The organism is Kluyvera sp. EC_51, assembly GCF_019584505.1.
Lineage (GTDB): Bacteria > Pseudomonadota > Gammaproteobacteria > Enterobacterales > Enterobacteriaceae > Kluyvera > Kluyvera sichuanensis.
Genome location: NZ_VDAG01000006.1, coordinates 57109 through 114779, shown reverse-complemented (window position 1 = coordinate 114779; position 57671 = coordinate 57109). Strand labels below are relative to the sequence as shown.

The window sequence follows — 57671 nt, the reverse complement described above, 5'->3', positions numbered from 1 at the left end:
CGAAGTACTTGGCAACGTCGTTGGCAATACTGAAGGTGGTCAGCGAACCACGGGTCATCAGCATCTGCTTACCGATATGCACCACTTCAATCAGCTTGGTGGGGTTCGAGTCCAGATCCACCATGTTGCCAGCCTCTTTCGCTGCCTGGGTCCCGGAGTTCATTGCTACCGCCACGTCGGCCTGCGCCAGCGCCGGGGCATCGTTGGTGCCGTCGCCGGTCATCGCCACCATGCGGCCTTCAGACTGATACTGACGAATCAGCGCCAGTTTGGCCTCCGGCGTGGCTTCGGCCAGGAAGTCATCCACGCCCGCTTCGGCGGCGATGGCGGCGGCGGTGAGGCGGTTGTCGCCGGTGATCATCACCGTCTTGATACCCATTTTGCGCAGCTGGGCGAAGCGCTCTTTAATCCCGCCTTTGACGATATCTTTCAGGGATATCACGCCAAGCACCCGTGCCCCTTCGGCCACCACCAGTGGGGTGGCACCCAGGCGGGCAACGCTCTCCACTTTCTGCTCCACGTCCTGTGGGAAGCTGCCACCGTTGCTTTCGATATGGCGGCGGATAGCATCGACGGAGCCTTTACGAATCAGGCGGTTGTCAATGTTGATCCCGCTCATGCGGCTTTGGGCGGTAAAGGGGACGAAGGTGGCATGCAGCGTTTGCAGATCCCGCTCGCGCAGATTGAAGCGCTGTTTAGCCAGCACCACGATACTGCGGCCTTCCGGCGTTTCGTCCGCCAGCGATGACAGCTGCGCGGCATCGGCCAGCGTTTTTTCGTCCACGCCATCGGCTGGCAGGAACTGGGAAGCCTGACGGTTACCGAGCGTGATGGTGCCGGTTTTATCCAGCAGCAGCACGTCAACGTCGCCCGCTGCTTCGACCGCACGACCGCTGGTGGCGATCACGTTGGCGCCGAGCATACGGCTCATCCCGGCCACGCCGATGGCGGAAAGCAGGCCGCCGATGGTGGTCGGAATCAGGCACACCAGCAGGGCGACCAGCACAGTGACGCTAATCGGCGTACCGCTCCAGGCGGAGAACGGCCAGATGGTGGCGGTCGCCAGCAGGAACACGATAGTCAGCGCGACCAGCAAGATGGTCAGGGCAATTTCGTTAGGCGTTTTACGACGCTGCGCGCCTTCGACCATGGCGATCATCCGGTCAAGGAAGGTTTCGCCAGGGTTCACGCTGCAGCGCACGACCAGCCAGTCGGAGAGGATGCGCGTCCCACCGGTCACCGAAGCAAAGTCGCCGCCGGACTCACGGATAACCGGAGCCGATTCACCGGTAATGGCGCTTTCATCCACCGATGCGCCGCCCTCAATGACTTCACCGTCGCAGGGAATGATATCCCCGGCTTCGACCAGCACCACGTCGCCTTTGCGCAGTTCATCTGCCGGAACGTGATCCATCGCGGCACCGTAGCGGGCTTCGCGCAGTTTGCGGGCAAACGCCGTTTTCTTCACCCCTTTCAGGCTGTTCGCCTGCGCCTTGCTGCGGCCTTCCGCCATCGCTTCGGCAAAGTTGGCGAACAGCACGGTAAACCATAGCCACAGCGCGATAGCGCCGCTAAACCACGCATTGCCAGGCAGGGTGCCCAGCGCCATGGCGGCGGCCAGTCCGCTGGTGAGCACGCTGCCTACCCAGACGATAAACATCACCGGGTTGCGCCACTGAATGGTCGGGCTCAGTTTTTTCACGGCATCGATCAACGCCTGACGAACCAGAGAAGGTTCAAACAGGGCCAGTTGTTTGCGACTCATAACCAATAGCTCCGCATCACTCAAAACAGGGAAAGATGTTCCGCAACAGGGCCAATCGCCAGCGCGGGAATAAAGGTCAGGGCGCCGACCAGCAGCACGGTCCCCATCAGCAGGCCGATAAACAGCGCATCGTGGGTCGCCAGGGTGCCTGAGGTGGCGGGCTGAATTTTTTTGCTCACCAATGAACCGGCAATCGCCAGCACTGGCACAATCACCCCGAAGCGGCCGAGGAACATGCACGCGGCCAGCAGACAGTTCCAGAACGGCGTGTTGGCGCTAAGACCGGCAAAGGCGCTACCGTTGTTGTTTGCCGCCGACGACACGGCGTACAGCACTTCGCTAAAGCCGTGCGAACCGGGGTTCGCCATCGCGCTGCGGCCTGCATCGGTCATCATCGCCAGCGCTGTGCCAAGCAGCACCAGCGTTGGGGTAACCAGAATCGCCAGCGCGGTCATCTTCATTTCCGGCACGTCGATTTTTTTACCGAGGTATTCCGGGGTGCGGCCAATCATCAGCCCGGCGATAAATACCGCCAGCAGGACGAACAGCAGCATGCCGTAGAGGCCAGAACCCACGCCGCCGAAGACCACTTCACCAATCTGCATCAGCCACAGCGGGATCATGCCGCCCAGTGCGGTAAAGGAGTCGTGCATTGCGTTGACCGCACCGCAGGAGGCGGCAGTGGTCACCACGGCGTACAGGCTGCTGGCCAGAATGCCAAAGCGGCTCTCTTTGCCTTCCATATTGATGCTGCTGTCGGCACCGAAGGCTAACAGGTGCGGGTTACCGCGAGTTTCAGCCCACATCACCACCGCGACGCAGATGATGAAAATAAGCGTCATGGCCCACAGGATGGCGCGGCCCTGACGGTTATCACCCACCGCGTCACCAAAGGCAAAACACAGTGCGGCAGGGATGAGGAAAATCGCCAGCATCTGCACAAAGTTGGTCAGCGCCGTCGGGTTCTCAAACGGATGTGAGGAGTTGGCGTTAAAGAAGCCGCCGCCGTTGGTGCCGAGCATTTTAATGGCTTCCTGAGACGCTACCGGCCCCATTGGCAGTAGCTGATGGGCGCCTTCAATGGTGGTAAACGGCTGGTAGGACAGGAAGTTTTGTAACGCCCCTTGCTGGATGAAGAACAGGGCCAGCAGCAGGGAAATCGGCAGCAGCAGCCACAGCGTGATGCGGGTGATATCGACCCAGGCGTTGCCCAGCGTATTCACGCTATGTCGGGCAAAAGCACGCACCAGTGCAAACAGCACGGCAATCCCGGTGGCGGCTGAGAGGAAGTTCTGCACCGTCAGGCCGGCCATCTGGCTAAAGTAGCTCAGGGTGGTTTCACCACTATAGGATTGCCAGTTGGTGTTACTGACAAAGCTAACGGCGGTATTGAGCGCCAGATGCCATGACAGCCCCGGAAGGTTTTGTGGATTCAGCGGCAGCACGCCCTGTAGCATCAGCATGGCAAACAGCACCAACAGCCCGACCAGGTTCAGCAGCAGGATAGCAATGGTATATCGCCCCCAGCTCATCTCCTGACCGGAAATGCCCATGATGCGCCAGAGCCCGCTTTCACAGCGGGCAAGCCCCGGCAGCGGCGTGTTGTTAATCATCCCAGCCAGCACTTTGCCAAGCGGGCGGGCAAGAACAAACAGCACCAGCAGGAAGCTGGCAACGAGTAAAAATCCTTGAGCAGCCATTACAGCGCCTCCGCCTTGAAAAGGGCATAAACCAGATACGCCAGTAACAGGAACACCAGCACCGTGCCGGCTATTACGCCTGTAGTCACAATCCACCTCCGGATGGTTCAGTTGATGCGCTAAGCGTAGGTTTTTGGGTGCAAAGATTTCGCAAAAATAGAATGGCGGGGTGTAAAAAAAGTATAAAAATGACCGTAATCCACAATTTAACTAATGGTTAGTATTAATTTAACAATCATGTAACTCAGTTACGGCATGAATGTAAATAAACACTAAATGCACAAAAATTAGTGGTCGGATGAGTAGTAAAATTACACAAATAACGGTACTCTTTTAGTCAGATTACTGAGCTTTATTTTCCGGCGTGCGTTGCCGGCCAACTTAGGGGAGAGAATATGGACCTGTATAGAAAATATCCTGCACACATCGTATTGTTACGTCGTACTTTCGCCGTGGTGGCGGGGATCGTCGCATTACCGGTGATGCTGTTCTGGAAAGACCGTGCCCGCTTCTACAGCTACCTGCACCGCGTATGGTCGAAGACCAGCGATAAGCCGGTATGGATGGCACAGGCTGAAGAGGCCGCCTGCGACTTCTATTGATAGTGTCGTGCCATTCCCGGCGGCGCTGCGCTTGGCCGGGCTACAAAGCCGTCCTTACCAGGGCGGCTTTTTTGTTTTCAGGTAGCCCGGACGAGGCGCGAATGCGCCGACTCCGGGAGGGCACAACGACCCGCATTTGTCCTCCTGACATTTGGTGTAAGATGAAAGTATTCGTTGAATACATTCAGGATATTTATGTCTACCCATCTGGTCTGGTTTCGCGCCGATCTCCGACTGCACGACAATTTTGCCCTTGCCGCCGCCTGCCGCGATCCCAATGCGCAGGTGCTGGCATTGTTTATCGCCACTCCCGAACAGTGGGCTACGCACAGTATGGCACCCCGCCAGGCCGCTTATATTGCCGCGCAGCTGAACGCGCTGCGCCGCTCGCTGGCAGAGAAAAATATCCCGCTGATATTCCATGAGGTGGCCGACTTTGCCGCCAGCGTCGAGGTCGTCAAAACGGTGTGCCAGCAGCACCAGGTCACGCAGCTTTTTTATAACTACCAGTACGAATTCAACGAACGCCAGCGCGACGCCGCCGTAGAGCGGGCGCTGACCGACACGGTGTGTCAGGGCTTTGATGATAGCGTGATCCTGCCGCCCGGTGCGGTGATGACCGGCAATCACGAAATGTATAAAGTTTTCACACCGTATAAAAACGCCTGGCTGCGGCGCTTAAAAGAGCACATGCCCGAATGCGTGCGGGCCCCCGAGGCGCGGTCTGCTCCGGCGGTGGCCGATGCTGCAACACTCCATTTTCACTATCCCCAACAGTCGTTTGACCCGGCGCTGTTCCCGCCTGACGAAAAGACGGCGATTGGCCAGCTGCGTCGTTTTTGTCAGGAAGGCGCGGGTGAATACGAGGCTCAGCGTGATTTCCCATCCATTGAAGGCACCAGCCGCCTGTCGGCCTGTCTCGCCGTCGGTGTGCTTTCGCCACGTCAGTGCCTGTACCGACTTCTGGCAGAACAGCCAGAGGCGCTGAACGGCGGTGCGGGCAGCGTCTGGCTGAACGAACTTATCTGGCGCGAGTTTTATCGTCACCTGATGACCAACTTCCCTCGGCTCTGCAAACATCGCCCGTTTATCGACTGGACCGATCGCGTACGCTGGCGCGAGCCGTCAGACGCGCTTATCGCCTGGCAGGAGGGGCGTACCGGCTACCCGATTGTGGATGCGGCAATGCGGCAGCTTAATGCAACCGGCTGGATGCATAATCGGCTGCGGATGATTGTCGCCAGCTTCCTGGTCAAAGATTTGTTGATCGACTGGCGGCAGGGTGAACGCTACTTTATGTCGCAGCTGGTGGACGGTTGTCTGGCGGCTAACAACGGTGGCTGGCAGTGGGCGGCTTCAACCGGAACGGATGCGGCGCCCTATTTTCGTATCTTCAACCCCACGACACAGGGCGAACGTTTTGATAAGCGTGGGGCGTTTATCCGTGAGTGGTTACCGGAGTTAGCCGAGGTGCCGGATAAGGCAATTCACCAGCCGTGGGCGTGGGCGGAAAAGCAGGGCGTTGAGATTCACTATCCGCGACCGATTGTCGATCACGCTGAGGCGAGGGTAGCGACGCTTGCTGCCTATGAAGCGGCGAAGCATCTTCAGTAGCCCGGCCGAACGACGTGACGCCGGGGAATCCCCGGAGTCGGCGTTTACACGCCTCGTCCGGGCTACAGGATGGGGTTACGCTTCGGCTGCCAGGCGGCGGGAGCGAACTTTCATCGAATGGTACAGCCAGATAACCAGCACCACGGCGACACAGGCCAGCGCGCCCCAGGTGATTTCGCTGAACACATCAATGTAGGCGTTGATGGAGTAATCCACCGCGCCCGCAGAGTCGAACGAACCTTGAGAGGTCTGGTCGGCAATAATTCCCGCCACGTAGTTTGCCACCGCGCCGGAGAGCAGCATATAGATGCCGGTCAGCACGCCGGTCACACCCGGGATCTGGATGCGGGTGATCTGCGACATCGCCACCGGGTCGATAAACAGCTCGGCAAAGCCCATCACCGACAGCCCCAGCAGCATCAGCGGCATGGAGGAGTGACCGTAGCTTGCGGACAGACGTGCGCTCAGGGTCAGAATGCAGAAACCTGCGCTCATCAGGCCAAGGCCCAGCGCGTATTTGCCCCACAGGCGCAGATCGCGGTTGTTGGTCACTTTCTCTTTAATCAGCCAGGCCAGCACGATCCCGCACAGCATCACGGCAAAGGCGTTTACCGACTGGAACATCGCGGTCGGCACTTCATAGCCCAGCACGTTACGGTTAACGAAACGGTCGATATAGAGGCTGATGGAGCTGCCACCCTGCTGGGCAAACGCCCAGAACAGCAGGCTGAAGAAGGTCAGCACAACAATCAGACGCAGGTCTTTACGCTGCTCGGCAGTTTCTGCACGACGATAAATTTTTGCCAGCACCACCAGGCCGATGATAGACGCGACAATCAGCGCATAGACCGACCACTCTTTCCAGAACAGTACGGTGATAAACAGCGGTGCAACGACCAGCAGAACCAGCAGCCAGCCCCAGTTCGGCAGCAGGAATTTTTTCGCGCACAGCACTTCTTTGTTCACACCGGCGGTGTGGGCAAAGTGGCGGCGGCCGCTGATAAAGATAACCAGACCGGCGAGCATGCCTACCGCGGCGAGGGTGAAGCCCATTGCCCAGCTATACTGTTCCTGGGCGAAACCACAGGCGATAGGAGCGACGATGGAGCCGACGTTACCTGCCGCGTAAAGCAGCGAGAAGCCGCCATCGCGACGTGGGTCGGTAGGTTCATAGAGCTCGCCCAGCAGGCAGCTGATGTTCGATTTAAACAGCCCGTAGCCGCAGACGATAATCGCCAGCGACAGGTACAGGAACATCGGCGCCACTTCGCTGGCCCCGAGCACCATATGGCCGATAACCATCAGCAGCGCGCCCAGCATGACGGCCATGCGGTTGCCGAGGACTTTATCCGCCAGGTAGCCACCGAGGATTGGCGTCACATAAACTAATGAACAGTAAGCGCTAAACAGCTCGTAAGCGTGGGTGTCGTTGTATTTCAGTTGATTGGTGAGATACAGGATCAGCAGCGCGCGCATGCCATAGAAACTAAAGTATTCCCAAATTTGCAGCGCGACGACGTAGTAAATTGCCTTTGGCTGCGATTGTGATTTATTCATTGCACATTTGACCTCGAAACCCGGCAACATCACGCTACGCAAGGCTTTGTTTCATTTATGTAATAATACGAAGAGAATCGTATTATCTTTGTAATATGCGGTATGGTTGCATAAATATACATGATTTCGGTCACACAAAAACAGACAAATCGTGTTACTTAAGCATTTATTGCGCGTAGTTAAGCGGTATCAGGTGAAGGTTAACGAATTGTGTATCGACGTAATGCGTCAGTGACGCTATTTTATCCTGTAGTAAGGCATCAATATTGAAGAGAGCGATGATGAAAAATACCGAACTAGAACAACTGATTAATGAAAAACTCAACAGCGCCGCCTTCAGCGATTACGCCCCTAACGGCCTGCAGGTCGAAGGGCGTGAAATGGTACAGAAGATTGTGACTGGCGTGACCGCCAGCCAGGCGCTGATTGACGAAGCCGTGCGCCAGCAGGCGGATGCGGTGATTGTGCACCACGGTTACTTCTGGAAAGGGGAGTCGCCGGTCATCCGCGGCATGAAGCGCAATCGTCTGAAAGCGCTGCTGGAGAACGACATCAACCTGTATGGCTGGCACCTGCCGCTGGATGCGCACCCGGAGCTGGGTAACAACGTACAGCTGGCGCAGCTGCTCGGTATCAACGTGATGGGTGAGATCGAACCACTGGTGCCGTGGGGCGAACTCTCGATGCCGGTATCGGGGCTGGAACTGGCCTCATGGATTGAAGCTCGACTGGGGCGTAAACCGCTGTGGAGCGGGGATACCGGGCCGGATAAAGTCTCGCGCGTGGCCTGGTGTACCGGCGGCGGTCAGGGCTTTATCGACAGCGCGGCACGCTTTGGCGTCGATGCGTTTATTACCGGTGAGGTTTCAGAGCAGACCATTCATTCCGCCCGCGAGCAGGGGCTACACTTTTATGCAGCGGGCCACCACGCCACGGAACGCGGTGGTATTCGCGCGCTGAGCGAGTGGCTCACCGAAACGACCGATCTGGATGTGACCTTTGTGGACATCCCCAATCCGGCCTGATGATGAGGGAATAAAGTGCAGCGAGCGCGTTGTTATCTGTTAGGTGAAACGGCTGTCGTACTGGAGCTGGAGCCGCCGGTGACGCTGGCGGCGCAAAAGCGGGTATGGCGTTTGGCCCAGCGAGTGGCGACATTACCGGACGTGGTAGACGTCATTCCTGGTATGAATAATATCACGGTGACATTAACCGATCCGCAGACTCTGGCGCTGGATGCTATTGAACGACTCCAGCGCTGGTGGGAAGAGAGTGAAGCTCTGGAGCCGGATTCCCGTGCGATCGATATTCCCGTTATTTATGGCGGTGAACAGGGGCCGGATCTGACCGAGGTCGCCCGCCTTAGCGGCTTTACCCCGAAGCAGGTGGTGGAGCTGCATGCGTCGGTGGACTACGTGGTGTGGTTCCTCGGCTTCCAGCCGGGCTTTCCCTACCTTGGCGGGCTGCCAGCTTCGCTGGCCATGCCGCGCCGTGCGGAGCCGCGTTTGAAAGTGCCTGCCGGCTCGGTGGGCATTGGCGGCCAGCAAACCGGTATTTATCCGTTGTCCACGCCGGGCGGCTGGCAGCTGATTGGCCGCACGTCGCTGCCGCTGTTCTCGCCCAATCGTGAAGAGCCGATATTACTGCGCCCCGGAGACACGGTGCGCTTCGTGCCGCAAAAGGAGGGCATATGCTGAAGGTGATTCGTGCAGGCATGTATACCTCGGTGCAGGACGCGGGGCGCGATGGGCTACGGCAGTTCGGCGTGAGCCGCTGCGGGGCGCTGGATAAACCGGCGCTGATGACCGCCAACCTGCTGGTGGGCAACGATGCCAACGCCGCTGCGCTGGAGATAACCCTCGGTATGGCGACGTTTACCTTTGCCCGCGACGGCTGGTTTGCGCTGACGGGCGCGGGCTGCGAAGCGACGCTGGACGGTGAGGCGGTATGGAGCGGCTGGCGACACTGGGCTAAAACCGGCCAGACGCTCACGCTCAAGCGCCCGCAGCACGGTATTCGCAGCTATCTGGCGCTGGCGGGGGGGATTGATGTTCCTGCCGTGATGGGGTCGCGCAGTACCGATCTTAACGTTGGCATAGGCGGCTTTGAAGGCCGTCGTCTGCAGGATGGCGACGTGCTGCCGCTGGGGAAGCCCGTGCGTACGTTCCGCGAGCCGCGTGGCGTTAAACCGCTTATCGCCAGCAACCGTATTCGCGCTTTGCCGGGGCCGGAGTATCACGAATTTGATACGACCTCGCAGGAGACCTTCTGGCGCTCGCCGTGGCACTTAAGCCCGCAGAGCAACCGGATGGGTTACCGCCTGAAAGGGCAACCGCTGGTGCGTGATAACGCCCGTGAGCTGGTGTCTCATGGCCTGGTGCCCGGCGTGGTGCAGGTGCCGCATAACGGTCAGCCTATCGTGCTGATGAACGATGCCCAGACCACCGGTGGTTATCCGCGCATTGCCTGCATTATCGAAGCGGATATGTTCCAGCTGGCGCAAATTCCCCTCGGGCAGCCCATTCACTTCATTCGCTGTACGCTTGAAGAGGCGCTCAAGGCGCGTCACGACCAGCAGCGCTATCTGGAACAGCTCACCTGGCGGCTTAATGATGATGATTGATCTCAACGCCGACCTTGGCGAAGGCGCGGCCAGCGATGCTGAACTGCTGACGCTGGTCTCCTCGGCCAACATCGCCTGCGGCTTTCATGCAGGCGATGCCGGGATGATGCTGACCTGCGCGCGCGCGGCGCTGCAAAATGGCGTGGCCGTGGGGGCGCATCCGAGCTTCCCCGACCGGGATAATTTTGGCCGCACCGCGATGCAGCTGCCGCCGGAAACGGTCTACGCCCAGACGCTGTACCAAATTGGCGCCCTGTCGGCGATAGTCCAGGCTGAAGGCGGTGTACTGCATCACGTGAAGCCGCACGGCATGCTCTATAACCAGGCCGCCAAAGACCCGGCATTAGCGGATGCTATTGCTAAGGCGGTGTTTGCGGTGAATCCGACGCTGATTCTGGTCGGCCTGGCAGGAAGTGAGCTGATTCACGCCGGATCGCGCCACGGACTCGCCACGCGTCAGGAAGTGTTTGCCGACCGGGGCTATCAGTCTGACGGTGCTCTGGTGCCGCGCAGCCAGCCGGGAGCGCTGATTAGCGATGAAGAGCAGGCGCTGGCACAAACGCTGGAGATGATGCAGCGTGGGCGTGTGAGAACCGTAGACGGCCAGTGGGCCAATGTAACGGCGGAAACGGTCTGCCTGCACGGTGACGGCGCGCATGCGCTGGCGTTTGCTCGCCGTCTGCGGCGCGAATTTATCGCGCAGGGCATTCAGGTAAGGGCATGATGTTGTTGAGTGAGTGCCGACAAAACCGCCGGTAATTCGGAATTCATCAAGGCTGAAACGGACGGAAATTGCAGTACACTTTCGGCGGGTGCTTGAGGCTATTTGTCTCAGGCATTAGCCGAAAGGCAGATAGAGAAAAGCCCCAGTTAACTTTCAACGTCTTGCAGGACGTTAAACATTAATCTGAGGCCATCTACTATGAAGCAGCATCATAAAGATAGTCTCTTACCGACCTTCGGGTCAAGGAGAAGTAGGCTATGAAGCAGCCAAAGGCGATGGTTATCGCCCTGATTGTTATCTGCATCACCGCCATTCTGGTGGTGCTGGTCACAAGGGAAGATCTCTGCGAGGTACGGCTCCGAACCGGCCATGCGGAGCTCGCTGTCTTCACAGCTTACGAATCTGTTAAGTAAGAGCGCCGGCGGGGAGTCATCCCCGCCACTTTGCGGTGTTGTTGCTATCCTCATGCACCCATTCTTTTTAATCGACACGCCGTGTGCGAGCCAAACGTATTATTGATAATATTGTTGCCTTGACGATCGAAAGGGAGCAATCACTATGCCTGAAGGTCCAGAGATCCGCCGGGCGGCGGACAGCCTGGAAAAGGCGATTCAGGGCAAACCGTTGACCGAGGTCTGGTTTGCGTACCCCGAATTATCCTCTTATGCACCCACCCTGATCGGCCAGCATGTCACCCACGTTGAAACGCGCGGTAAAGCGCTGCTGACCCATTTTTCCGGTGGTCTGACCCTCTATAGCCACAATCAGCTCTACGGCGTGTGGCGAGTGGTTAACGCCGGGGAGATGCCCGAAACCACGCGGGTACTGCGGGTTAAATTACAAACGGCGGATAAAGCGATTCTGCTCTACAGCGCGTCCGATATTGAGATGCTGACGCCAGGGCAGGTGAAAACGCACCCGTTTTTACTGCGCGTTGGGCCAGACGTGCTTGATATGACCTTAACGCCCGAGGTGGTAAAAACGCGGCTGCTGTCGGCAACATTCCGCAACCGCCAGTTCTCCGGCTTGCTGTTGGATCAGGCGTTTCTTGCGGGGCTGGGTAACTATCTGCGGGTTGAGATCCTCTGGCAGGTTGGCTTAACCGGCAACCATAAAGCGTCGCAGCTCAATGAACAGCAGCTCGAGGCGCTGTCGCATGCGCTGCTCGATATTCCTCGACTCTCCTACAACACGCGCGGGCAGGTGGATGATAATAAACACCACGGCGCGCTATTTCGCTTCAAGGTGTTTCATCGCGATGGCGAAACGTGCGAGCGCTGCGGTGGGGTGATTGAAAAGACGATGCTCTCCTCAAGGCCGTTTTATTGGTGCCCGGGGTGTCAGCATTAGGTTGTGAAAACGACCAGGATGCATGGCTGTAGCCCGGGTGAGCGCAGCGACCCCGGGAAAATCACCACACCGCAGCCATAAAAAAAGCGCCCGCAGGCGCTTTTTGACTCTCAAACTCTCGATTACTTCTTGAGATCTGATTTGAAATCACGCTGCTCGTAGCCGGTGTACAGCTGACGAGGACGCGCAATCTTCATGCCGTCGGTGTGCATTTCGTTCCAGTGAGCAATCCAGCCAATGGTACGCGCCATCGCGAAGATAACGGTAAACATGGACGATGGAATACCCATCGCTTTCAGGATGATGCCAGAGTAGAAATCGACGTTCGGATACAGTTTCTTCTCGATGAAGTACGGGTCGTTCAGCGCAATGTGCTCAAGCTCCATCGCCACTTCCAGCAGGTCATCTTTGGTACCCAGCTCTTTCAGCACTTCGTGACAGGTTTCACGCATCACGGTGGCACGCGGGTCGTAGTTCTTGTACACGCGGTGGCCGAAGCCCATCAGACGGAAAGAGTCGTTCTTATCTTTCGCACGACGCACGAACTCAGGGATGTGCTCAACGGAGCTGATCTCTTCCAGCATCTTCAGTGCTGCTTCGTTGGCGCCACCGTGTGCTGGCCCCCACAGAGAAGCGATACCGGCAGCGATACAGGCGAACGGGTTAGCACCAGAAGAGCCAGCGGTACGGACGGTAGAGGTGGACGCGTTCTGCTCGTGGTCAGCGTGCAGGATCAGAATACGATCCATTGCGCGTTCCAGAACCGGGTTCACTTCGTAATCTTCGCAAGGAGTCGCAAACATCATACGCAGGAAGTTCCCGGCGTAGGAGAGGTCGTTACGTGGATAGACGAACGGTTGACCGATGGAATATTTGTAGCACATCGCGGCCATGGTCGGCATTTTCGACAGCAGGCGGAATGCAGCAATCTCGCGGTGACGCGGGTTATTTACATCCAGGGAGTCGTGATAGAACGCTGCCAGCGCGCCGGTAATCCCGCACATCACCGCCATTGGGTGAGAGTCGCGACGGAACGCATGGAATAAGCGGGTGATCTGCTCGTGGATCATGGTGTGGCGAGTTACGGTGGTGGTGAACTCGTCATATTCAGCCTGGGACGGTTTTTCACCGTACAGCAGGATGTAGCACACTTCGAGATAGTTAGATTCTGTGGCTAGCTGATCGATAGGGAAGCCACGGTGCAGCAAGATCCCTTCGTCGCCATCAATAAAAGTAATCTTAGACTCGCAAGATGCGGTAGAGGTAAAACCAGGGTCAAAGGTAAAAATGCCTTTCGAACCCAGACTACGGATATCAAGAACATCCTGACCGAGCGTGCCTTTTAGCACATCCAGTTCAATAGCAGTATCACCCGATAGAGTGATTTTTGCCTTCGTATCAGCCATTTACGGTCTCCTTAGCGCCTTTTTGCTTAAGACTGCTGGATGCCGGATTTGCAATTCAAAACATAGTTCGACGTTGCCAGTTTGTTATTTGGCTCACGGCTCTGCGGTAAAGATAACGCGAGGGTACAGAGCAAGGGCGCTTGACGGTGCACGTCTAATCTACAGTGAAACAACAGCAAATCAGGGTCTTAGCAATCCGATGATTCAAACCTGTACAACACTAATAACTGTCCTGATAAGTTCGGTCAATACCGTCACACTGTTACATAACTTATTATCAGGTGAAAGAGTGACCCCATAACTTTTGAGCATTATATGCTTTTACAGGTGATGGTTGTAACAATAATGTTTAATATTTGTCAAATCACGTGATTAATTTTTAAAAAATTGTTTTAATCGTGAGCATGATCACTGTTCTGCATAAAACCGGACAAACTATATGTAGGTTAATTGTAATGATTTTGTGAACAGCCTATACTGCCGCCAGGTCTCCGGAATACCCTGCAATCCCGAGCCACCCAGCGTTTTAACGTGTCGATTTAGCATCTGTGAGCAGATTTAACCATGACGCGAAGTTATAGAAAGGACGCTGCTTGACCCGCCTGCGGACCGGAGGAAGGAAATAATAAGAACAGCATGTGGGCGTTATTCATGATAAGAAATGTGAAAAAACAAAGACCTGTCAATCTGGATTTGACAACAATCCGGTTCCCTATAACAGCGATAGCGTCCATTCTCCATCGCGTATCCGGTGTGATCACGTTTGTGGCGGTCGGTATTCTGCTATGGTTGCTGGGCACCAGTCTCTCCTCCCCGGAAGGCTTCCAGACCGCTTCCTCCATCATGAGCAGCTTCTTCGTTAAATTCATTATGTGGGGCATCCTCACTGCGCTGGCGTACCATGCGGTTGTGGGTATTCGTCACGTGTTAATGGATTTCGGTTATATCGAAGAAACTCTCGAAGCCGGTCAGCGCTCTGCGAAAATCTCTTTTGTTATTACTGTCGTGCTTTCAATTCTTGCAGGAGTCCTCGTATGGTAAGCAACGCCTCAGCATTAGGACGCAACGGCGTACATGACTTCATCCTCGTCCGCGCCACCGCTATTGTCCTGACTCTGTACATCATCTACATGGTGGGCTTTTTTGCGACGCACGGTGAAGTGACCTGGGAAATCTGGAGCGGTTTCTTTGCCTCTGCGTTCACCAAAGTGTTCACCCTGCTGGCTCTGGTCTCAATCTTGATTCATGCCTGGATCGGCATGTGGCAGGTGTTAACCGACTACGTTAAACCACTGGCTCTGCGCCTGACGCTGCAACTGGTTATTGTTGTGGCCCTGTTGGTTTACGTTATCTATGGATTTGTTGCGGTGTGGGGTGTGTGATGAAACTGCCAGTCAGAGAATTTGATGCTGTTGTGATTGGTGCCGGTGGCGCAGGTATGCGCGCGGCGCTGCAAATTTCCCAAAGCGGCCAGACTTGTGCGCTGCTGTCTAAAGTGTTCCCGACCCGTTCCCATACCGTATCTGCGCAGGGTGGTATCACCGTTGCGCTCGGTAATACCCATGAAGATAACTGGGAATGGCACATGTACGACACCGTAAAAGGGTCGGACTACATCGGTGACCAGGACGCTATTGAATACATGTGTAAGACCGGCCCGGAAGCGATTCTGGAGCTGGATCATATGGGCCTGCCGTTCTCCCGTCTGGAGAATGGGACCATCTATCAACGTCCGTTCGGCGGCCAGTCGAAAAACTTCGGCGGCGAGCAGGCGGCACGTACCGCAGCGGCAGCTGACCGTACTGGTCACGCCCTGCTGCACACGCTTTATCAACAGAATTTGAAAAACCACACCACTATTTTCTCCGAGTGGTATGCGCTGGACCTGGTGAAAAATGCCGATGGCGCAGTGGTGGGTTGTACCGCGCTGTGTATCGAAACCGGTGAAGTGGTTTACTTCAAAGCCCGTGCAACCGTGCTGGCAACCGGCGGGGCAGGGCGTATCTATCAGTCCACCACTAACGCCCACATCAATACCGGTGACGGTGTTGGTATGGCTATCCGTGCCGGTGTTCCGGTGCAGGATATGGAAATGTGGCAGTTCCACCCAACCGGTATCGCCGGCGCGGGCGTTCTGGTGACAGAAGGCTGCCGTGGTGAAGGTGGTTACCTGCTGAATAAACACGGTGAGCGCTTCATGGAGCGTTATGCGCCGAACGCGAAAGACCTCGCGGGTCGTGACGTGGTGGCGCGTTCCATCATGATCGAAATCCGTGAAGGTCGCGGCTGTGACGGCCCATGGGGTCCACATGCCAAGCTGAAGCTGGATCACCTGGGTAAAGAAGTGCTGGAATCCCGTCTGCCGGGTATCCTGGAACTGTCTCGTACCTTCGCACACGTTGACCCGGTTAAAGAACCTATCCCGGTTATCCCAACTTGCCACTACATGATGGGCGGTATTCCGACCAAAGTGAGCGGCCAGGCACTGACCGTGAATGAGCAGGGCGAAGACGTGGTGATTCCTGGTCTGTTCGCGGTAGGTGAAATTGCCTGCGTATCCGTTCACGGTGCGAACCGTCTGGGTGGCAACTCGCTGCTTGACCTGGTGGTCTTCGGTCGTGCGGTTGGCCTGCATCTGCAGGAATCCATCGCTGAACAGGGCGAACTGCGCGACGCGACCGAAGAAGAGATTGACGCTTCTCTGGAACGTCTGAATCGCTGGAACGGTAACCGTGACGGTGAAGACCCGGTCGAAATTCGCAAAGCGCTGCAGGAATGTATGCAGCATAACTTCTCGGTATTCCGTGAAGGCGATGCGATGGCCAAAGGTCTTGAGCAGCTGAAAGCGATTCGCGAGCGTCTGAAAAATGCCCGTCTGGATGACACCTCAAGCGAATTCAACACCCAGCGCGTAGAGTGCCTGGAGCTGGATAACCTGATGGAAACGGCTTACGCCACCGCGGTGTCTGCAAACTTCCGTACCGAAAGCCGTGGCGCGCATAGCCGCTTCGACTTCCCGGATCGTGATGATGAAAACTGGCTGTGCCATTCCCTGTATCTGCCAGAGTCGGAATCCATGACGCGTCGTAGCGTCAATATGGAACCGAAACTGCGTCCGGCATTCCCGCCGAAGATTCGTACTTATTAATGCGGAGACAGGATTATGAAACTCGAGTTTTCAGTTTATCGTTATAACCCGGACGTTGACGATGCTCCGCGCATGCAGGATTACACCCTGGAAGCGGAAGAAGGTCGCGACATGATGCTGCTGGATGCATTGATGCAGCTGAAAGAAAAAGATCCAAGCCTGTCGTTCCGCCGCTCCTGCCGTGAAGGGGTATGTGGTTCTGACGGCCTGAACATGAACGGGAAAAACGGTCTGGCGTGCATCACGCCGATCTCCGCGCTGAATCAGCCGGGCAAGAAAATTGTTATCCGTCCACTGCCTGGTCTGCCGGTTATCCGCGATTTGGTGGTAGACATGGGGCAATTCTACGCACAGTATGAGAAGATTAAGCCTTACTTGTTGAATAATGGGCAAAATCCTCCGGCTCGTGAGCATCTGCAGATGCCAGAGCAGCGTGAGAAACTCGATGGTCTGTACGAGTGTATTCTCTGTGCATGCTGTTCGACCTCTTGCCCGTCGTTCTGGTGGAACCCGGACAAGTTTATCGGCCCGGCAGGCCTGCTGGCTGCGTATCGCTTCTTGATTGATAGCCGCGATACCGAAACCGACAGCCGCCTGGAAGGGTTAAGTGACGCTTTCAGCGTATTCCGCTGCCATAGCATCATGAACTGCGTCAGTGTATGTCCTAAGGGGCTGAACCCGACGCGCGCCATCGGCCATATTAAGTCGATGCTGCTGCAACGTAGTGCGTAATACCCTGTTCCCCTCTCCCATAAGGAGAGGGGATAACATGCAGGAAACCTTTAAAAACTGCCAAATCTGCTTTCTCTCATGAGAAAGGGTGAGCGCAAAGCGCTTAAGACAGTTTCTAAAGGTTCCTTCGCGGGCCAGTGCAAATACAAGAGCTCGCAAGTGAACCCTGGGACGTGTGCTATATCGGCGTACGTCGTAGTTATCCACGGCGAAATAAGCATAAGATGCTTAAGGGATCACGATGCAGAACGGCGCAATGAAAGCCTGGCTGGACTCTTCTTACCTCTCTGGCGCGAACCAGAGTTGGATAGAACAGCTCTATGAAGACTTCTTAACCGATCCTGACTCTGTCGACGCTCACTGGCGTTCAATGTTCCAGCAGTTACCTGGTACCGGAGTCAAACCGGATCAATTTCATTCCAAAACACGTGATTATTTCCGTCGTCTGGCGAAGGATGCCTCACGTTACTCTTCTTCGATTTCCGACCCTGACACGAATGCGAAGCAGGTTAAAGTCCTGCAGCTTATCAACGCTTATCGCTTCCGTGGTCACCAGAACGCGATCCTCGATCCGCTGGGACTGTGGCAGCAGGATAAAGTGGCTGATTTAGATCCCGCTTTCCACGATCTGACTGAGGCCGACTTCCAGGAGAGCTTTAACGTAGGTTCTTTCGCCATCGGCAAAGACACGATGAAGCTCGGCGATCTGATTGATGCTCTCAAACAGACCTACTGCGGCCACATCGGCGCGGAATACATGCACATCACGAACACCGAAGAGAAACGTTGGATCCAACAGCGTTTTGAAGCGGGGCATGCCACCTTTACTGCAGAAGAGAAAAAACGCTTCCTGAGTGAACTGACTGCGGCAGAAGGTCTGGAACGCTACCTGGGCGCGAAATTCCCAGGCGCAAAACGCTTCTCGCTGGAAGGCGGCGATGCGTTGGTACCGATGCTCAAAGAGATGATCCGCCATGCGGGCAAGAGCGGTACCCGTGAAGTGGTGCTGGGTATGGCGCACCGCGGTCGTCTGAACGTGCTGATCAACGTTCTGGGTAAACAGTCCCAGGAGCTGTTCGACGAGTTCTCCGGCAAGCATAAAGAACACCTCGGCACCGGTGACGTGAAGTACCACATGGGCTTCTCCTCCGACATCGAAACCGAAGGTGGCCTGGTACACCTGGCGCTGGCGTTTAACCCGTCGCACCTCGAAATCGTAAGCCCAGTGGTTATCGGTTCCGTCCGTGCGCGCCTTGACCGTCTGGACGAGCCAAGCAGCAATAAAGTTCTGCCGATTACCATCCACGGCGACGCCGCGGTAACCGGTCAGGGCGTGGTTCAGGAAACCCTGAACATGTCCAAAGCGCGTGGTTACGAAGTGGGCGGTACCGTTCGCATCGTGATTAACAACCAGGTGGGCTTCACCACGTCTAACCCGCTGGATGCGCGTTCAACGCCATACTGTACCGATATCGGTAAGATGGTGATGGCGCCAATCTTCCACGTGAACGCGGATGACCCGGAAGCTGTGGCTTTCGTTACCCGTCTGGCGCTGGATTTCCGTAACACCTTTAAACGTGATGTGTTCATCGACCTGGTGTGCTACCGCCGTCACGGCCATAACGAAGCCGACGAGCCAAGCGCAACCCAGCCGCTGATGTACCAGAAAATCAAAAAGCATCCGACCCCGCGTAAAATCTATGCTGACAAGCTGGAAGCGGACAACGTCGCGACGCTGGAAGATGCCACCGAGATGGTTAACCTGTATCGCGATGCGCTGGACGCGGGCGAATGCGTGGTGAAAGAGTGGCGTCCAATGAACCTGCACTCCTTTACCTGGTCGCCATACCTCAACCATGAGTGGGACGAAAGCTACCCGAACAAGGTTGAGATGAAGCGCCTGCAGGAGCTGGCTAACCGTATCAGTACCGTACCTGATGCCATTGAAATGCAATCTCGCGTAGCGAAAATCTACGGCGACCGTCAGGCAATGGCGGCGGGCGAGAAGCTGTTCGATTGGGGCGGCGCGGAAAACCTGGCGTACGCCACGCTGGTCGATGAAGGCATTCCAGTCCGTCTGTCCGGTGAAGATGCCGGTCGCGGCACCTTCTTCCACCGTCACGCGGTTATCCATAACCAGTCTAACGGTTCCACCTACACCCCGCTGCAGCACGTGCATAACGGGCAGGGCGTATTTAAGGTGTGGGACTCCGTACTGTCTGAAGAAGCGGTCCTGGCATTCGAATATGGTTACGCGACGGCTGAGCCACGCACCCTGACCATCTGGGAAGCCCAGTTCGGCGACTTCGCCAACGGTGCGCAGGTGGTTATCGACCAGTTCATCTCCTCCGGCGAGCAGAAATGGGGCCGTATGTGCGGTCTGGTTATGCTGCTGCCACACGGTTATGAAGGTCAGGGTCCGGAGCACTCCTCTGCGCGTCTGGAACGTTATCTGCAGCTTTGCGCACAGCAAAACATGCAGGTTTGCGTACCGTCCACCCCGGCACAGGTTTATCACATGCTGCGTCGTCAGGCGCTGCGCGGGATGCGCCGTCCGCTGGTGGTCATGTCGCCGAAGTCTCTGCTGCGTCACCCGCTGGCGGTCTCTACGCTGGACGAACTGGCAAACGGCACCTTTATGCCGGCCATCGGGGAGATTGACGAGCTGGATCCTAGAGTCGTGAAACGCGTCGTGCTGTGTTCTGGTAAGGTTTACTACGACCTGCTGGAACAGCGTCGCAAGAACGACCAGAAAGATGTCGCTATCGTGCGTATCGAACAGCTGTATCCGTTCCCGCACCAGGCGGTACAAGAAGTGCTGAAAGCTTATGCTCACGTGCATGATTTTGTCTGGTGCCAGGAAGAGCCGCTTAACCAGGGCGCATGGTACTGCAGCCAACATCATTTCCGTGATGTGATTCCATTTGGTGCTGGTCTGCGTTACGCAGGTCGCCCAGCCTCCGCCTCGCCGGCGGTAGGGTATATGTCCGTTCACCAGAAGCAGCAACAAGATCTGGTCAATGACGCGCTGAACGTCGATTAATTAAGGATACAAAATGAGTAGCGTAGATATTCTGGTCCCTGACCTGCCTGAATCCGTAGCAGATGCGACCGTAGCAACCTGGCACAAAAAACCGGGCGATGCGGTAGTTCGTGATGAGGTGCTGGTAGAAATCGAAACTGACAAAGTGGTACTGGAAGTACCGGCGTCGGCGGATGGCATTCTGGATGCCGTTCTGGAAGATGAAGGTACTACCGTCACCTCCCGTCAAATCCTGGGTCGCCTGCGTGAAGGCAACAGCGGTGGTAAAGAAACCAGCGCGAAATCTGAAAGCAAAGAGTCGACTCCGGCTCAGCGCCAACAGGCTTCACTGGAAGAACAGAACAACGATGCGCTGAGCCCGGCGATCCGTCGCCTGCTGGCTGAGCACAGCCTCGATGCCAGCGCGATTAAAGGCACCGGTGTTGGCGGTCGTCTGACCCGTGAAGACGTTGAAAAACATCTGGCGAAAGCACCAGCGAAAGCCGCTGCTGCACCGGCTGCGGTTGCCGCAGCGCCGGTTGCACCGCTGGCAGGTCGCTCCGAGAAACGTGTTCCGATGACCCGTCTGCGTAAACGCGTAGCCGAGCGTCTGCTGGAAGCGAAAAACTCTACCGCGATGCTGACGACCTTCAACGAAGTCAACATGAAACCAATCATGGACCTGCGTAAGCAGTACGGTGACGCGTTTGAAAAACGTCACGGTATCCGTCTGGGCTTCATGTCCTTCTACGTGAAAGCCGTAGTTGAAGCGCTGAAACGCTACCCAGAAGTGAACGCGTCTATCGATGGCGAAGACGTGGTTTACCACAACTACTTCGATGTGAGCATGGCGGTGTCTACGCCGCGTGGCCTGGTGACCCCAGTACTGCGTGACGTTGATGCACTCGGCATGGCTGACATTGAGAAGAACATTAAAGAGCTGGCGCTGAAAGGCCGCGACGGCAAACTGACTGTCGAAGATCTGACCGGTGGTAACTTCACTATTACCAACGGCGGCGTCTTCGGTTCCCTGATGTCTACCCCGATTATCAACCCGCCTCAGAGCGCGATTCTGGGTATGCACGCCATTAAAGACCGTCCTATGGCGGTTGATGGCAAAGTGGAAATTCTGCCGATGATGTACCTGGCACTGTCCTATGACCACCGTCTGATCGATGGGCGCGAGTCTGTAGGCTTCCTGGTGGCAATTAAAGAGCTGTTAGAAGATCCAACCCGTCTTCTGCTGGACGTGTAGGTTTGGGATAACCCCGGCGTCGCTTTCGCTCGGCCGGGCTACGAAATTGTAGCCCGGCCGAACGGAGTGACGCCGGGAGGCCCACCAGAGTTCCAGACAACAACTCAACAACATTTTATAGGATGGATAGAACACATGAACTTACATGAATATCAGGCAAAACAACTCTTTGCCCGCTATGGCTTACCGGCTCCGGTGGGTTATGCCTGTACTACTCCGCGTGAAGCAGAAGAAGCCGCTTCAAAAATCGGCGCTGGCCCGTGGGTAGTGAAATGTCAGGTTCACGCTGGTGGCCGCGGTAAAGCGGGCGGTGTGAAGGTCGTAAACTCTAAAGAAGACATTCGCGCTTTTGCAGAACATTGGCTGGGCAAACGCCTGGTAACCTACCAGACGGATGCACACGGCCAGCCGGTTAACCAGATTCTGGTTGAAGCCGCGACCGACATCGGTAAAGAACTGTACCTGGGCGCGGTTGTTGACCGTAGCTCCCGTCGCGTGGTCTTTATGGCCTCTACCGAAGGCGGCGTAGAAATTGAAAAAGTGGCGGAAGAAACCCCGCACCTGATCCACAAAGTTGCGCTGGATCCGCTGGCAGGCCCAATGCCTTACCAGGGTCGTGAACTGGCGTTCAAACTGGGTCTGGAAGGTAAACAGGTTCAGCAGTTCACCAAGATCTTCATGGGTCTGGCAACGATTTTCCTGGAGCGCGACCTGGCGCTTATCGAAATCAACCCGCTGGTCGTGACCAAGCAGGGCGACCTGATCTGCCTCGACGGCAAACTGGGCGCTGACGGCAACGCACTGTTCCGTCAGGCTGACCTGCGCGAAATGCGTGACCAGTCTCAGGAAGATCCACGTGAAGCGCAGGCTGCACAGTGGGAACTGAACTACGTTGCACTTGATGGCAACATCGGTTGCATGGTTAACGGTGCGGGCCTGGCAATGGGCACCATGGACATCGTTAAACTGCACGGCGGCGAACCAGCGAACTTCCTGGACGTTGGCGGCGGCGCAACCAAAGAGCGCGTGACTGAAGCGTTTAAAATCATCCTCTCTGATGACAATGTTAAAGCCGTTCTGGTTAACATCTTCGGCGGTATCGTACGTTGCGACCTGATCGCTGACGGTATCATCGGCGCGGTAGCAGAAGTGGGCGTTAACGTCCCGGTTGTTGTTCGTCTGGAAGGCAACAACGCCGAACTCGGCGCGAAGAAACTGGCTGACAGCGGCCTGAATATTATTGCAGCGAAAAGTCTGACGGACGCAGCACAGCAGGTTGTTGCCGCAGTGGAGGGGAAATAATGTCCATTTTAATCGATAAAAACACCAAGGTTATCTGCCAGGGCTTCACCGGTAGCCAGGGTTCTTTCCACTCCGAACAAGCGATTGCTTACGGTACGCAGATGGTTGGCGGCGTAACCCCAGGCAAAGGCGGCACCACTCATCTGGGCCTGCCAGTGTTCAATACCGTGCGTGAAGCGGTAGAAGCAACGGGCGCAACCGCCACCGTTATCTACGTTCCAGCACCGTTCTGCAAAGACTCTATCCTGGAAGCTATCGATGCAGGCATCAAACTGATCATCACCATCACCGAAGGTATCCCTACGCTGGATATGCTGACCGTGAAGGTGAAACTGGATGAAGCCGGCGTGCGCATGATTGGCCCGAACTGCCCAGGTGTTATCACCCCGGGCGAATGCAAAATCGGCATCATGCCGGGTCACATTCACAAGCCAGGTAAAGTGGGTATCGTCTCCCGTTCCGGCACCCTGACTTACGAAGCGGTTAAGCAGACCACTGACTACGGTTTCGGCCAGTCTACCTGTGTGGGCATCGGCGGCGACCCGATCCCAGGCTCTAACTTCATCGATATCCTGAAGCTGTTCCAGGAAGACCCGCAGACCGAAGCGATCGTGATGATCGGTGAAATCGGTGGTAGCGCGGAAGAAGAAGCGGCGGCCTACATCAAAGAACACGTCACCAAGCCGGTTGTTGGCTACATCGCAGGCGTTACCGCGCCAAAAGGCAAGCGTATGGGCCACGCAGGCGCCATCATTGCCGGTGGTAAAGGTACCGCTGATGAGAAATTTGCTGCCCTGGAAGCCGCTGGCGTGAAGACCGTTCGCAGCCTGGCTGACATCGGTGAAGCGCTGAAGTCCGTCATTAAGTAAATCCTCTCTGCTCCCTCACTGAATTCCCGCGCATACAGGGAAGAGGGAGCCTTATATGTCTTGTTTCGACATGGTTGGCCGCCCTTGGGTGGCCTTTTTTTTGTCGTTCCCCCTCCCTGATTGTTGCAACGTTGTACACGTGGGTTAATTTTAACTGCGTCAGTTACTGTCGCCTGTTTTTTGTGCAAACAATAGCCAAACAAAATCATTTGTCAGCAGGGTGGAAATGGCGGTGACATCTGCAAATGTTAATTTATTAATATTTAAAGTAAATGAAATGTTATTTGCATCATAATGCAATGTGCGATGTGGAAAAAAATGAGGGACGGTCTACTTTAAACTATACGGGGGAATTGTGCTTATTCGCACCTGGCAAGGTTAAATCTAATTACCTTCACGTCTAATTTCACTTCATTTGATAACCATCAAAGTCAAATTAAAAACACATCGTTAACATTTTGTTCATCATAATATTCAATTAAAAACATAATTAACAATCTCGCGTTAAGTTGATTTAAATCAATATGTAATCACTGGCTATCAGTGGCTAAAACGGCTAAATTGTCGTGGATCAAACTGGCTGGATAATGCTTGATTCGCTATAAATTGATCACCATCGAAAAACGTAAAACTTCTCCAATAAAAACCTGTTTATTGTAAGGGTTTTACAGCGTAATATATTTTAGGGATCAATTGAGTTTTTTATTAACACGTTTGTAACTTTCGCTTATGGCTGTTTCCGGTGCTCACCAAGGGGCGGTTGTAGGGAAGGGGACAAATCAATTTGTATTGGGGCATGTGTTTGAATCCCGGTCTACGGGTTCATTCTCGGAGTCTTCATGCGATGAGCAAGGAGTCATGATGTTAGATATAGTCGAACTGTCGCGCTTACAGTTTGCCTTGACCGCGATGTACCACTTCCTGTTTGTTCCGCTAACGCTCGGTATGGCGTTCCTGCTGGCAATCATGGAAACGGTTTACGTCCTTTCCGGCAAACAGATTTATAAAGATATGACCAAGTTCTGGGGCAAGTTGTTTGGTATCAACTTTGCGCTGGGTGTGGCGACCGGTCTGACCATGGAGTTCCAGTTCGGGACTAACTGGTCGTACTATTCCCACTACGTGGGCGATATCTTCGGTGCGCCGCTGGCCATCGAAGGTCTGATGGCCTTCTTCCTCGAATCTACCTTTGTAGGTCTGTTCTTCTTCGGTTGGGATCGTCTGGGTAAAGTCCAGCACATGGCGGTGACCTGGCTGGTAGCCCTGGGCTCCAACCTGTCTGCACTGTGGATCCTCGTGGCGAACGGCTGGATGCAGAACCCGATTGCATCTGATTTCAACTTCGAAACCATGCGTATGGAAATGGTCAGCTTCTCCGAGCTGGTCCTGAACCCAGTCGCTCAGGTGAAATTCGTCCATACCGTGGCATCTGGCTACGTCTGCGGCGCGATGTTCGTTCTCGGTATCAGCTCCTACTACATGCTGCGCGGCCGTGACTTCGCCTTCGCTAAGCGTTCCTTCGCGATTGCAGCCAGCTTCGGCATGGCGGCTATCCTCTCCGTTATCGTTCTGGGTGATGAATCTGGTTACGAAATGGGTGACGTACAGAAAACCAAACTGGCTGCGATTGAAGCCGAGTGGGAAACGCAGCCAGCACCGGCCGCCTTTACCCTGTTTGGTATTCCTGACCAGGATGCGCAGGAAAACCACTTCGCCATTCAAATTCCTTACGCGCTGGGCATCATCGCGACCCGTTCTGTTGATAAGCAGGTTACCGGTCTGAAAGATCTGATGGTGCAGCACGAAGAGCGTATCCGTAACGGTATGAAGGCGTATGCACTGCTTGAGCAACTGCGTAGCGGCTCTACCGACCAGGCCATTCGCGATGAGTTTAACCACGTGAAGAAAGACCTGGGCTACGGTTTGCTGCTGAAGCGCTATACGCCGAACGTGTCTGATGCGACTGAAGCACAGATCCAGATGGCAACCAAAGATTCTATCCCACGCGTTGCGCCGCTGTACTTTGCGTTCCGTATCATGGTGGGCTGCGGCATCCTGATGCTGCTGATTATTGCGACCTCCTTCTGGACGGTCATTCGTAACAAGATTGGCGAGAAAAAATGGCTGCTGCGCACCGCGCTGTACGCGATTCCGCTGCCGTGGATTGCTATCGAATCCGGCTGGTTTGTGGCGGAATACGGCCGTCAGCCGTGGGCGATTGGTGAGGTGCTGCCGACGGCAGTGGCGAACTCCAGCCTGACCGCGGGCGACCTGATCTTCTCGATGGTGTTGATTTGCGGCCTGTACACCCTGTTCCTCGTGGCGGAGCTGTACCTGATGTTCAAATTCGCTCGCCGTGGACCTAGCAGCCTGAAAACCGGTCGTTACCACTATGAGCAGCCTACCGCTCAGCCGGCACGCTAAGACAGGAGTCGTCAAATGATCGATTATGAAGTATTGCGTTTTATCTGGTGGCTACTGATTGGCATTCTGCTGATTGGTTTTGCCGTCGCCGATGGCTTCGACATGGGGGTGGGCATGCTCACCCGCTTCCTCGGTCGTAACGACACCGAGCGTCGAATCATGATTAACTCCATCGCTCCGCACTGGGACGGTAACCAGGTGTGGCTCATCACCGCCGGTGGCGCGCTGTTCGCTGCGTGGCCGATGGTGTATGCCGCTGCCTTCTCCGGCTTCTACGTAGCGATGATTCTGGTGCTGGCGTCCTTGTTCTTCCGTCCGGTCGGTTTTGACTACCGCTCTAAGATTGAAGACACCCGCTGGCGCAACATGTGGGACTGGGGCATCTTTATCGGTAGTTTCGTGCCGCCGCTGGTGATTGGCGTCGCGTTCGGTAACCTGCTGCAGGGCGTACCGTTCCACGTCGATGAATACATGCGTCTGTACTACACCGGTAACTTCTTCCAGCTGCTGAATCCGTTTGGTCTGCTGGCAGGTATTGTTAGCGTCGCGATGATCCTGACGCAGGGCGCAACCTACCTGCAGATGCGTACCGTGGGCGAACTGCACCTGCGTACCCGCAACGTCTCTATGGTGACGGCGCTGGTAACCCTGGTGTGCTTCGCATTGGCAGGCGTCTGGGTTTACTACGGCATCGATGGCTATGTGGTGAAATCGGTTCTGGATCACTCCGGCCCGTCTAACCCACTGACCAAAGAAGTGGCGCGTGAAGCCGGTGCGTGGATGGTGAACTTCAACAACATGCCAGCGCTGTGGGCGATTCCTGCTCTGGGCGTGGTGCTGCCGCTGCTGACTATCCTGACCACCAAGGCGGATAAAGGCGCGTGGGCGTTCCTGTTCTCCTCACTGACGCTGGCGTGCATTATCCTGACCGCTGGTATTGCTATGTTCCCGTTCATTATGCCTTCCAGCACAATGATGAACGCGAGCCTGACCATGTGGGATGCGACGTCTAGCCAGATGACGCTGAACCTGATGACCTATGTCGCCGCTGTCTTCGTGCCGATTATTCTGGCCTACACCACCTGGTGTTACTGGAAAATGTTCGGTCGCATCACCAAAGAAGACATCGAACGCAACACCCACTCTCTGTACTAAGTAAGGAGCTGAATATGTGGTATTTCGCATGGATTTTGGGAACGCTTCTTGCCTGTGCATTCGGCGTGATCACCGCGCTGGCGTTAGAGCACGTCGAAGCAACCAAAGCGGGTGAAGAAAAGCACTGATGAAAAATGTTATCGCAATGTTATACGCGATAATGGATAAGCGCCCCTTGCGGGCGCTTTCCCTTGTTATGGCCCTGCTGCTGGCAGGCTGCATCTTCTGGGATCCGACGCGTTTCGCGGCGAAGACCAGCGAACTGGAAATCTGGCACGGTTTCTTGTTGATGTGGTCAGTGTGTGCAGGGGTGATCCACGGCGTAGGCTTCCGTCTGCGTACGGTTCACTGGCAGGGGATTTTTTGTCCGCTCATCGCCGATCTGGTACTGCTGGCTGGTTTGATTTTCTTCTTCTATCGTTGAAAATTATCGCCTGATGATAATGGGCTTGCATAAGCCCATAAAAATTTACTCTCCGTTTACTTCCCCCCATTCCAAACCATCTTTCCCGCGCGTATAGTAGCGAAGTTCAAAAACCCAAAAATTTTTTGCATTACTGGGATGTAAAGTGAATACAACGCTGTTTCGATGGCCGGTTCGGGTCTATTACGAAGATACCGACGCCGGTGGTGTGGTTTACCACGCTAGCTATGTCGCTTTCTATGAAAGAGCACGCACAGAGATGCTGCGGCACCACCACTTCAGTCAGCAGGTTCTGCTGGCGGAGAGGGTGGCCTTTGTTGTGCGTAAAATGACGCTGGAGTATTTTGCGGCTGCCCGACTCGACGATATGCTCGAAGTCCAGACAGAAATTACATCAATGCGTGGTACCTCCATGGTGTTCACGCAGCGAATTGTCAACGCTGAGAATAAGGTACTGAACGAAGCAGAAGTCCTGATTGTCTGTGTTGATCCACTCATCATGAAGCCTCGTGCGCTTCCCAAGTCTATTGTCGCGGAGTTTAAGCAGTGACTGACATGAACATCCTTGATTTGTTCCTGAAGGCTAGCCTTCTGGTTAAACTTATCATGTTGATTTTGATTGGTTTTTCAATCGCCTCCTGGGCCATCATCATCCAGAGAACGCGCATCCTCAACGCGGCAAGCCGCGAAGCTGAAGCGTTTGAAGATAAATTCTGGTCCGGTATCGAGCTGTCTCGCCTGTATCAGGAGAGCCAGGGGCGTCGCGAAAACCTCGCGGGATCGGAGCAGATCTTCTACAGCGGCTTTAAAGAGTTTGCGCGCTTACACCGTGCGAACAGCCATGCGCCGGAAGCGATTGTGGAAGGGGCCTCGCGTGCGATGCGTATCTCCATGAACCGCGAACTGGAAACGCTGGAAACGCACATTCCGTTCCTCGGCACCGTGGGTTCCATCAGTCCTTATATCGGCCTGTTTGGTACCGTATGGGGGATCATGCACGCCTTTATCGCGCTGGGCGCGGTGAAACAGGCTACGCTGCAGATGGTTGCACCAGGGATCGCGGAAGCGCTGATCGCCACCGCTATTGGTCTGTTTGCGGCAATTCCAGCGGTTATGGCGTACAACCGCCTGAACCAACGCGTGAACAAACTGGAACTGAACTACGACAACTTTATGGAAGAGTTCACCGCCATTCTGCACCGTCAGGCTTTTACCGTCAGCGAGAGCAACAAGGGGTAAGCCATGGCCAGAGCACGTGGACGCGGGCGTCGCGAACTGAAGTCCGAAATTAACATCGTTCCGCTGCTGGATGTGTTGTTGGTACTGCTGCTGATCTTTATGGCGACAGCGCCGATCATTACGCAGAGCGTGGAAGTGGATCTTCCTGATGCAACCGAATCGCAGGCGGTAAGCAGTAACGATGAACCGCCGGTTATCGTTGAAGTGTCCGGTGTTGGACAATACAGCGTGAACGTCGGTCAGGAGAAGATGCCGCAACTGCCGCCTGAACAGGTTGTTGCAGAAGCGCAGCGCCGCTTACAGGCGAATCCGAAAACGGTCTTCTTAATTGGGGGCGCGAAAGACGTGCCTTACGATGAAATAATTAAAGCGCTTAACCTGTTACACAGCGCCGGGGTGAAATCGGTCGGGTTAATGACTCAGCCAATTTAACCTGCGATATGCCGCGCAAACGCGCAGGGTGACAGGCCGCTTCCGGCCTGTTGCGCGCGTTATTAAGTAACGGGTGAACAGTTTTTGGGAACCGAGAGTGTCAAAGGCAACCGAACAAAACGACAAGCTTAAACGAGCGATAATTATTTCAGCAGTGCTGCACGTCATTCTGTTTGCGGCGCTGATCTGGAGCTCGTTCGATGAGCATATAGAGGCTTCTGCGGGCGGCGGTGGCGGTTCGTCCATCGACGCCGTCATGGTCGATCCCGGCGCGGTCGTTGAGAACTATAATCGTCAACAGCAGCAGCAATCCAGCTCGAAACGTGCGCAAGAGCAACGTGAAAAGCAGGCTCAGCAGCAGGCTGAAGAGTTACGTGAAAAACAGGCTGCCGAACAGGAACGTTTAAAAGCGCTGGAAAAAGAGCGTTTGCAGGCTCAGGAAGCGGCCAAAGAAGCACAGCAGCAGCAGAAGCAGGCTGAAGAAGCGGCGGCAAAAGCAGCGGCCGATGCAAAAGCGAAGGCGGATGCCCAGGCGAAAGCTGCAGCTGATGCGGCGGTGAAAGCGGCCGCTGATGCCAAAGCAAAAGCCGATGCTCAGGCTAAAGTCGCGGCAGAAGCTGCGAAAAAAGCCGCTGCTGATGCGCAGAAAAAAGCAGAAGCGGAAGCAGCGAAAGCGGCTGCCGATGCTAAAAAGGTAGCCGAAGCTGCCGCCGCGAAAGCGGCTGCGGATGCCGAGAAGAAAGCGGCAGCCGAAGCAGCGAAGAAAGCGGCAGCTGAAAAAGCCGCGGAAGAGAAAGCTGCTGCTGCTGCCGAGAAGGCTGCTGCTGCCGCTGAAAAAGCCGCTGCCGATAAGGCCGCTGCTGCTGCCAAAGCGGCTGCAGATAAGAAAGCCGCCGCTGCTGAAAAAGCGGCTGCGGACAAGAAAGCTGCCGCTGACAAAGCCGCCGCCGCGAAGAAGGCTGCCGCTGAGAAAGCCGCTGCTTCTTCCGGCGTTGACGACCTGCTGGGTGATCTCAGCTCTGGTAAGAATGCGCCGAAAGGCAATACCAGCGGTAGCGCAGGTGGTAACTCTCCTGCTAAAGGTAATAAGCCAGGGCAGGGCGGTGCGTCGCAGGCTGAAATTGCGTCCTATATTGCTCAGGTTCAGGCGGCGATCAAAGGTCATCTGTATGACTGGGATACCTATCAAGGGAAGACCTGTACGTTGCGTGTGAACCTGGCTGAAGATGGCACCGTGCTCAGCGTGAAGACGGAAGGCGGCGATCCGGCGTTCTGCCAGCAGATGCTGGCAGCGACAAACCGGATGACCAAGTTCCCGAAACCGCCGTCACAAGCGATCTGGCAGACCTTTAAAAATGCGCCGCTGGACTTCAAGCCATAGTAATTATTTTTCGCGGAAGTACGCGAAAAATAATGGCGAGATCGTCGCAGGGTTTTGGTAGTTTTGTGTATTTTAGTTTGTTAACATTCTGCTAAATTATCGTGGGCTTTCCGCCTGGATAAGGGAGAAATGATGAAGCAGGCATTACGAGTAGCGTTTGGTTTTCTGATGCTGTGGGCAGCCGTGCTGCACGCAGAAGTACGTATCGAGATCACCCAGGGGGTGGACTCGGCACGCCCAATTGGTGTCGTTCCTTTCCAGTGGGCGGGGCCAGGTGCTGCGCCTGAAGATATTGGCGGCATTGTGGGTGCCGACCTGCGTAACAGCGGGAAATTTAACCCATTAGATCGTTCTCGTCTGCCTCAGCAGCCGGGCAGCGCTCAGGAAGTTCAGCCAGCCGCATGGTCTGCGCTGGGCATTGATGCCGTTGTTGTCGGGCAGGTGAGCCCTAACGCTGATGGCAGCTATAATGTCTCTTATCAACTGGTGGATACCGGCGGTGCCCCTGGCTCCGTGCTGGCACAGAACACCTACAAAGTTAACAAGCAGTGGCTGCGTTATGCCGGTCACACTGCCAGTGACGAAGTGTTCGAGAAGCTGACGGGGATCAAAGGCGCGTTCCGTACCCGTATTGCTTACGTTGTTCAGACCAACGGCGGCCAGTTCCCGTACGAGCTGCGCGTTTCTGACTACGACGGTTACAACCAGTTCGTGGTTCACCGTTCTCCGCAGCCGCTGATGTCTCCAGCATGGTCTCCAGACGGCTCTAAAGTGGCTTATGTGACCTTCGAAAGCGGTCGCTCAGCGCTGGTAGTGCAGACCCTGGCTAACGGCGCAGTGCGTCAGATTGCCTCGTTCCCGCAGCACAACGGCGCGCCAGCGTTCTCGCCTGATGGTTCTAAACTGGCATTCGCACTGTCGAAAACCGGTAGCCTGAACCTGTACGTGATGGACCTGGGCTCTGGTCAGATTCGTCAAGTGACCAACGGTCGCAGCAACAACACTGAACCAACCTGGTTCCCGGACAGCCAGAACCTGGCATTTACGTCTGACCAGGCCGGTCGTCCACAGGTGTATAAAGTTAACGTCAACGGCGGTGCTCCGCAGCGTATTACCTGGGAAGGTTCACAGAACCAGGATGCTGATGTCAGCAGCGACGGCAAGTTTATGGTAATGGTCAGCTCGGCTAACGGCCAGCAGCACATTGCTAAGCAGGATCTGGTAGCGGGTGGCGTACAAGTACTGTCGTCAACGTTCCTGGACGAAACGCCAAGTCTGGCACCTAACGGCACTATGGTTATCTACAGCTCTTCTCAGGGGATGGGATCCGTGCTGAATCTGGTTTCTACAGATGGGCGTTTCAAAGCGCGTCTTCCGGCAACTGATGGACAGGTCAAATTCCCTGCCTGGTCGCCGTATCTGTAATAATAATTAATTGATTACTAAAGGAATCATAGAAATGCAACTGAACAAAGTGCTGAAAGGGCTGATGATCGCTCTGCCTGTTATGGCAATCGCGGCATGTTCTTCTAACAAGAACGCTAGCAATGACCAGAGCGGCGAAGGCATGCTGGGTGCCGGCACTGGTATGGATGCGAACGGTAGCGGCAACATGTCTTCTGAAGAGCAAGCTCGCCTTCAGATGCAGCAGCTGCAGCAGAACAACATCGTTTACTTCGATCTGGACAAGTACGATATCCGTTCTGACTTCGCTGCGATGCTGGATGCTCACGCTAACTTCCTGCGTAGCAACCCATCTTACAAAGTCACCGTAGAAGGTCACGCGGACGAACGTGGTACTCCTGAGTACAACATCTCCCTGGGTGAACGTCGTGCAAACGCTGTTAAAATGTACCTGCAGGGTAAAGGCGTTTCTGCTGACCAGATCTCCATCGTTTCTTACGGTAAAGAAAAACCTGCAGTACTGGGTCACGACGAAGCGGCTTACTCCAAAAACCGTCGTGCCGTACTGGTTTACTAAGAGAATTGCATGAGCAGTAACTTCAGACATCACATGTTGAGTCTGTCGTTACTGGTTGGCATAGCGGCCCCCTGGGCCGCTTTTGCTCAGGCGCCAATCAGTAGTGTCGGCTCAGGCTCGGTCGAAGACCGTGTCACCCAACTCGAGCGTATTTCTAACGCTCACAGTCAGCTTTTAACCCAACTCCAGCAGCAACTCTCCGATAATCAGACTGATATTGACGCTCTCCGCGGACAGATCCAGGAAAGTCAGTACCAGCTGAATCAGGTCGTCGATCGTCAAAAGCAGATTATGCTGCAGATTGACAGCCTGAACGGCGGTGGTGGAGCAGCTCCAGCGACGGGCGACCAGAGCGGTGCAGCGCCTGCAGCGGCGGCTCCAGCAGCATCTGCGGGCGGTAATGCCCCTGCAGCAGCTTCTGGTGTGCCGGTACAGACGGGTGATGCCAATACCGATTACAACGCGGCTATCGCGCTGGTGAAGGATAACGCTCGCCAGGATGATGCCATTGCTGCGTTTCAGAACTTCATCAAAAAATACCCTGATTCAACCTACCAGCCGAATGCAAATTATTGGCTGGGGCAGCTGAATTACAACAAGGGTAAAAAAGATGATGCGGCGTACTATTTTGCGTCGGTGGTGAAAAACTATCCGAAGTCGCCAAAGGCGGCTGACGCGATGTTTAAGGTTGGGGTCATCATGCAGGACAAGGGTGATACCGCTAAAGCAAAAGCGGTATACCAGCAGGTTGTCAGCAAATACCCAGGTACCGACGGTGCAAAACAGGCGCAAAAACGTCTTAGTGGGCTGTAATGCGCGAAGTAAGACCAGAAATTGTTTTATTTCTGGTCTTGCCGCATGAAACATAAGCAGTTAAGTGATCTTTGTCGAAATATTTGTTGCGCTGAATTCTGAATTCAGTAATATATGCCGCCGTCCCCAAGGGATATCAAACATCCTGAAAGTGGCGAAAAAAGTGGGTCGTTAGCTCAGTTGGTAGAGCAGTTGACTTTTAATCAATTGGTCGCAGGTTCGAATCCTGCACGACCCACCACTTAAAGCAGTATCCAGCGTAGTATCGGGTGATTAGCTCAGCTGGGAGAGCACCTCCCTTACAAGGAGGGGGTCGGCGGTTCGATCCCGTCATCACCCACCACCGGGGCGTTAGCTCAGTTGGTAGAGCAGTTGACTTTTAATCAATTGGTCGCAGGTTCGAATCCTGCACGCCCCACCATCATTTATGGTGGGCACGGTGAAAGCAGTAGGTAGTATCCAGCGCAGTATCGGGTGATTAGCTCAGCTGGGAGAGCACCTCCCTTACAAGGAGGGGGTCGGCGGTTCGATCCCGTCATCACCCACCACTCGGGGCGTTAGCTCAGTTGGTAGAGCAGTTGACTTTTAATCAATTGGTCGCAGGTTCGAATCCTGCACGCCCCACCAATTTTAACATCGTACTCTGATGTTGAACGTGAAGGATAACGTTGCTTTAGCAACGGCCCGTAGGGCAAGACGAAGTCGAGTCATCCTGCACGTCCCACCATCTTAATGGTGGTCTCGAGTAAAAAAATCTTTCAGGCGCACCCTAATGGGGCGTTAGCTCAGTTGGTAGAGCAGTTGACTTTTAATCAATTGGTCGCAGGTTCGAATCCTGCACGCCCCACCATCCTGAAATGATTTAAGCAGTAACCCTTACCCAAGGGGTCGTTAGCTCAGTTGGTAGAGCAGTTGACTTTTAATCAATTGGTCGCAGGTTCGAATCCTGCACGACCCACCAATGTAAAAAGGCGCCCTAAAGGCGCCTTTTTGCTATCTGCGATTTGATACCTGCCTTCATTTAAATTTTAGAGCCTTCCTGGCGTCGCTGACGCTCGGCCGGGCTACGGTTGCGTTTGTCTATAGCCCGGACGAGGTGCAACGCGCCGACTCCGGGGAAGGGGGCAAAATTCACCACGACTTTTCTCATGGAATCGGCTATCTTGTTTAGCATATAAAACATATTGCCGTGGTAACGGCGAATCTTCGCCGAATAACCGTTTATTTCGTTAAGCCAGTAAAACGAGAAGCCTGATGAGCGTGATGTTTGACCCAGAAGCCGCAATTTATCCGTTCCCGCCGAAGCCTGTTCCGCTAAGTCTTGATGAGACGCAATTTTATCGCGAGAAAATCAAGCGGTTGCTAAAGGAACGTGATGCCGTCATGGTGGCACACTACTACACCGATCCCGAAATCCAACAGTTGGCGGAAGAGACCGGCGGCTGTATTTCTGATTCATTGGAGATGGCGCGCTTCGGGGCAAAACATTCTGCCTCAACGCTTCTGGTGGCAGGCGTTCGTTTTATGGGCGAAACCGCGAAAATCCTCAGCCCGGAAAAAACGGTTCTGATGCCGACGCTGAACGCCGAGTGCTCGCTCGATCTTGGTTGTCCTATTGATGAGTTCAATGCGTTCTGTGATGCCCACCCTGACCGCACCGTCGTGGTCTATGCCAATACTTCGGCGGCGGTAAAAGCACGCGCCGACTGGGTAGTGACCTCAAGCATTGCCGTTGAGCTTATCGAACATCTCGATAGTCTGGGGGAGAAAATCATCTGGGCGCCGGACCGCCACCTTGGCCGCTACGTGCAAAAGCAGACCGGTGCAGACGTGCTGTGCTGGCAGGGGGCATGTATCGTCCACGACGAGTTTAAAACCCAGGCATTGAACCGGATGAAATCGCTGTATCCGCAGGCGGCAGTGCTGGTACACCCGGAGTCCCCGCAGGCGATTGTTGATATGGCCGATGCCGTCGGTTCAACCAGTCAGTTGATTAATGCCGCCAAAACGCTGCCGCACCAGCAGCTTATTGTGGCAACCGATCGCGGTATCTTCTACAAAATGCAGCAGGCCGTGCCGGATAAAGAGCTGTTCGAAGCGCCAACCGCCGGTGAAGGGGCAACCTGCCGCACCTGTGCACACTGCCCGTGGATGGCGATGAACGGCCTGAAGGCCATTGCTGAAGGTCTGGAGAACGGCGGGCATGCCCATGAGATCCACGTCGATGAACAACTGCGTCAGGGCGCGCTGGTTCCGTTGAACCGGATGCTGGATTTTGCGGCTACACTACGAGGGTAAACCTCTAACGCGCTGGAGTTAAAATGGATTTCTTTAGTACGCAAAACATTTTGGTTCATATACCGCTGGGCGCGGGAGGCTACGACCTCTCGTGGATAGAAGCGGTAGGAACGGTTGCTGGGTTGCTCTGTATCTGGCTGGCCAGCCTTGAAAAGATCGTGAACTACCTGTTTGGGCTGATTAACGTCACGCTGTTTGCGATCATCTTTTTCCAGATTCAGCTCTACGCTAGCCTGCTGTTACAGCTGTTCTTTTTTGCGGCCAACCTTTACGGCTGGTACGCATGGTCGCGGCAGACCAGCCAGAATGAAGCTGAGCTACAAATCCGCTGGCTGCCATTGCCGAAGGCCATGAGCTGGCTAGCCGCGTGCGTAGTGGCGATTGCGCTGATGACGCTCTACATCGACCCCGTTTTCGCCGTGCTCACGCGGGTGGCGGTTAACGTGATGCAAGGAATGGGCATGAACGTGGTGATGCCGACGCTGCAGCCGGATGCGTTCCCGTTCTGGGACTCCAGTATGATGGTATTGTCGATTGCCGCGATGGTGCTGATGACCCGCAAATACGTCGAGAACTGGCTGCTGTGGGTGATCATTAACGTTATCAGCGTGGCGATTTTTGCCCTGCAAGGGGTCTACGCCATGGCGCTGGAATATCTGATTCTGACCTTCATCGCGCTCAACGGCAGCCGGATGTGGATGAATAGCGCACGTGAACGGGGTTCTCGCGCGCTGTCCCATTAATGGTGGTGATGATGCCCGTGTTCGGAATGCGCCTCGTTAAGGTGGCATTCCGGGCCGCTACAGGGCTGGTATTCCATCTGCACCGTCGCGTGATCGATTTGATAATGCTCTTCGAGAAAGTGATGAATGCGATCCAGCAACGCATCGTGATCGTGCGGCGGCACCACCTGAACGTGTAGCGTCATCAGCGGTTTCTCACCGACCAGCCAGACGTGCACATGGTGCACATCGCGTACTTCGGGCAGTGAACGGCGCATATTGCGCTTTAACGCCGCTACGTCGATTGACTGCGGCGCGCCTTCCAGCAGTTCGTTCATACTCTCTTTCAGCAGCGACCAGGCGCTACGCAGCACCAGGCAGGAGACCAGCACCGAGAGAATCGGGTCGATGGGCGTCCAGCCGGTGGTCATGATAACCACTGCTGCCACAATCGCACCCACTGAACCCAGTAAATCGCCCATCACATGCAGCGCCGCTGCGCGTACGTTGAGGTTTTTCTCTTCGCTGCCGCGATGCAAAATCCAGAAGGCCAGAATATTCGCCAGCAGGCCGGCGACCGCAATGACCATCATGGTGACGCCTGCCACCGGCTGCGGATGATAGAAGCGCTGCACAGCCTCCCAGACAATCAGGATGATGATAAACAGCAGGGCGATGGCGTTGACGAAGGCGGCGAGGGTGGTCAGACGCAGCCAGCCGAAGGTATGACGCCCGCTTGGTGGTCGACTGGCAAAGCGCACGGCCAGCAGTGCGAACAATAGCGCGGCCGAGTCGGTCAGCATATGCCCGGCATCGGCGAGCAGCGCTAGCGATCCGGAGACAACCCCGCCAATCGCCTCGACGACCATAAAACCAGCGGTTACCCCAAAAGCCAGCAATAAACGACGGGCGTTGCCATCATTCTGCGTAGTGTGCGAGTGTGAATCATGCCTATGCGCCATGACGCTCATCCTTCCCTATTTGAGTGTGACTATCTGACATCATTGCAGATCTTTGTATTTTCCGCACAGAAATACGCAACGAAAGCCCACGGGCAAAAATAGCGCGTAATGCGGCAAGTGATATTGAAATATATTATTTTTAATCTAATTTGCAGATTATTAAGTTGTTTATTGCGGTTATAACGCGGTTTTTTTGCTATTAAATTCTAAATTGTAGGGTTTTTTTAGTTATTATTCGGCTAAAGTGTAAAAGCCAGTTTACACTTTTTGACTGACGATATAGATTGAAGGGATTGCACTCAATCATATAAGTATGGCAACACTGGAACAGTCATGAATTATCAGAACGACGATTTACGCATTAAAGAGATCAATGAGTTATTACCTCCTGTAGCACTCCTTGAAAAATTCCCAGCCACTGAAAATGCCGCCAATACGGTGTCTCATGCCCGTAAAGCGATCCATCAGATCCTGAAGGGCGATGACGATCGTCTGCTGGTAGTGATTGGTCCTTGCTCGATCCACGATCCGGCTGCTGCCAAAGAGTATGCGCAGCGCCTGCTGAAAATTCGTGAAGAGTTGCAGGGCGAGCTGGAAATCGTTATGCGCGTCTATTTTGAAAAGCCGCGCACCACCGTTGGCTGGAAAGGGCTGATTAACGATCCGCATATGGATAACAGCTTCCAGATTAACGACGGCCTACGTATTGCACGTAAGCTGCTGCTGGATATTAACGACACTGGCCTGCCAGCGGCGGGCGAGTTCCTGGATATGATCACCCCGCAGTACCTGGCAGATCTCATGAGCTGGGGCGCGATTGGTGCGCGTACCACCGAATCCCAGGTCCACCGTGAACTGGCGTCTGGCCTCTCTTGCCCGGTTGGTTTCAAAAACGGTACCGATGGCACGATTAAAGTGGCGATTGATGCCATCAATGCTGCCGGTGCGCCGCACTGTTTCCTGTCCGTGACCAAATGGGGCCACTCTGCAATTGTGAACACCAGCGGTAACGGCGATTGCCATATCATCCTGCGCGGCGGTAAAGAGCCGAACTACAGCGCCTCACACGTGGCGGCGGTGAAAGAAGGTCTGGCGAAAGCGGGCCTGCCGGCGCAAATCATGATTGATTTCAGCCACGCTAACTCCAGCAAGCAGTTTAAAAAGCAGATGGAAGTGGGCACTGACGTTTGCAACCAGATTGCCAACGGCGAGAAAGCCATTATGGGCGTGATGATTGAAAGCCACCTGGTGGAAGGTAATCAGAACCCGGATAGCGGCGAGCCGCTGGTATATGGCAAAAGCATCACCGACGCCTGCATCAACTGGGAAGACACCGATACTGTGCTGCGCCAGTTAGCGAACGCGGTTAAGGCACGCCGTGGCTAGTTTGTTAACCCGGCCAAGCGAAGCGCCGCCGGGAATGCAGCAGAAATAAAAAAAGCGTGGAATATTCCACGCTTTTTTCTTTTACTACCGTTCAGCGTGAATTATTTCGCTTTACCCTGGTTTGCTACCGCTGCCGCTTTTGCAGCGATTTCGTCAGCGTTACCCAGATAGTAATGTTTGATTGGCTTGAAGTTCTCGTCGAACTCATACACCAGCGGTACGCCAGTTGGGATGTTCAGTTCGAGGATCTCATCTTCGCCCATGTTGTCCAGGTATTTCACCAGCGCACGCAGGGAGTTACCGTGAGCCGCGATGATCACGCGCTCACCGCTTTTCAGGCGTGGCAGAATGGTTTCATTCCAGTATGGAACAACGCGTTCGATGGTCAGCGCCAGGCTTTCGGTGGTTGGCAGCTCTTTATCGGTCAGCTTCGCGTAGCGCGGGTCGTGGCCCGGGTAGCGCTCGTCATCTTTGGTCAGCTCTGGTGGGGTTACCGCGAAGCCGCGACGCCACTGTTTAACCTGCTCGTCACCATATTTTTCAGCGGTTTCTGCTTTGTTCAGACCCTGCAGCGCACCGTAGTGACGCTCGTTCAGCTTCCAGGATTTCTCAACTGGCAGCCAGGCCTGATCCAGTTCATCCAGCACGTTCCACAGAGTGTGGATGGCACGTTTCAGCACGGAGGTATAAGCAAAATCAAAGCTGAAGCCTTCAGCCTTCAGCAGTTTACCTGCCGCTTTTGCTTCGCTAACGCCTTTCTCAGACAGATCAACGTCGTACCAACCGGTGAAGCGGTTTTCGTTGTTCCACTGACTTTCACCGTGACGAACCAGTACCAGCTTAGTTACAGCCATACTCTCACTCCTCAAGCTTTATTGAATGATAACAATTCTCATTATATTGCCGCGATAGGTTCGACGGCAACGCTTATGCATAACCATAGCGAAAATAGTGTCCGAGTGTAAGGTGCATGTGAACCAGGCGTTATGATTTTGTCTTTGCGTGACGTAATTTTCAGCGATATGGCTAAAACTTCGGCGGGACAGAGAAAGGGAGTCGCCCGGCTGAGCGAAGCGACGCCGGGGAAACCCCGGAGTCGGTGCTATTGCACCTCGTCCGGGCTACGGGTAAGCCACGTGATTATAATGCGGTAAACTGATATTCCGTCAGGCTGACGTACTCTTCGCCTGGGCGCAGCACGCAGTCCGGCTGCGGCCACTCTGGATGGTTCGGGCTATCCGGCAGGAACTCGCTTTCCAGTGCCAGGCCTTGCCAGGCGGCGTAAGGCTGCGGGCTGCGGGACAGCGTACCGTCCAGGTAATTACCGGAGTAGAACTGAATGGCCGGTGCGGAGGTATAGACCGTCATCTGCAGCTTTTCATCCTGAGACCAGACATGGCCTACTGGCTGAGTCGCATCGCCTTTTGCCTGCAGCAAGAATGCGTGGTCGTAGCCTTTCACCTTCTTCTGGTCATCGTCGCTCAGAAAATCCTGCGCCACGGTTTTTGGCTCACGGAAATCAAAGCTGGTGTTGGCAACGTCTTTCAGCCCATCGTATGGGATCCCGCTTTCATCGACCGGCAGATAAGCATCTGCCAGCAGTTGAAGCTTGTGGTTGCGCACATCGGTCTGATCGCCGTCGAGGTTGAAATAGACGTGGTTTGTCAGGTTCACCGGACAGGCTTTATCGACGGTTGCGCGATACTCAATGGAGATGCGGTTATCTTCGGTCAGGCGATAGATAGCCGTCGCCTGAAGTTCGCCCGGATACCCCTGATCGCCATCAGGCGAGGTGAGGGTGAAAACGGCCTCCGTTGGGTTCTGCGAGGCAATCGCCCAGCGGCGTTTGTCGAAGCCTTCTGGCCCGCCGTGCAGCTGGTTTTTGCCCTGGCTTGGCGCGAGTTCAACCGTCTGCCCATCGAGCGTATAGCGGCTGTTGGCGATGCGGTTGGCGTAACGGCCAATCGATGCGCCGAGGAACGCCGCCTGCTCGGTGTACTGCTCCGGCGAAGCGCAGCCCAGCAGCGCTTCACGTACGCTGCCGTCTTTCATTGGGATGCGCGCGGATAACAGCGTTGCACCCCAGTCCATTAGCGTCACCACCACGCCATTGGCGTTGCGTAACGTAATCAGTCGATACGGCTGGCCATCTGCGGCCAGCGCAGGCGTTTCTCTTAGCACTGTCCTGCTCCTTGTGACGGTTTGCAGACGTAGAACGTCTCTTTAATGCCGGTTTTGGCTTCGTATTGCTCGGCCACAGCCTGTTTCACCGCAGGCACCAGCGCTTCAGGGATCAGCGCCACGATGCAGCCGCCGAAGCCGCCGCCGGTCATGCGTACGCCGCCCTGGTCACCGATGGTCGCTTTCACGATATCGACCAGCGTATCAATTTGCGGCACGGTGATTTCGAAATCGTCGCGCATGGAGGCGTGGGATTCCGCCATCAGCTGGCCCATGCGCAGCAGATCGCCTTTTTCCAGCGCAGCTGCAGCTTCAACGGTACGCGCGTTCTCGGTCAGCACGTGACGTACACGCTTCGCGACAATCGGGTCCAGCTCATGAGCGACGGCGTTGAATTCATTAATGGTCACATCACGTAGCGCCGGGCGCTGGAAGAATCGCGCACCGGTTTCACACTGCTCGCGGCGGGTGTTGTACTCGCTGCCGACCAGAGTACGTTTAAAGTTGCTATTGATGATCACCACCGCAACGCCTTCCGGCATGGAGACGGCTTTGGTGCCAAGCGAACGGCAGTCGATCAGCAGCGCGTGGTCTTTCTTGCCGAGCGCGGAGATAAGCTGGTCCATAATGCCGCAGTTACAGCCGACAAACTGGTTTTCCGCTTCCTGACCGTTCAGCGCAATTTGCGCGCCGTCCAGCGGCAGATGATACAGCTGCTGGAAGACGGTGCCGACTGCGACTTCCAGAGAGGCCGATGAACTCAGGCCCGCACCCTGCGGCACGTTGCCGCTGATAACGAGGTCTGCGCCGCCAAAGGCGTTATTGCGTTTTTGCAGATGTTTCACCACGCCGCGCACATAGTTGGACCACTGCTGGGTATCGTGGCTAACGATCGGCGCATCGAGAGAAAACTCGTCGCTCTGATTATCGTAGTCGGCAGCAATCACGCGCACCAGACGGTCATCACGTGGTGAACAGCTGATCACCGTCTGGTAATCGATGGCGCACGGCAGGACAAAGCCGTCGTTGTAGTCGGTGTGCTCACCAATCAGGTTAACGCGGCCCGGAGCCTGAATGACGTGGGTAGCAGGGTAGCCGAATTTCTCAGCGAACAGGGTTTGGGTTTTATCTTTCAGACTCATTGTTATTCTCCGGACTCGCGAAAGTGGATGTCGCTGACCGCACGCAGGCGTTCAGCCGCTTGTTCTGCCGTCAGGTCGCGCTGGGTTTCTGCCAGCATTTCATAACCAACCATAAATTTGCGCACGGTAGCGGAGCGCAGCAGCGGTGGATAGAAATGGGCATGTAGCTGCCAGTGTGCGTTCTCTTCGCCGTTGAACGGCGCGCCGTGCCAGCCCATCGAGTAGGGGAAGGAGCACTGGAACAGGTTGTCGTAACGGCTGGTCAGTTTTTTCAGCGCCAGCGCTAAATCGTCGCGCTGTGCCTCAGTTAAATCGGTAATCCGCAGCACGTGCGCTTTTGGCAGCAGCAGCGTTTCGAACGGCCACGCCGCCCAGTACGGCACCACCGCCAGCCAGTGATCGGTTTCTACCACCGTACGGCTGCCGTCTGCCAGCTCACGGTTAACGTAATCAACCAGCATCGGCGATTTCTGCTCGGCGTAGTACTCACGCATCAGGCGGTCTTCACGCTCGATTTCGTTCGGCAGGAAGCTGTTAGCCCAGACCTGTCCGTGCGGGTGCGGGTTGGAGCAGCCCATCGCTGCGCCTTTGTTTTCGAACACCTGTACCCACGGATACTGCTGGCCGAGTTCAGCGGTCTGTTCCTGCCAGGTTTTCACTACTGATTTCAGGGCGTCAACGCTCAGTTCCGGCAGCGTTTTGCTGTGGTCCGGCGAGAAGCAAATGACCCGGCTGGTGCCGCGCGCGCTCTGGCAGCGCATCAACGGATCGTCGCTTTCCGGCGCGTCCGGCGTGTCGGTCATCAGCGCGGCAAAGTCATTGGTGAAAACGTATGTGCTGGTGTAGTCGGGGTTTTTATCGCCCGTCACCCGGGTATTACCTGGGCATAAAAAACAATCCGGATCGTGCGCGGGCAGCGTCTGTTTTGCTGGTGTCTCTTGCGCCCCTTGCCATGGGCGCTTTGCACGATGCGGTGATACAAGGATCCACTGACCGGTTAACGGATTAAAACGGCGGTGTGGATGGTCGACGGGGTTAAATTGCGTCATGACAAAATCCTTAGTCTGGATATCCCTGAGGATGACGGGACTGCCAGTTCCAGGTGTCCTGCGCCATTTCGTCAAGGTTACGGGTTACGCGCCAGTTCAGCTCGTTGTCGGCTTTGGTCGCATCGGCCCAGTAGGCCGGAAGATCGCCGTCGCGACGTGGAGCAAAATGGTAGTTAATGGGTTTGCCGCAGGCTTTGCTGAACGCGTTGACCACGTCCAGCACGCTGCTGCCGACGCCTGCGCCCAGGTTATAAATATGCACGCCGGCTTTGTTCGCCAGTTTTTCCATCGCGGCAACGTGGCCGTCGGCGAGATCCATTACGTGGATGTAGTCGCGCACGCCGGTGCCGTCAGGTGTAGGGTAGTCGTTGCCGAAAATGGCCAGTGATTCGCGGCGGCCCACGGCGACCTGCGCGATATACGGCATCAGGTTGTTCGGGATGCCCTGCGGGTCTTCACCCATATCGCCGGACTGATGTGCGCCCACAGGGTTGAAGTAGCGCAGTAACGCGATGCTCCACTCCGGCTGCGCTTTTTGCAGGTCAGTCAGGATCTGTTCAACCATCAGTTTGCTTTTGCCGTACGGGCTTTGTGGCGTACCGGTAGGGAAGCTTTCGACGTAAGGAATTTTCGGCTGATCGCCATAGACGGTTGCGGAGGAGCTGAAGATGAAGTTTTTGACGTTGGCGGTGCGCATCGCGGCAACCAGACGCAGAGTACCGGTGACGTTGTTGTCATAGTACTCCAGCGGCTTTTGCACCGACTCGCCCACGGCTTTCAGGCCCGCGAAGTGAATCACCGCTTCAATGGCGTGATCTTTGAGGATCTCAACCATCAGCGCTTCGTTACGAATATCGCCTTCGACAAAGCTCGGCTGTTTGCCGCCCAGGCGGGCAATGACCGGTACGACGCTGTGCTTGCTGTTGCACAGGTTATCGAGGATGACGACATCGTGGCCCTGTTGCAGCAGTTGCACACATGTGTGGCTTCCAATGTAACCGCTACCACCTGTAACCAATACTTTCATTTTTAGCTCCGTTAAGCTTATGGCATGGAATAACCTTAGCATAACAGAGAAGCCAAAAGTGTGACATGGGCTAAATTAGTGGAATCGCTTACACTAGCGAGATCAACATGATGATTTCAGAATTTTTCATTATAAATCAAAGTGGTTAACGGTGAAGGCTGAAAATAGTCTGAAAAAGGAGGTGTGGTCGCGGGGGCGTATTGTGTAAACCCGGCGGCACTTCGCTTGGCCGGGCTACATTCAGAGAGTACGCCTGACCATCTTAAATTGGGCCGACCTCATAGCGATAACCGTCGCCGTTAGCGACAAATTCCAGACGATGGGTGATGCACTCCGGCGCATCTTCCGCATGGTGAGATACGAACAGCAGTTGCGTTTTACCTTCGCTAATCAGCACATCCACAAAGCGGCGAACCACCTGGCGGTTGAGCGGGTCCAGCCCTTGCAGCGGTTCATCGAGGATCAGCAGCGTCGGGTGTTTCACCAGCGCGCGGACGATCAGCGCCAGACGCTGCTGCCCCCAGGAGAGGCTGTGGAACGGTGCATCGGCGGTGCGCGGGTCCATGCCGAGGATTTGCAGCCATTCATCGACCAGCTTGCGCTGCTTATCCGAAACGGCCTGGTAAATGCCGATGGAATCAAAGTAACCAGAGAGGATCACATTGCGCAGCGTGGTGCTCACTCGGTAATCCAGATGCAGGCTGCTGCTGACGTAGCCGATATGTTTTTTAATATCCCAGATGGTTTCACCGCTGCCACGGCGGCGGCCAAACAGCGTCAGGTCGTTGCTGTAGCCCTGCGGATGATCGCCAGTGACCAGGCTTAGCAGGGTGGATTTCCCCGCGCCGTTCGGGCCAACAATTTGCCAGTGTTCGTCCGGGGCGACCGTCCAGCTTAAATGGTTGATGATCGCGCGATCGTTATAGGAGACCACGCCGTCGTTCAGCACGATGCGCGGTAGATCGTCGGCAATGGACAACCGCGCGGACGGTGCATCTGGCTCTGGCAGGGTCATACCGGAGAGCTTTTCGCTGTGTGCCAGTTGCGCAATCAGCGTTTGCGCAAGCAGCGTTTTTTTCTCGCCGGTTTCCGTCAGGGTACAGTCGGCCAGCACCCCGGCAAACGGCACAAACTCAGGGATATCATCAAAGCGATTGAGCACCAGCACCAGCGTATAACCCGCTTTATGCAACTCTGCCAGATGTTCCGCCAACTGACGGCGAGAGGCCACATCCAGGCCATCAAAAGGCTCATCGAGGATCAACAGATCCGGCTGCGCCATCAGCGCCTGACAGAGCAGGGTTTTGCGAGTTTCACCGGTGGAGAGGTATTTAAAGCGGCGATCCAGCAGATGGCTGATGCCAAACTGCGCGGCAAGCCGGGCGCACAGGGCCTCGTCTTTGACTTCATCCAGGATGATTTGCGCGGTGGTGCGGCCGGTATCGTCTTCGTCCGGGCTCAGCATATCGGTGTTGTTACGCTGCCACTCGTCGCTGACCAGCTTTTGCAACTGTTCGAAGGAGAGGCGAGCAATGCGGGTGAAGGTGGCGTCGCGGCTGCCAGAAAGCAGCGGCAGCTCGCCTGCCAGCGCGCGGGCCAGCGCCGATTTGCCGCTGCCGTTGCTGCCGACAAAAGCCCAGCTTTCTCCGGCACGCAGCGTCAGATGCTCAATTTTTAATGTTTTTGTGTCGCTAAGACGAAACGTGCCTTGCGAAATTTGCAATGATGACATGATGTATCCCGTTTTTTGCAGCGATGTGCATCAGGGATACGTCTTCCTCAGCGCAAAGTCAATGCCATCAGCATAACGTGGCAAGAATGATGCGATCGGCGTTAAAGAATGCTGTGACGTCAGCACCTTCTTCCAGCCCTGCGGCCTCTGCCAGCGGCAGAGTGGCACACAGAGTCTGCCCATCCGGCAGCGCCATCAGCACTTCACACTGCTCTTCGCCTCGCTGGATATGGCTGATACGGCACGGAAGCTGGTTGTCTGCCGCTGCCGCAACCTGCGGATCGCGAGTGACGCTGACCCACGGCGCTTTCAGCAAAACCAGCACCTCTTTGCCTTCATCCAGCCCTAAACGCTCGCCGCTCTGGGCGGTGATGGCCACCTTGAGGCGCGTGGTGCCGTCGGCCAGCAGAATATCCACGTGCTGCTGAACCTGCTGGTGGTCGCGCTGGGTCACGGTGCCAAACCACTGGTTACGGGCGCTGGTTTGCAGGGAGAAGCGCGAAATGGCGGCGAGCAGGCTGTCTAGCGGCAGCGCGTCGTCGTCGCTCAGCACATCAAAGGCTTTTTGCTGGATCTGCGCCAGCAGGTCGTAGAGCTGAATCAGGCGCTGACCGTAACGGGTCAGCACCGCACCGCCGCCGCCTTTGCCACCGGTGGCGCGGTCGACCAGCGATTGCTCGCTCAGCTGGTTCATTTCATTAATCGCATCCCATGCGCTCTTATAACTGATACCCGCATTTTTCGCTCCCTGGCTGATGGAGCCGGTCTGTGCTATTTGTTTGAGGAGTGAAATGCGGCGCGGATCGGCGAACAGGCGCTGCTGGAGCTTGAGGGTAAGAAGGATTTCAGCCTGCATAAGAGTATCCTGGCAATAAAAAGGGTATTTTGACCCAAATGTTAGCAAGCGGAAAGCACACCGCACAAAAGGGAGTGTATTTCTGCGATATCCGGTTACAATAACCGCATCACAATGTCTGGAGTAAACCATGTTAGAGCTGTTGAAAAGTCTGGTTTTTGCCGTAATCATGGTACCCGTAGTGATGGCGATCATCCTGGGGTTAATTTACGGTCTGGGTGAAGTATTTAACATCTTCTCCGGTGTCGGTCACAAAAACGGCAACCAGCAAAATCACTGATTTCCCCCAAACGCCCGGTTTAACCGGGCGTTTTGCTATGAAGTTCTTCACACTCCTGCCGATAACACCCCGTAAACACAGCAATAATTCATGTATCTGTAATGCATTAATCTGAGAAAGCCCCTATACTCTGCGCTGTATTTTTCGATATACAACGGCACACACAGGAGTTTCAAATGACAGGTTCATGGTTACGTTTGTTTGCAGGAGCGACTTTAACGCTTTCCGTTGCAGGTCACGCGTTGGCGGACGAAAGCAAAATCACCGTATTTGCGGCAGCATCGCTGACCAACGCAATGCAGGATATTGCGAAAGAGTATAAAAAAGAGAAGAACGTTGATGTGGTTTCTTCTTTTGCTTCCTCTTCTACTCTGGCCCGCCAGATTGAAGCAGGCGCTCCGGCTGACCTGTTTATCTCCGCAGACCAGAAATGGATGGACTATGCGGTAGATAAAAAAGCCATCGACACCGCGTCTCGTGAAACTCTGCTGGGCAATAGCCTGGTCGTTGTGGCGCCAAAAGCTAGCGCACAGGGCGATATCACTATTGATGCGAAAACCAACTGGACCAGCCTGCTGAAAGGCGGCCGTCTGGCGGTGGGCGACCCGGACCACGTACCGGCGGGCATCTACGCGAAAGAAGCGCTGCAGAAACTGGGCGCATGGGACACCCTGTCACCGAAACTGGCTCCGGCTGAAGACGTGCGCGGTGCGCTGGCATTGGTTGAACGTAACGAAGCCCCGCTGGGTATCGTCTACGGTTCCGACGCAGTCGCAAGCAAAGGTGTTAAAGTGGTGGGCACCTTCCCGGAAGATTCGCACAAGAAAGTGGAATACCCAATTGCCATTATCGATGGCCATAAAAACGCAACCGTCTCGGCGTTCTACGACTACCTGAAAGGGCCGCAGGCATCCGAAATCTTTAAACGTTACGGATTTACGACGCACTAATGATATTGACCGATCCCGAATGGCAGGCGGTTCTGCTGAGCCTTAAAGTGTCATCCCTGGCCGTGGTGTTTAGCTTGCCGTTTGGGATCTTCTTCGCCTGGCTGCTGGTCCGCCGCAGCTTCCCCGGCAAAGCGCTGCTGGATGGCCTTATCCATCTGCCGCTGGTGCTGCCACCGGTGGTGGTGGGATATCTGCTGCTGATTGCGCTGGGGCGTCGGGGGTTTATTGGCTCCTGGCTGTATGATTGGTTCGGCCTGACCTTTGCTTTTAGCTGGCGTGGCGCGGTCATTGCCGCTGCGGTGATGTCTTTCCCGCTGATGGTTCGCGCGATTCGTCTGGCGCTGGAAGGCGTAGACGTCAAGCTGGAGCAAGCGGCTCGTACGCTGGGTGCTGGGCGCTGGCGAGTGTTTTGCACCATAACGCTGCCGCTGATGCTGCCCGGTATTATCGTCGGCACCGTGCTGGCCTTTGCCCGCTCGCTCGGCGAGTTTGGCGCGACCATTACCTTTGTGTCGAATATTCCAGGCGAAACCCGTACCATCCCATCCGCAATGTATACCCTGATTCAGACACCCGGCGGCGAAAGCGCGGCGGCGCGTCTGTGTTTGATTTCTATCGTGCTGGCGCTGATTTCCCTGATGATCTCTGAATGGCTGGCGAGCATTAGCCGTCGTCGGATGGGGGCGTAACCATGCTGGAGCTGAATTTTAGCCAGACGCTCGGTACGCACTGTCTGCAAATTGATGAATCGCTGCCGGCTTCCGGTATTACTGCCGTATTTGGCGTCTCCGGGGCGGGCAAAACCTCGCTGATTAACGCCATCAGCGGTCTGACCAAGCCGCAGCAGGGGCGCATTGTGCTCAATGGCCGTGTGCTGAACGATGCGGAGCAGGGCGTCTGTCTGGCACCGGAAAAACGCCGCGTCGGCTACGTGTTTCAAGATGCGCGACTGTTCCCGCACTATAAGGTGCGCGGTAACCTGCGCTACGGCATGGCAAAAAGCATGGCCGACCAGTTCGATAAGCTGGTGGCGTTGCTGGGCATTGAACCCCTGCTCGATAGACTCCCCGGTAGCCTCTCCGGCGGCGAAAAACAGCGCGTGGCGATTGGCCGTGCGCTGCTGACCGCCCCTGAGTTACTGCTGCTTGATGAACCGCTGGCCTCGCTTGATATTCCGCGTAAACGCGAGCTGCTGCCGTATCTGCAGCGTCTGGCGCGGGAAATTAACATCCCGATGCTTTACGTCAGCCACTCGCTGGATGAAATTCTCCATCTGGCGGATAACGTGCTGGTGCTGGAAAGCGGTAAGGTGAAAGCCTTTGGCCCTCTGGAAGAGGTGTGGGGCAGCAGCGTGATGCACCCGTGGCTGCCGCAGGATCAGCAAAGCAGCATTCTGCGTGTGACGGTGCTGGAACACCATCCACACTATGCCATGACCGCGCTAGCGCTGGGCGACCAGCATATCTGGGTCAACAAGCTGGATAAGCCGCTGCAGAGCGCGGTGCGTGTGCGTATTCAGGCCACCGATGTATCGCTGGTGCTGCAACCGTCGTTACACACCAGTATCCGTAACGTGCTGCACGCGAAAGTGGTGCAGTGCTACGACGATAATGGGCAGGTAGAAGTCCAGTTGGACGTGAGCGGGCGCACGCTGTGGGCGCGCGTCAGCCCGTGGGCTCGCGATGACCTGGCGATTAAACCAGGCCAGTGGCTCTATGCTCAGGTGAAAAGCGTGTCGATTACCGCCTGATTACAACAGGTGTTTATTGATGTAGTCGGCGATGGCATCGGTGGTGTTGTCGCCAATCACCACGTTGGCGCGGGCTTTTACCGCGTCATCGGCATTGCCCATCGCCACGCCGGTTCCGGCAGCTTCCAGCATACTGATGTCATTAAAGTTATCGCCAAACGCCACCACATCCTGCATCGACCAGCCCTGGCTGGTGATAAACTGCGTCAGGCGTCTGCCTTTGCTGTTACCCTGGCGGGCGATATCGACCTGATCGTGCCACGACCATTCGCACTCCAGCTGCAGCGTTTTTTCGACATGCTCGGCGAATTCACGCAACTTCTGCCCATTTTCGTCGGTCAGCGCGAACTTCCAGACGTTCTCGACTTCGTGAGCGGCCTGCGCCAGTGAATCGACCTGGGTGAACGACGGGCGCTGGGCTTCCGGCAGACTCTGCGCCCAGTTGCTGGTGCGTATCACGTGGCCGGTTGGATACTGATACATCATGGTATCGTCTACGTACATCAGGCCGTGCACCTGATGTTCATCCAGCAGCGTAATCAGTTGCTGGGCTTTTTCGACCGGCATCGGGTCGGCGGTCAGTACTTTTTTATTTTGATAATCATAAAGATAAGTACCATTACAACAAATTGCAGGTGTATCTAACGCCAGTGCCTGATAAAAAGGATGAATGGCAACGTGATGTCGACCGGTAACAATCATTAATTGATAGCCAGCCGCTCTGGCACGATTCAGCGCTTCCAGTGAAGAGGGAAGCAGAGTTTTCTTTGGCGTCAGGAGCGTTCCGTCCAGATCCAGGGCAATCACACGTGCAGTCATAGTGTTGTCTCGAGTTAAAGAGAAAATTCGCTGTTCAGGATGGTACACCGAGATACCTGTACGGCAAAATTGTGTGGACCAGGCCGCGACTCGTCGCCGCCAATTCAATGTTTTCAGAAAGGAGTAGTCATGAAACAGACCGTTTATACCGCCAGCCCGGAGAGCCAGCAGATCCACGTCTGGACGCTGAACCATGACGGCAGCCTGACGCTGGTTCAGGTGGTGGATGTCCCGGGTCAGGTACAACCCATGGTTGTCAGCCCTGATAAACGCTTTCTGTACGTCGGCGTACGCCCTGAATTCCGCGTGCTGGCTTACCGCATTGCCCCAGACGACGGTGCACTGACCTTTGAAGCCGAAGCGCCGCTGCCGGGTAGCCCAACGCATATCTCCACCGATCGTAAAGGCAACTTCGTCTTTAGCGCCTCCTACAACCAGGCCAACGTCAGCGTGATTCGTCTGGAAGATGGCCTGCCGCGCGACACCGTGACGGTTGTGGAAGGGCTGGACGGTTGCCACTCGACGAACATCTCCCCGGACAACCGCACCCTGTGGGTACCGGCACTGAAGCAGGATCGCATCTGCCTGTTCACGCTGAGCGATGATGGTTTCCTGTCCGCGCAGACTCCGGCGGAAGTGACTACCGTAGAAGGCGCTGGCCCGCGCCATATGGTGTTCCATCCGAACGAACAGTACGGCTACTGCGTCAACGAACTGAACGGTTCTGTCGATGTGTGGGAACTGAAAGATCCGTACGGCAAAATTGAATGCGTGCAGACGCTGGACATGATGCCTGCTGATTTCACCGATACCCGCTGGGCGGCAGATATTCATATCACCCCAGACGGCCGTCACCTGTACACCTGCGACCGTACCTCTAGCCTGATTACCATCTTCAGCGTGTCAGAAGACGGCAGCGTGCTGTCACTGGAAGGCTTCCAGCCAACCGAAACGCAGCCGCGCGGTTTTAACGTCGATCACAGTGGGAAATACCTGATTGCCGCCGGGCAGAAATCGCACCACGTTGCGGTGTATGAGATTGCCGGTGAGCAGGGGCTACTGCAGGAGAAAGGGCGTTATGCGGTAGGCCAGGGCCCGATGTGGGTGGTGGTTAACGCGTATTAATCGACGTCGCCATTCGGTAATGTTGGCATGATGCCTGATGGCGCTACGCTTATCAGGCCTACGTGATAAAAAAAGGCCCATGATCTCATGGGCCTTTTTCACATCATCACGAATTACTTCTTAGGTTCAGTCACTACGTGACTTCCCACGCCGCGGTTGTTGTACTCCCACATGCGGTTGAAGTTACGGTCGTTCAGATCGCGCTTCAGCTGACCTTTCTCGTCCTGCGCGCCGGTATTACCGCTGAATGGACGTTTAGATACCGCGGCATCAGCCCACGGTTTTGCCACGTTGAAGCCTTCGTTAATCACGCTATCGCGAATAACGACCTGACCGTTGGTGTTGCCATCTACGTCCAGAGAACGGCCCAGTTGCGCTACGCCGTCACCGGTAGCGGTGAAGCGGCTGTCGGTCGCCAGGAAGCCGAAGTTGATGGTGGACAGGGTCGCTGGAGCGAACACGTAACCCTCCTGCTGGGTGCGGGAGTTCACCACGCGGAAGTCGGTGTTCTCAAATACCACTGCGCCGCGGCCGGAAACGATATCCACGTCGCCTTCCAGATAGCTGTCGGTGACCAGCGTACGGGTCTGACGGTTATTCTGCAGACGGTTATCGACACCGCTATTCGTCACGAAGAAGGTGTTCTGACGGCCCAGGATGTTCACTTTGTTAATCTGGGTTTTATCGCCATCGGTACGCAGGGCCACCGCCTGATGCGTTCCGGCATCCACGCTATCGCCGAGGTTATTTTCGATGGTCAGGTTCTGCAGTTGCAGACCGTTGTTCTGTGACCAGACAACCGCGGAACACATCACGCCGACGGTGGCGGTGCGTTTGCTCTGGCAGCTATCGAACATGTACCACGCCGGTTTGCCTGGCATGTATTTGCCGCCTGGGTTTACCTGACGACGCCAGCTGGTTGGGTCCATTTCGGAGTCGATAGCCAGACCGATTTTCACGTCGGCGGCTTTTTCGCCGGTACCGTAAATGGTCACGCTGCCCGGTGCCGCAGGAATATAAACGGTGCCAGGGTATTCGCCCGGCAGAACGGCGATGAACAGACGTGAGCTGCTGTGGCGAGCAATGGCGGCATCAACCGCAGCCTGAATGGTGGTGTGGGTAACGCCCTGCGTACCCGCAGGACCTACTACGAAGTCTGCTTTGGCCGGAACGGCGATGGAAGACGGAGACCAGGCGGCAGCGTTAGGATCAAGCGATGAGAAATAACGCGCGGCGACAAAGTTCTGCGCTTCATCAGCTGACAGCACCGGACGAGAGGCCGTACCAGGGGCTGCCTGGTCAGAAGGACGTTGATCCGCTGGGGTTGAGCTGCAAGCCGTCAGTGTCACGCCAAAAGCCAATGCCAGCGCCAGACGAGAAACCGAGAAAGTGTTCATGTTGCTCCAGGCTAATTTAAGTGAATGTGAATCCCGTAAAAGCAGCCTTTTTATACTAAGTTGAGCGAAACGGGAAGATGTGCTGGCAAAAAAATCGCCTGTTTTTTTGCCGACTTACCGTGATGGAAGGAAAGGGGAGGTCTCTGGCGGAGATGACCGCCATTTGTCAGGGGCGTTCGTAGAGACAATGGATGCGCCATCGTCCTGCTAGAACGCTTTTTTGTGGGCCAGACGGGTAATTAAATCGGTAATGCTTAATACCAGCGCCGACCGCACCATTTGCTGATAGCGCTGCTCCTGCATGGTTCTTAGCGCATCATCCACCACATCCTCCGGCATATGCAGCGTTGGAGGGGGCGGCAACGCCGTCATGCTGTGCAGCATGCTAATCGGGCCGAGGATTTCATCATCGGTAAAGCTGTAAACGGTCTTCTCCTGCTCCAGCTCGTTGTTCAGTGCTACCAGTAGCTCCACGTCTTCATATTCATCGCGGCTGATCACGCCGAGCGCGTAAATGAGCTTGAGACGGACCGACAGATTCGCTAATGGGCCGCTACCTTCGAGCAGCGGTTCGACGGCGTACTTAACGGCATAATCGTCTTTGCGAAAGGCCTGAAGAATCAGCTGATCGACCGCTTCAGCCAGCAGCAAGACGGCGGTCTGAATAAAACCGCTGAGCGTCTGGCGCGCGTTGAGCTTTTCCAGCACGCGGTTCTCTGCGGCCTGGTTTTTATAAAGGTCAGATTCGTCCATTGTCGCCATCATGGTGGTTTCATTGACCGAAGGGCGCGGCTTTAGCGGCGTCGGCTCCTTCGGATGATGTCCTTGTATCTCTGGTTGCGTCGTCAAACGCAGTCGATTTTGTTTCATCTTACCTTCTTATTCTGGAGCTGCTGCCGGGACAGCAGCTCCAACCCTATGGGCAACAACATTATTTCCGTTGCATGGCGTTATACACATTCGCTATCTGGGCGACAAGCGTTGGCTGGTCCTGCAGACCGCAGACCTGGGTAACGGTGTGGGCGACGCCATTATCGCGCAGCAGGCTCGCCATTTCTTGCGCCTGCGGGTCATCGCCGCTGCGATAGCTTAACGCTGCCGCAATGCCCATCACCAGGTTGTTATGAGGCAGGCCGTATTCCAGCGTGCCGCGCAATGGTTTGATCAGACGGTCGCCTTCGCTGAGCTTGCGCAGCGGCTGACGGCCCACGCGCTCCACGTCGTCGTGCAGGTACGGGTTTTCAAAGCGAGTCAGGATCTTCTCGATATAGGCCGCATGCTGCTCAGGGTTAAAGCCGTAGCGTTTGATCAGCACATCGCCGCTCTCCACCATCGCGCCTTTCACCACATCGCGAATGGCCGGGTCCAGAATGGCATCGCGAATCGTTTTATGCCCGGCCAGTTGACCAAGATAAGCGGTGATGGCGTGACCGGTATTGAGGGTAAACAGCTTACGCTCGATATAGGCCATCAGATTGCTGGTGGACTCCATACCGGCGATTTCCGGCAGTGCGCCTTTGAACTGCGTGCTGTCGACAATCCACTCGCTAAAGGTTTCCACGGTCACGTCCAACGGATCGTCGTTCGCCGCCGAACCCGGCGGTATGATACGGTCTACCGCAGAATCGACGAATCCAATATGTTCTTCCACCCAGCCGTGCAGCTCGGCGGGCATCGCCTGCAGCACGTGCTGTTTGAGCTGGCTGGTGCCGCGCACCATATTCTCGCAGGCGATGATATTCATCGGTTGATGATTACCGTTGTCATGACGGGCAATCAGTCCCTGCGCCAGCGTACTGGCGATTTTGCTCAATACCTGTGGGCCCACGGCGGTGGTGATGATGTCGGCTTCAGCAATCTGCTGGATGGCATCCGGGCTGTTGCTGTGGATAGCGCTGACGCGGTTAACCTGCTCGATGCGGGCATTTTCACCCACCACGTTGACCTGATAGTGCTGCTGATGCGCCAACTGATCGACCAGCGGCTGGTTAACGTCGGCAAAGGTTAACTCTGCCTGGGCATCGGCCAGCAGTTTACCGATAAATCCCCGACCAATATTCCCTGCACCAAAATGAATCGCTTTCATAAATCTGACCTCGAGAAAAACTTTCCATGTCAGGGGCGGCTCGCCCCTGAAGCCTTATGCTGCTTGTTCGCCGGACAGGATTTGTAGAATTTCCTGCACGCTGCTGGTCTGTGTCAGACGCTCAATCACGTCTTTATCATCCAGGGCGTTCGCTAAGCGGGCGATAACCTGTACGTGCTCGTTGTTGCGGGCGGCAATGCCGATAACCAGGCGGGCAATATCGTCCGGCTCATCGCCGAATCGAACGCCTTCCGGGTACTGGCAAATGACAATCCCGGTGCGCAGCACGCGGTCTTTGGCTTCTACGGTACCGTGCGGCACCGCGATGGATTCTCCCAGGTAAGTGGTGGTCAGCGCTTCACGCGCCAGCATGGCATCCACATAGTCCGGCTCAACGTAGCCGCCGGAGACCAGCATCTCACCGGCAAAGCGGATAGCCTGAGCCTTATTTTCAGCGGTCAGGTTGAGGAAAATGTTGTCCGCGCTGAGCTTAAACAGATTCTCATCGCGCTCGGTGCCGTCAAAAGCGTCATCGTTCGCCGCGATAATCGTCTGGTTAATGAGACGGCCGTCGTTCGCGGCGGCAGGCAGTTTGGCCGCCAGCAGACGGGTGGTCAGGTCGGTATATAGGCCGCTATCAAGGAAGTTGGAGAGCGACATGTGCATCGCCTGTGGCGCAAAGCGCATGGCGCGTTCGGTTAAGTCCTGATGGGTAATCACCAGGTCAACGTCGTCAGGCAGGCTGTTAATGGCGCAGTTGCTCACCGAAATGTGGGTCAGGCCCGCATCTTTCACCTTTTTACGCAGCACGCCTGCGCCCAGGGCGCTGGAGCCCATACCCGCATCGCACGCCACGATGATTTTACGCACGTGGTGCAGATCTTTAGACAGGTCGAGCGTTTCGCTACGCATCGCTGGCTGCGGCAGTTCGCCGGAGGATTTACCGCCGGATTTAGACTGCTGCTTCAGGCTCTGCATGCGACGGGTGGCTTCCGCCAGGCCGTTGCTCTCTTCATCGCCAACGCGAACGCGTTTCAGCAACATGGAGGCGGTCAGGAAAGAGACCAGCGTTGAGGCCAGAATTGACAGTACCACGCCAATAATGGAAGCCTTCGGCGTCATCAGCAGCACGGCAAAGATAGAGCCAGGAGAAGCCGGGGAGACCAGACCAGCGTTGAACAGCGTCAGGGTAAAGACGCCGGTCATGCCGCCCAGAATCACTGCCAGCAGCAGGCGTGGGTTCATCAGCACGTACGGGAAGTAGATTTCGTGGATACCGCCGAAGAAGTGAATAATCGCCGCACCGCCTGCAGACTGCTTGGCGCTGCCTTTACCAAAGAACATGTACGCCAGCAGTACACCAAGGCCTGGGCCTGGGTTCGCTTCAATGAGGAAGAAGATAGACTTACCGGTTTCGGTGGCCTGCTGAATGCCCAGCGGTGAGAAGATACCGTGGTTAATCGCATTGTTGAGGAACAGAATTTTTGCCGGTTCAACAAAGATAGAGGTCAACGGCAGCAGGTTGTTCTGCACCATGACGTTAACGCCGGTTGCCAGCGCTTTAGAGAGCAGCTCAACCATCGGGCCAATCGCCAGGAAGGCGAGCATCGCCAACAGCATGCCGATGATACCGGCTGAGAAGTTGTTTACCAGCATCTCAAAGCCGCTTTTGATTTTACCGTCAACCCAGCGGTCGAAGCGTTTAATCGCCCAGCCGCCCAGTGGACCAGCAATCATCGCGCCCATAAACATTGGCATATCGGCGCCAACGATAACGCCCATGGTAGTAATGGCACCGACCACGCCGCCGCGCTCGCCGCCGATAAGACGGCCGCCGGTATAACCGATTAACAGCGGCAGCAGATAGGTGATCATCGGGCCGACCAGTTTGGCTAACGTCTCGTTAGGGAGCCATCCGGTGGGAATAAACAGTGCAGTAATCAAACCCCAGGCAATGAATGCGCCAATATTGGGCATCACCATATTGCTGAGGAAGCGGCCAAAATTCTGTACCTTGACCTTGATATCTGGTGATAACATAAAAACACCCCTCGTGGTGCGCGTCTTAGATGCTGCGCGTCGTCATAGTTGTGATGGTTTCGCCAAAAACCATCCAGTCGTTCAGTATGCAAAATCGACTCTATCACGGCGTTTTCGTCTCGCGTACCCCGAGGGGTGTTTGTGATCTTGATCACTCTCACCACCCTATCAACAGGTCACTTTTGGTGATCGTTGTCACATAAAGTGGCTGTAAGTTGGCTACAAAGCGAAATTATGTCCTTTCCTGCCCTGTTTTTTGTGATTTAAATCACCTTTTTTATTGACGTGTTTGTTTTTAAATTGTGATCAAATTCACAAGATAAATTTACATTCCCCTCACACTCCTGCGCT

At 55.4% G+C, this 57671-nt stretch carries 53 protein-coding genes and 7 tRNA genes (1 of these 60 running past the window's edge); 42 read left to right on the top strand and 18 right to left on the bottom strand.

The window, feature by feature from the left end:
• The 3 genes in view from kdpB to kdpF are tightly spaced (at most 20 nt apart) and all read right to left on the bottom strand, a layout consistent with a single transcriptional unit that may run on beyond the window.
• Positions 1-1765, bottom strand: partial view of a potassium-transporting ATPase subunit KdpB gene (gene kdpB, locus FHC49_RS02075; protein ID WP_185669344.1) — the 5' portion only. It extends 284 nt beyond the left edge of the window; the window shows 1765 of its 2049 coding nt (coding positions 1-1765); it begins with the start codon at positions 1763-1765; its stop codon lies beyond the left edge, outside the window.
• A gap of 20 nt (positions 1766-1785) precedes the next feature.
• Positions 1786-3465, bottom strand: a complete 1680-nt coding sequence (kdpA, locus tag FHC49_RS02070; protein WP_220438449.1) for a potassium-transporting ATPase subunit KdpA — start codon at positions 3463-3465, stop codon at positions 1786-1788.
• Entirely contained in the window at positions 3465-3554 is a 90-nt protein-coding gene (gene kdpF, locus FHC49_RS02065) for a K(+)-transporting ATPase subunit F (RefSeq protein ID WP_035892707.1), read from the bottom strand. The genes kdpA and kdpF overlap by 1 nt, the downstream gene beginning before the upstream one ends.
• Before the next feature lie 306 nt (positions 3555-3860).
• On the opposite strand from kdpF, the gene FHC49_RS02060 reads away from it, so the two are divergent.
• Together FHC49_RS02060 and phrB are read left to right on the top strand one after the other, a co-directional pair.
• The gene (locus tag FHC49_RS02060) at positions 3861-4067 is read left to right on the top strand and encodes a YbfA family protein (protein WP_035892708.1); all 207 of its coding nucleotides are present in this window, start codon (positions 3861-3863) and stop codon (positions 4065-4067) included.
• A 195-nt stretch (positions 4068-4262) separates the two neighbouring features.
• Positions 4263-5681 (top strand): deoxyribodipyrimidine photo-lyase, encoded by a 1419-nt coding sequence (phrB, locus tag FHC49_RS02055; RefSeq protein WP_220438448.1) that lies wholly within the window; start codon positions 4263-4265, stop codon positions 5679-5681.
• Between the two features lie 75 nt (positions 5682-5756).
• On the opposite strand, the gene dtpD is transcribed toward phrB, so the two are convergent.
• Positions 5757-7238 (bottom strand): dipeptide permease DtpD, encoded by a 1482-nt coding sequence (gene dtpD, locus FHC49_RS02050; RefSeq protein ID WP_185669341.1) that lies wholly within the window; start codon positions 7236-7238, stop codon positions 5757-5759.
• 281 nt (positions 7239-7519) lie between these two features.
• Here dtpD and FHC49_RS02045 point away from each other — a divergent pair, with 281 nt between their 5' ends.
• The 6 genes from FHC49_RS02045 to nei all read left to right on the top strand — a co-directional run bounded on the left by FHC49_RS02045 (position 7520) and on the right by nei (position 11935).
• Positions 7520-8263 (top strand): type 2 GTP cyclohydrolase I, encoded by a 744-nt coding sequence (locus FHC49_RS02045; RefSeq protein WP_185669369.1) that lies wholly within the window; start codon positions 7520-7522, stop codon positions 8261-8263.
• 15 nt (positions 8264-8278) lie between these two features.
• Positions 8279-8935 carry a 5-oxoprolinase subunit PxpB gene (gene pxpB / locus FHC49_RS02040; RefSeq protein WP_185669340.1) on the top strand — a complete coding sequence of 219 codons (657 nt, stop codon included), beginning with the start codon at positions 8279-8281 and terminating at the stop codon, positions 8933-8935.
• Positions 8929-9861 carry a 5-oxoprolinase subunit PxpC gene (gene pxpC, locus FHC49_RS02035; protein WP_185669339.1) on the top strand — a complete coding sequence of 311 codons (933 nt, stop codon included), beginning with the start codon at positions 8929-8931 and terminating at the stop codon, positions 9859-9861. The genes pxpB and pxpC overlap by 7 nt, the downstream gene beginning before the upstream one ends.
• The gene (gene pxpA / locus FHC49_RS02030; protein WP_220438667.1) at positions 9851-10585 is read left to right on the top strand and encodes a 5-oxoprolinase subunit PxpA; all 735 of its coding nucleotides are present in this window, start codon (positions 9851-9853) and stop codon (positions 10583-10585) included. Before pxpC ends, pxpA begins: the two co-directional genes overlap by 11 nt.
• 257 nt (positions 10586-10842) lie before the next feature.
• Positions 10843-10998 carry a Hok/Gef family protein gene (locus tag FHC49_RS02025; RefSeq protein WP_185669338.1) on the top strand — a complete coding sequence of 52 codons (156 nt, stop codon included), beginning with the start codon at positions 10843-10845 and terminating at the stop codon, positions 10996-10998.
• Positions 10999-11143: 145 nt separating this feature from the next.
• Positions 11144-11935 (top strand): endonuclease VIII, encoded by a 792-nt coding sequence (gene nei, locus FHC49_RS02020; RefSeq protein ID WP_220438446.1) that lies wholly within the window; start codon positions 11144-11146, stop codon positions 11933-11935.
• 122 nt (positions 11936-12057) lie between these two features.
• Here the strand turns inward: nei and FHC49_RS02015 are convergent, their stop codons facing one another.
• The gene (locus FHC49_RS02015) at positions 12058-13341 is read right to left on the bottom strand and encodes a citrate synthase (RefSeq protein ID WP_220438445.1); all 1284 of its coding nucleotides are present in this window, start codon (positions 13339-13341) and stop codon (positions 12058-12060) included.
• A 636-nt stretch (positions 13342-13977) separates the two neighbouring features.
• On the opposite strand from FHC49_RS02015, the gene sdhC reads away from it, so the two are divergent.
• From sdhC to pnuC, 28 genes are all read left to right on the top strand, one after another.
• Positions 13978-14382 (top strand): succinate dehydrogenase cytochrome b556 subunit, encoded by a 405-nt coding sequence (sdhC, locus tag FHC49_RS02010; protein WP_185669335.1) that lies wholly within the window; start codon positions 13978-13980, stop codon positions 14380-14382.
• On the top strand, positions 14376-14723 hold the full coding sequence (sdhD, locus tag FHC49_RS02005; protein WP_185669334.1) for a succinate dehydrogenase membrane anchor subunit: 348 nt from the start codon (positions 14376-14378) through the stop codon (positions 14721-14723). Before sdhC ends, sdhD begins: the two co-directional genes overlap by 7 nt.
• A complete protein-coding gene (gene sdhA, locus FHC49_RS02000) occupies positions 14723-16489 on the top strand; it encodes a succinate dehydrogenase flavoprotein subunit (protein WP_185669333.1) in 1767 nt (588 codons plus the stop codon). Before sdhD ends, sdhA begins: the two co-directional genes overlap by 1 nt.
• Positions 16490-16504: 15 nt before the next feature.
• Complete coding sequence (gene sdhB, locus FHC49_RS01995) at positions 16505-17221, top strand: succinate dehydrogenase iron-sulfur subunit SdhB (RefSeq protein WP_035892722.1); 717 nt, start codon at positions 16505-16507, stop codon at positions 17219-17221.
• A 241-nt stretch (positions 17222-17462) separates the two neighbouring features.
• Positions 17463-20264 (top strand): 2-oxoglutarate dehydrogenase E1 component, encoded by a 2802-nt coding sequence (sucA, locus tag FHC49_RS01990; RefSeq protein ID WP_220438437.1) that lies wholly within the window; start codon positions 17463-17465, stop codon positions 20262-20264.
• Positions 20265-20277: 13 nt separating this feature from the next.
• The gene (gene odhB, locus FHC49_RS01985; RefSeq protein ID WP_185669331.1) at positions 20278-21498 is read left to right on the top strand and encodes a 2-oxoglutarate dehydrogenase complex dihydrolipoyllysine-residue succinyltransferase; all 1221 of its coding nucleotides are present in this window, start codon (positions 20278-20280) and stop codon (positions 21496-21498) included.
• Positions 21499-21633: 135 nt separating this feature from the next.
• Positions 21634-22800 carry an ADP-forming succinate--CoA ligase subunit beta gene (gene sucC, locus FHC49_RS01980; protein ID WP_003022927.1) on the top strand — a complete coding sequence of 389 codons (1167 nt, stop codon included), beginning with the start codon at positions 21634-21636 and terminating at the stop codon, positions 22798-22800.
• Positions 22800-23669: a succinate--CoA ligase subunit alpha gene (sucD, locus tag FHC49_RS01975; protein ID WP_166514885.1), complete on the top strand. Its 870-nt coding sequence runs from the start codon at positions 22800-22802 to the stop codon at positions 23667-23669. The genes sucC and sucD overlap by 1 nt, the downstream gene beginning before the upstream one ends.
• Positions 23670-24530: 861 nt before the next feature.
• Positions 24531-26093, top strand: coding sequence for a cytochrome ubiquinol oxidase subunit I (gene cydA / locus FHC49_RS01970; protein WP_185669367.1), 1563 nt, complete (start codon positions 24531-24533; stop codon positions 26091-26093).
• A gap of 15 nt (positions 26094-26108) precedes the next feature.
• Complete coding sequence (gene cydB, locus FHC49_RS01965; RefSeq protein ID WP_185669330.1) at positions 26109-27248, top strand: cytochrome d ubiquinol oxidase subunit II; 1140 nt, start codon at positions 26109-26111, stop codon at positions 27246-27248.
• 14 nt (positions 27249-27262) lie between these two features.
• A complete protein-coding gene (gene cydX / locus FHC49_RS01960; RefSeq protein ID WP_003858598.1) occupies positions 27263-27376 on the top strand; it encodes a cytochrome bd-I oxidase subunit CydX in 114 nt (37 codons plus the stop codon).
• Positions 27376-27672: a cyd operon protein YbgE gene (gene ybgE / locus FHC49_RS01955; RefSeq protein WP_035892729.1), complete on the top strand. Its 297-nt coding sequence runs from the start codon at positions 27376-27378 to the stop codon at positions 27670-27672. The genes cydX and ybgE overlap by 1 nt, the downstream gene beginning before the upstream one ends.
• Positions 27673-27817: 145 nt before the next feature.
• A complete protein-coding gene (ybgC, locus tag FHC49_RS01950) occupies positions 27818-28222 on the top strand; it encodes a tol-pal system-associated acyl-CoA thioesterase (RefSeq protein ID WP_035892730.1) in 405 nt (134 codons plus the stop codon).
• The gene (gene tolQ, locus FHC49_RS01945; protein ID WP_185669329.1) at positions 28219-28911 is read left to right on the top strand and encodes a Tol-Pal system protein TolQ; all 693 of its coding nucleotides are present in this window, start codon (positions 28219-28221) and stop codon (positions 28909-28911) included. Before ybgC ends, tolQ begins: the two co-directional genes overlap by 4 nt.
• 3 nt (positions 28912-28914) lie before the next feature.
• A complete protein-coding gene (gene tolR / locus FHC49_RS01940; protein ID WP_035892731.1) occupies positions 28915-29343 on the top strand; it encodes a colicin uptake protein TolR in 429 nt (142 codons plus the stop codon).
• 97 nt (positions 29344-29440) lie between these two features.
• The gene (gene tolA / locus FHC49_RS01935; RefSeq protein ID WP_185669328.1) at positions 29441-30724 is read left to right on the top strand and encodes a cell envelope integrity protein TolA; all 1284 of its coding nucleotides are present in this window, start codon (positions 29441-29443) and stop codon (positions 30722-30724) included.
• A gap of 132 nt (positions 30725-30856) precedes the next feature.
• Entirely contained in the window at positions 30857-32149 is a 1293-nt protein-coding gene (tolB, locus tag FHC49_RS01930; RefSeq protein ID WP_185669366.1) for a Tol-Pal system beta propeller repeat protein TolB, read from the top strand.
• 34 nt (positions 32150-32183) lie between these two features.
• The gene (gene pal, locus FHC49_RS01925) at positions 32184-32705 is read left to right on the top strand and encodes a peptidoglycan-associated lipoprotein Pal (protein WP_185669327.1); all 522 of its coding nucleotides are present in this window, start codon (positions 32184-32186) and stop codon (positions 32703-32705) included.
• Positions 32706-32714: 9 nt separating this feature from the next.
• Positions 32715-33518, top strand: coding sequence for a cell division protein CpoB (cpoB, locus tag FHC49_RS01920; protein ID WP_220438435.1), 804 nt, complete (start codon positions 32715-32717; stop codon positions 33516-33518).
• Positions 33519-33683: 165 nt separating this feature from the next.
• Positions 33684-33759 (top strand) — tRNA-Lys (locus FHC49_RS01915).
• Positions 33760-33785: 26 nt separating this feature from the next.
• Positions 33786-33861, top strand: a tRNA-Val gene (locus FHC49_RS01910).
• A gap of 2 nt (positions 33862-33863) precedes the next feature.
• A tRNA-Lys gene (locus FHC49_RS01905) sits at positions 33864-33939 on the top strand.
• A 51-nt stretch (positions 33940-33990) separates the two neighbouring features.
• Positions 33991-34066: transfer RNA gene (locus tag FHC49_RS01900), tRNA-Val, on the top strand.
• A 3-nt stretch (positions 34067-34069) separates the two neighbouring features.
• A tRNA-Lys gene (locus tag FHC49_RS01895) sits at positions 34070-34145 on the top strand.
• Positions 34146-34292: 147 nt separating this feature from the next.
• Positions 34293-34368, top strand: a tRNA-Lys gene (locus tag FHC49_RS01890).
• Between the two features lie 35 nt (positions 34369-34403).
• A tRNA-Lys gene (locus FHC49_RS01885) sits at positions 34404-34479 on the top strand.
• 293 nt (positions 34480-34772) lie between these two features.
• A complete protein-coding gene (gene nadA, locus FHC49_RS01880; RefSeq protein ID WP_220438427.1) occupies positions 34773-35816 on the top strand; it encodes a quinolinate synthase NadA in 1044 nt (347 codons plus the stop codon).
• Between the two features lie 23 nt (positions 35817-35839).
• The gene (gene pnuC, locus FHC49_RS01875) at positions 35840-36559 is read left to right on the top strand and encodes a nicotinamide riboside transporter PnuC (protein ID WP_220438426.1); all 720 of its coding nucleotides are present in this window, start codon (positions 35840-35842) and stop codon (positions 36557-36559) included.
• Here pnuC and zitB read toward each other — a convergent pair.
• Positions 36556-37500, bottom strand: coding sequence for a CDF family zinc transporter ZitB (zitB, locus tag FHC49_RS01870; RefSeq protein ID WP_185666734.1), 945 nt, complete (start codon positions 37498-37500; stop codon positions 36556-36558). The two genes, pnuC and zitB, sit on opposite strands and share 4 nt — an antisense overlap.
• 333 nt (positions 37501-37833) lie before the next feature.
• On the opposite strand from zitB, the gene aroG reads away from it, so the two are divergent.
• Entirely contained in the window at positions 37834-38886 is a 1053-nt protein-coding gene (gene aroG, locus FHC49_RS01865) for a 3-deoxy-7-phosphoheptulonate synthase AroG (RefSeq protein ID WP_185666733.1), read from the top strand.
• Positions 38887-38987: 101 nt separating this feature from the next.
• Here the strand turns inward: aroG and gpmA are convergent, their stop codons facing one another.
• From gpmA to modE, 7 genes are all read right to left on the bottom strand, one after another.
• On the bottom strand, positions 38988-39740 hold the full coding sequence (gene gpmA / locus FHC49_RS01860) for a 2,3-diphosphoglycerate-dependent phosphoglycerate mutase (protein ID WP_035892201.1): 753 nt from the start codon (positions 39738-39740) through the stop codon (positions 38988-38990).
• 286 nt (positions 39741-40026) lie between these two features.
• Entirely contained in the window at positions 40027-41067 is a 1041-nt protein-coding gene (galM, locus tag FHC49_RS01855) for a galactose-1-epimerase (protein WP_220438424.1), read from the bottom strand.
• Positions 41061-42209, bottom strand: a complete 1149-nt coding sequence (gene galK, locus FHC49_RS01850) for a galactokinase (protein WP_220438423.1) — start codon at positions 42207-42209, stop codon at positions 41061-41063. The genes galM and galK overlap by 7 nt, the downstream gene beginning before the upstream one ends.
• Positions 42210-42211: 2 nt before the next feature.
• Positions 42212-43258 (bottom strand): galactose-1-phosphate uridylyltransferase, encoded by a 1047-nt coding sequence (gene galT, locus FHC49_RS01845; RefSeq protein ID WP_185666730.1) that lies wholly within the window; start codon positions 43256-43258, stop codon positions 42212-42214.
• A gap of 10 nt (positions 43259-43268) precedes the next feature.
• Complete coding sequence (gene galE, locus FHC49_RS01840) at positions 43269-44285, bottom strand: UDP-glucose 4-epimerase GalE (RefSeq protein WP_185666729.1); 1017 nt, start codon at positions 44283-44285, stop codon at positions 43269-43271.
• A 262-nt stretch (positions 44286-44547) separates the two neighbouring features.
• Positions 44548-46017 carry a molybdate ABC transporter ATP-binding protein ModF gene (modF, locus tag FHC49_RS01835; protein WP_220438422.1) on the bottom strand — a complete coding sequence of 490 codons (1470 nt, stop codon included), beginning with the start codon at positions 46015-46017 and terminating at the stop codon, positions 44548-44550.
• Positions 46018-46084: 67 nt separating this feature from the next.
• Positions 46085-46873, bottom strand: coding sequence for a molybdenum-dependent transcriptional regulator (gene modE, locus FHC49_RS01830; RefSeq protein ID WP_185666727.1), 789 nt, complete (start codon positions 46871-46873; stop codon positions 46085-46087).
• Positions 46874-47003: 130 nt separating this feature from the next.
• Between modE and FHC49_RS01825 the strand changes: the two genes are divergently transcribed.
• The 4 genes from FHC49_RS01825 to modC all read left to right on the top strand — a co-directional run bounded on the left by FHC49_RS01825 (position 47004) and on the right by modC (position 49853).
• Positions 47004-47153 (top strand): AcrZ family multidrug efflux pump-associated protein, encoded by a 150-nt coding sequence (locus FHC49_RS01825; RefSeq protein ID WP_185666726.1) that lies wholly within the window; start codon positions 47004-47006, stop codon positions 47151-47153.
• Positions 47154-47329: 176 nt separating this feature from the next.
• Positions 47330-48103 carry a molybdate ABC transporter substrate-binding protein gene (modA, locus tag FHC49_RS01820; RefSeq protein ID WP_220438420.1) on the top strand — a complete coding sequence of 258 codons (774 nt, stop codon included), beginning with the start codon at positions 47330-47332 and terminating at the stop codon, positions 48101-48103.
• Complete coding sequence (gene modB / locus FHC49_RS01815) at positions 48103-48792, top strand: molybdate ABC transporter permease subunit (RefSeq protein ID WP_035892212.1); 690 nt, start codon at positions 48103-48105, stop codon at positions 48790-48792. Before modA ends, modB begins: the two co-directional genes overlap by 1 nt.
• A 2-nt stretch (positions 48793-48794) precedes the next feature.
• Positions 48795-49853: a molybdenum ABC transporter ATP-binding protein ModC gene (modC, locus tag FHC49_RS01810; protein ID WP_220438418.1), complete on the top strand. Its 1059-nt coding sequence runs from the start codon at positions 48795-48797 to the stop codon at positions 49851-49853.
• Here modC and FHC49_RS01805 read toward each other — a convergent pair whose 3' ends face one another.
• Positions 49854-50672 carry a pyridoxal phosphatase gene (locus FHC49_RS01805; protein WP_220438416.1) on the bottom strand — a complete coding sequence of 273 codons (819 nt, stop codon included), beginning with the start codon at positions 50670-50672 and terminating at the stop codon, positions 49854-49856.
• Between the two features lie 129 nt (positions 50673-50801).
• Here FHC49_RS01805 and pgl point away from each other — a divergent pair, with 129 nt between their 5' ends.
• Positions 50802-51797 (top strand): 6-phosphogluconolactonase, encoded by a 996-nt coding sequence (gene pgl / locus FHC49_RS01800; RefSeq protein WP_220438415.1) that lies wholly within the window; start codon positions 50802-50804, stop codon positions 51795-51797.
• Between the two features lie 113 nt (positions 51798-51910).
• On the opposite strand, the gene FHC49_RS01795 is transcribed toward pgl, so the two are convergent.
• The 4 genes from FHC49_RS01795 to FHC49_RS01780 all read right to left on the bottom strand — a co-directional run bounded on the left by FHC49_RS01795 (position 51911) and on the right by FHC49_RS01780 (position 57320).
• The gene (locus FHC49_RS01795; RefSeq protein WP_185666721.1) at positions 51911-53194 is read right to left on the bottom strand and encodes a putative acyl-CoA thioester hydrolase; all 1284 of its coding nucleotides are present in this window, start codon (positions 53192-53194) and stop codon (positions 51911-51913) included.
• Between the two features lie 207 nt (positions 53195-53401).
• Positions 53402-54064, bottom strand: coding sequence for an MltR family transcriptional regulator (locus tag FHC49_RS01790; RefSeq protein ID WP_185666720.1), 663 nt, complete (start codon positions 54062-54064; stop codon positions 53402-53404).
• 61 nt (positions 54065-54125) lie between these two features.
• A complete protein-coding gene (locus FHC49_RS01785) occupies positions 54126-55280 on the bottom strand; it encodes a mannitol-1-phosphate 5-dehydrogenase (protein ID WP_220438413.1) in 1155 nt (384 codons plus the stop codon).
• A 54-nt stretch (positions 55281-55334) separates the two neighbouring features.
• Positions 55335-57320, bottom strand: a complete 1986-nt coding sequence (locus FHC49_RS01780; RefSeq protein ID WP_185666718.1) for a PTS mannitol transporter subunit IICBA — start codon at positions 57318-57320, stop codon at positions 55335-55337.
• Positions 57321-57671 lie beyond the last annotated feature (351 nt).

Excerpts from the sequence above, each read along its gene's own strand:
- cydX (WP_003858598.1), top strand. The coding sequence starts at position 27,263 with ATGTGGTATTTCGCATGGATTTTGGGAACGCTTCTTGCCTGTGCATTC.
- FHC49_RS01795 (WP_185666721.1), bottom strand. The coding sequence starts at position 53,194 with ATGAACACTTTCTCGGTTTCTCGTCTGGCGCTGGCATTGGCTTTTGGC.
- aroG (WP_185666733.1), top strand. The coding sequence starts at position 37,834 with ATGAATTATCAGAACGACGATTTACGCATTAAAGAGATCAATGAGTTA.
- tolR (WP_035892731.1), top strand. The coding sequence starts at position 28,915 with ATGGCCAGAGCACGTGGACGCGGGCGTCGCGAACTGAAGTCCGAAATT.
- sdhB (WP_035892722.1), top strand. The coding sequence starts at position 16,505 with ATGAAACTCGAGTTTTCAGTTTATCGTTATAACCCGGACGTTGACGAT.
- pxpA (WP_220438667.1), top strand. The coding sequence starts at position 9,851 with ATGATGATTGATCTCAACGCCGACCTTGGCGAAGGCGCGGCCAGCGAT.
- FHC49_RS01805 (WP_220438416.1), bottom strand. The coding sequence starts at position 50,672 with ATGACTGCACGTGTGATTGCCCTGGATCTGGACGGAACGCTCCTGACG.
- sdhC (WP_185669335.1), top strand. The coding sequence starts at position 13,978 with ATGTGGGCGTTATTCATGATAAGAAATGTGAAAAAACAAAGACCTGTC.
- cpoB (WP_220438435.1), top strand. The coding sequence starts at position 32,715 with ATGAGCAGTAACTTCAGACATCACATGTTGAGTCTGTCGTTACTGGTT.
- galK (WP_220438423.1), bottom strand. The coding sequence starts at position 42,209 with ATGAGTCTGAAAGATAAAACCCAAACCCTGTTCGCTGAGAAATTCGGC.
- sdhD (WP_185669334.1), top strand. The coding sequence starts at position 14,376 with ATGGTAAGCAACGCCTCAGCATTAGGACGCAACGGCGTACATGACTTC.
- gpmA (WP_035892201.1), bottom strand. The coding sequence starts at position 39,740 with ATGGCTGTAACTAAGCTGGTACTGGTTCGTCACGGTGAAAGTCAGTGG.
- modA (WP_220438420.1), top strand. The coding sequence starts at position 47,330 with ATGACAGGTTCATGGTTACGTTTGTTTGCAGGAGCGACTTTAACGCTT.
- nei (WP_220438446.1), top strand. The coding sequence starts at position 11,144 with ATGCCTGAAGGTCCAGAGATCCGCCGGGCGGCGGACAGCCTGGAAAAG.
- odhB (WP_185669331.1), top strand. The coding sequence starts at position 20,278 with ATGAGTAGCGTAGATATTCTGGTCCCTGACCTGCCTGAATCCGTAGCA.
- modF (WP_220438422.1), bottom strand. The coding sequence starts at position 46,017 with ATGTCATCATTGCAAATTTCGCAAGGCACGTTTCGTCTTAGCGACACA.
- dtpD (WP_185669341.1), bottom strand. The coding sequence starts at position 7,238 with ATGAATAAATCACAATCGCAGCCAAAGGCAATTTACTACGTCGTCGCG.
- sucC (WP_003022927.1), top strand. The coding sequence starts at position 21,634 with ATGAACTTACATGAATATCAGGCAAAACAACTCTTTGCCCGCTATGGC.
- pgl (WP_220438415.1), top strand. The coding sequence starts at position 50,802 with ATGAAACAGACCGTTTATACCGCCAGCCCGGAGAGCCAGCAGATCCAC.
- pnuC (WP_220438426.1), top strand. The coding sequence starts at position 35,840 with ATGGATTTCTTTAGTACGCAAAACATTTTGGTTCATATACCGCTGGGC.
- kdpA (WP_220438449.1), bottom strand. The coding sequence starts at position 3,465 with ATGGCTGCTCAAGGATTTTTACTCGTTGCCAGCTTCCTGCTGGTGCTG.
- FHC49_RS01780 (WP_185666718.1), bottom strand. The coding sequence starts at position 57,320 with ATGTTATCACCAGATATCAAGGTCAAGGTACAGAATTTTGGCCGCTTC.
- nadA (WP_220438427.1), top strand. The coding sequence starts at position 34,773 with ATGAGCGTGATGTTTGACCCAGAAGCCGCAATTTATCCGTTCCCGCCG.
- galT (WP_185666730.1), bottom strand. The coding sequence starts at position 43,258 with ATGACGCAATTTAACCCCGTCGACCATCCACACCGCCGTTTTAATCCG.
- phrB (WP_220438448.1), top strand. The coding sequence starts at position 4,263 with ATGTCTACCCATCTGGTCTGGTTTCGCGCCGATCTCCGACTGCACGAC.
- pxpC (WP_185669339.1), top strand. The coding sequence starts at position 8,929 with ATGCTGAAGGTGATTCGTGCAGGCATGTATACCTCGGTGCAGGACGCG.
- FHC49_RS01785 (WP_220438413.1), bottom strand. The coding sequence starts at position 55,280 with ATGAAAGCGATTCATTTTGGTGCAGGGAATATTGGTCGGGGATTTATC.
- FHC49_RS01825 (WP_185666726.1), top strand. The coding sequence starts at position 47,004 with ATGTTAGAGCTGTTGAAAAGTCTGGTTTTTGCCGTAATCATGGTACCC.
- sucD (WP_166514885.1), top strand. The coding sequence starts at position 22,800 with ATGTCCATTTTAATCGATAAAAACACCAAGGTTATCTGCCAGGGCTTC.
- ybgE (WP_035892729.1), top strand. The coding sequence starts at position 27,376 with ATGAAAAATGTTATCGCAATGTTATACGCGATAATGGATAAGCGCCCC.
- sucA (WP_220438437.1), top strand. The coding sequence starts at position 17,463 with ATGCAGAACGGCGCAATGAAAGCCTGGCTGGACTCTTCTTACCTCTCT.
- zitB (WP_185666734.1), bottom strand. The coding sequence starts at position 37,500 with ATGGCGCATAGGCATGATTCACACTCGCACACTACGCAGAATGATGGC.
- galE (WP_185666729.1), bottom strand. The coding sequence starts at position 44,285 with ATGAAAGTATTGGTTACAGGTGGTAGCGGTTACATTGGAAGCCACACA.
- cydA (WP_185669367.1), top strand. The coding sequence starts at position 24,531 with ATGTTAGATATAGTCGAACTGTCGCGCTTACAGTTTGCCTTGACCGCG.
- FHC49_RS02015 (WP_220438445.1), bottom strand. The coding sequence starts at position 13,341 with ATGGCTGATACGAAGGCAAAAATCACTCTATCGGGTGATACTGCTATT.
- FHC49_RS01790 (WP_185666720.1), bottom strand. The coding sequence starts at position 54,064 with ATGAAACAAAATCGACTGCGTTTGACGACGCAACCAGAGATACAAGGA.
- modC (WP_220438418.1), top strand. The coding sequence starts at position 48,795 with ATGCTGGAGCTGAATTTTAGCCAGACGCTCGGTACGCACTGTCTGCAA.
- modB (WP_035892212.1), top strand. The coding sequence starts at position 48,103 with ATGATATTGACCGATCCCGAATGGCAGGCGGTTCTGCTGAGCCTTAAA.
- modE (WP_185666727.1), bottom strand. The coding sequence starts at position 46,873 with ATGCAGGCTGAAATCCTTCTTACCCTCAAGCTCCAGCAGCGCCTGTTC.
- pal (WP_185669327.1), top strand. The coding sequence starts at position 32,184 with ATGCAACTGAACAAAGTGCTGAAAGGGCTGATGATCGCTCTGCCTGTT.
- sdhA (WP_185669333.1), top strand. The coding sequence starts at position 14,723 with ATGAAACTGCCAGTCAGAGAATTTGATGCTGTTGTGATTGGTGCCGGT.
- FHC49_RS02045 (WP_185669369.1), top strand. The coding sequence starts at position 7,520 with ATGAAAAATACCGAACTAGAACAACTGATTAATGAAAAACTCAACAGC.
- FHC49_RS02060 (WP_035892708.1), top strand. The coding sequence starts at position 3,861 with ATGGACCTGTATAGAAAATATCCTGCACACATCGTATTGTTACGTCGT.
- tolB (WP_185669366.1), top strand. The coding sequence starts at position 30,857 with ATGAAGCAGGCATTACGAGTAGCGTTTGGTTTTCTGATGCTGTGGGCA.
- FHC49_RS02025 (WP_185669338.1), top strand. The coding sequence starts at position 10,843 with ATGAAGCAGCCAAAGGCGATGGTTATCGCCCTGATTGTTATCTGCATC.
- cydB (WP_185669330.1), top strand. The coding sequence starts at position 26,109 with ATGATCGATTATGAAGTATTGCGTTTTATCTGGTGGCTACTGATTGGC.